This window comes from Massilia sp. BGA-UO-ETr-WB1, assembly GCF_059567845.1.
The window spans coordinates 452,850-509,482 of record NZ_JCAQOT010000024.1 but is presented as its reverse complement, the minus strand read 5'-3'; the positions used below and the strand labels follow the sequence as shown (position 1 = coordinate 509,482).

The following is a 56,633-nucleotide window of genomic DNA, read 5'->3' as shown; positions in this document are numbered from 1 at the left end:
TGCCGGCGATCAGCAGTTCGGCGTCCGGCAGCGCCGGCAGCGCGGCGATGATCAATTCGTGCCCCTTGCGCTCGATCAGGTAGCCGACCGACAGCAAGGTGTAGCGGTTCAGGCCCAGTTCGCTGCGCACGGCGTCGCGTTCCGGCAACGGTGCAAAGCGTTGCAAATCCACACCGTTGCGCAGCGGCGTCACCCGGTCCGGGTCCACGCCGAGTTGCACCATTTCATCTTTTAGCGCCTGGCACACGGTGATCATGCCCTGGGCGTTGCGCGCAGCCCACAAAATCATGCGCCTAGGCAACGAATATTGCGGAATTAAATTGATGTCCGTGCCGCGCGCGGTGATCACCACCGGCTTGTTGAAGTACTTGCCCAGCATCACGGCGGCCACGCCGTCCGGGTAAAAGTAGTGCGCGTCGATCAGGTCGAAGTCGTAGCCCTCGTCCAGGATGCGGCCGATCTCGCGCTTGGCGGCGCGCGCCAGCAGCAGCGGCGCCACCCGCATGCCGATCTTGGGCAGGCTGATATAGCGCGGATGGCTCACCTGGATGCCGTGCCGCTCCTCGTGGCGCGGCACTTTGGCGTAGCTGGCGTACTCGCCGAAACGGGGGTTGCTCGAGGGGAACCATGGTACTGGAGCAACAACGCGCGAGGTGGCCTTGCCGCTGGCTAACAGATAGCGCAGCCGGGTTTCGACGAAGATGCCATGGCCTGCGTGTTGCTCGTTGGGAAATAAGGTGCTGAAGGTGAGTAGCTTCATTTTCTGAGGTATGGACCGGTGGGCGTTACGCCGCACTGCGGCACGTTTACTGATAATAAAATTGAAAGTACAATTACGCAAGAGCTACGCTTGGACGGCCAAGCGCAATCCGCCTCTCGCCCCTCACGGCATTCAGTCTACAGGCACGAATTATGAATATTTCAGTGATAGGCTCAGGCTACGTCGGTCTCGTGACCGGAGCCTGTTTTGCCGATGTCGGCAACACCGTTTTGTGCCTGGATGTGGACGAGCGCAAGATCGCGCTCCTCAACAGCGGCGGCATTCCCATCCACGAACCCGGCCTCGATACGCTGGTGGCGCGCAACGTGGCCGCCGAGCGGCTGCTGTTCACCACCAGCTACGACGAGGCGGTGGCGCACGCGGACGTGATCTTCCTCGCGGTGGGCACCCCGCCTGACGAAGACGGCAGCGCCGACCTGCAGTACATCCTCGCGGCCGCGCGCAGCATCGGCCAGCGCATCACCAGGCCGGTGGTGGTGGTCGACAAGTCCACCGTGCCGGTCGGCACCGGCGACAAGGTGCGCGCCGCCATCGCCGGCGAGCTGGCCAGGCGCGGCGCCGAGGTGCATTTCGACGTGGTGAGCAATCCCGAATTCCTGAAGGAAGGCGCGGCGCTGGAAGACTTCACGCGCCCGGACCGCATCATCGTCGGCAGCGACAGCCCGTCGGCGATGAAGCTGATGCGCCAGCTGTACGCGCCGTTCAGCCGCCAGCACGAGAAGTTCATCGAGATGGACGTGCGCAGCGCCGAGCTGACCAAGTACGCCGCCAACGCCATGCTGGCCACCCGCATCAGCTTCATGAACGAGCTGGCCAACCTGGCCGAGCTGCTGGGCGCCGACATCGAGGCGGTGCGCCTGGGCATGGGCAAGGACCCGCGCATCGGCCCGCAATTCCTGTATGCCGGCATGGGCTACGGCGGCTCCTGCTTCCCGAAGGACGTGAAGGCGCTGATACGCACCGGGGCCGACTTCGACCAGCCGCTGCGCATCCTGCAGGCCACCGAGGACGTCAACGAGCGCCAGAAGAATGTGCTGTTCGATAAGCTGGTGCGCCATTTCGGCAGCGCCGGCGCGCTGCACGGCAAGACCATCGCGCTGTGGGGCCTGGCCTTCAAGCCGAACACCGACGACATGCGCGAGGCGCCCAGCCTGGTGCTGATCCGCGCGTTGTTCGCGGCCGGCTGCAAGGTGCGCGCCTACGACCCGGTGGCCAGCAAGGAAGCCGAGCGCCTGCTGCTGGCCGAACACGGCCAGGCGCGCTGCCAGGACCTGCTGTTCCTGGCCGCCTCGGCCAAGGAGGCGGCGTTGGATTCGGACGCGTTGGTGCTGGTGACCGAGTGGAAGGAATTCGGCTCGCCGGACTTCCGCTACCTGGCCGCCAACCTGCGCGCCAAGGCGGTGTTCGACGGCCGCAACATCTACGACCTGGAAGCGGTGACCGCTGCCGGCCTGTCCTATGAAGGCATAGGGCGCATCAACCACGCGCCGAATACATGAGCGGCGGCATGGGCGGCGCGTTGCAAAAGGTGCTGGTGACGGGTGCGGCCGGCTTCGTCGGCAGCGCCGTGGCTGCGCGCCTGGCGGCCATGGGCCACGAAGTGGTGGGCTGCGACAATTTCAACGACTATTACGATCCGCGCCTGAAGACCGGCCGTGTGCAGGCGCTGCTGGCGCCTGCCGGCATTGCCTGCCACACGGTGGAACTGGCCGACGGCGCGCAGGTGCAGGCGCTGTTCGAGCGCGAGCAGCCGGCGCTGGTGGTGCACCTGGCGGCGCAAGCCGGGGTGCGCTATTCGATCGACAATCCGGGTGCCTACGTGCAGTCCAACCTGGTGGCGTTCGGCCACATGCTGGAAGCGTGCCGCCACCACAAGGTGCAGCACCTGCTGTACGCCAGCAGCAGCAGCGTGTACGGCGCCAACGCCAGCCTGCCGTTCAGCGAGGACGACAAGACCGACGGTCCGGTGTCGATGTACGCCGCCACCAAGAAGGCCAACGAACTGATGGCGCACTCCTACAGCCACCTGTTCGCCCTGCCCGCCACCGGCCTGCGCTTCTTCACCGTCTATGGACCGTGGGGCCGCCCGGACATGGCCTATTTCAGCTTTGCCGAGAAGATGATGCGCGGCGAGCCGATACCCGTTTTCGCCGAAGGCAAATTGAGCCGCGACTTCACCTATATCGACGACATCGTCGAAGGCGTGGTGCGCCTGCTGCACAAGCCGCAGACGGCCGGCGAAGGCAAGGCGCCGCACGCCGTCTTCAACATCGGCAACCACCAGCCGGTGCGCGTGCTGGAGTTCATCCAGACCCTGGAACGGGTGCTGGGCGTGAACGCGAACATGAATTTCCTGCCGATGCAGCCGGGCGACGTGCCGGCCACGTACGCGGCCATCGACAAGCTGCGCGACTGGGTCGGCTTTACGCCGACCACCACGCTGGAAACCGGCCTGTCCCGTTTCCGCGACTGGTATCTGCCGTGGCGCGCGCCAAACAACTGAAAGGATTGCCGTGAAAATTTCTGTATTCGGACTCGGTTACGTGGGCGCGGTATCGTGCGGCTGCCTGCCTGAACTAGGCCATGAAGTGATCGGTGTCGACACCAATCCGCTCAAGGTGAAGATGATCAACGACGGCCAGTCGCCGGTGGTGGAGGAAGGCATCAACGAGCTGATCTCCAAGGCCGTGGCCGGCGGCAAGCTGCGCGCCACGCACGACGTGGAAGACGCGGTGTTGAACTCGGACGTGTCGCTGATCTCGGTGGCCACGCCGTCCAACCCCAACTACTCGCCCAACCTGACCGCGGTGGACGCGGTGGTGCGCTCCATCGGCGCCACCCTGCGCAAGAAGAAGGGCGCGCACGTCATCGTGCTGCGCAGCACCGTGCCGCCGGGCACCACCGAAGAGCGCATCCTGCCCATCCTGCTGGAGGCGTCCGGCCGCAAGATCGGCGAAGGCCTGTCGCTGGTGTTCAATCCCGAGTTCCTGCGCGAAGGCAGCTCCGTCAAGGACTTCCACAACCCGCCGCAGACCGTGGTCGGCAGCCTGGGCGAGGCCGGCTACCAGGCCATGGAAGAAATGTACCAGGGCCTGCCGGGCAAATTCGAACGCACCACCACGCAGATCGCCGAATCGGTGAAGTACCTGTGCAATGTGTTCCACGCGATGAAGATCGTGTTCGCCAACGAAGCCGGCTCGGTGCTCAAGGCCTGCAACCTGGACGGCCGCGAAGTGATGAAGATCTTCTGCCAGGACACGCAGCTGAACATCTCGCCGGCCTACCTGCGCCCCGGCTTCGCCTTCGGCGGCTCCTGCCTGCCGAAGGAAGTCAAAGGCTTCCTGACCATGGCGCGCGACCTGGACGTGCCGATTCCCACGCTGTCGGCCCTGCTCGACTCGAACGAGGCGCACATCAAGCGCGCCTACGACATGATCGCCAAAAACGGCCGCAAGAAAGTGGCGCTGTTCGGCCTGGCCTTCAAGCCGGGCACCGACGACATGCGCGACTCGCCGCTGGTGGTGCTGGCCGAGCGCATGCTGGGCAAGGGCTTCGAGCTGGCCATCTTCGACCGCTTCGTCAAGATCAGCCGCCTGCTGGGCAAGAACAAGGAATTCATCGAGCAGGAAATCCCGCACCTGGACAAGCTGCTGCGCGACACGCCGGAAGCGGCGCTGCACGACGCCGAGATCATCGTCATCGGCCACGCCGACGCCGAGGCGCGCCAGGCCATCGTCTCGCGCGCCAAGGGCCGCCGCATCATCGACCTGTCCGGCTACGCCGAGCTGCGCGACGCGCCGGGCGCACAGTACGAGGGCATCTGCTGGTGAACGGTTCCAAGCCGAAGCTGGTCTTCATCTCGCCCGTGTTCCTGTTTCCGAACGACGCGGGCGGCAAGATCCGCAGCACCAATATCCTGCGCGGCCTGAAGGGCGGCGCCTTCCACGTGACGCTGCTGAGCGCGGCCACGCCGGAGCAGGCGCGCCGCTGGAGCAAGGAAATTTCCGGCGTGTGCGACGAGTTCGTGCCGTGGCAGCCGGCGCCGCACCGTCCCATGTGGCGGCGCGCCTTCGACCTGCTGGGCAGCCTGCCGGTGAACGTGGCCAACGACAAGACCCGGCCCGGCATGGACGCGGTGCGCCAGCTGGCGCAGCGGCCCGATATCGACCTGATGGTGTTCGACTTCGTGCACTCGGCCGTGCTGCGCCCGGCCGGCCTGCGCGCGCGCAGCACCTGCTTCACGCACAACGTGGAAGCGGAGATTTTCGCGCGCCACGCCAAGCAGGCCAGCGGTCCGCACAAGCGCTGGCTGTGGGGTTCGCAGCACGCCAAGATGGCGCAGTTCGAAGGCGACGCGCTGCGCAGCTTCGACAGCGTGATCGCCGTCTCCGAGCGCGACGCGCGCTTCTTCAAGGACACCTACCAGGTGGCCGAGTCGTACGCCATTCCCACCGGCGTGGACCTGGACTTCTTCTCCTACCAAGACCCGCCCGCGGTGGACGCGGCCACGCTGCCCACCGTGGTGTTTACCGGGTCCATGGACTGGGCCGCGAATATCGACGGCATCCAGTTCTTCCTGGGCCAGGTGTGGCCGAAAGTGCTGGCGGCGCGGCCGGAAGCGCGCTTCGTGATCGTGGGACGCAACCCGCCGGCCTCGCTGCAGGCGCTGGCGCGCGCGACGTCCAACGTGGAGTTCACCGGCTTCGTGGACGACGTGCGCACTTATGTGCACCAGGCGCATGCGTTCGTGATTCCGCTGCTGGTGGGCGGAGGCACGCGCATCAAGGCCTTCGAGGCGATGGCCATGGGCTGCCCGGTGGTGTCGACCGCGATCGGCATCGAGGGGCTGGACGCGGACAAGGACGTGCATTACCTGGAGCGCGACGACCCGGCCGCGATGGCGGACGCGCTGCTGCAGCTGCTGGCCGACGGCGCCCTGCGCGACGGCCTGGCGCGGCGCGCGCGGCAGCTGGTGGAGGAACGCTTCGGCCACGAGAAGGCGGCGCGGGTGTTCGAGGACATCTGCCTGCGCACCCTGGCGCTGCCGGCGGCGACCGAAGCCGCCTGAAACGAAAATGGCCGCCGAAGCGGCCATTTTTTTCGGCCGTTCTTTATGCTGCCATTTCCTTGCGCAGGAAGGCTTCGAACATCAGCAAGGTCCAGATCGGCGCGCTGTAGTCGCGGCGGCCGGACTGGTGGTGCTCCACCAGCTCGTGCAGGAAGGCCTTGTTGAAAATGCCAGTGTCGGCCAGCATCGGCCCCAGCAGCGAATCGCGCACGCGCTGCGCCAGCGGGCCGCGGAACCACGCCGCCAGCGGCACCGCAAAGCCCATCTTCTTGCGGTACAGGATGTCGTGCGGCAGGTGCGCCTCCAGACTCTTCTTGAACACGTACTTGCCCTCCCCGCCGCGCAGCTTCATGTTCGACGGCAGGCCGGAAATCCATTCCACCAGCTTGTGGTCCAGCAGCGGCACCCGCACTTCCAGCGCGTGCGCCATCGACGCGCGGTCCACCTTGGTCAGGATGTCGCCCGGCAGGTAGGTCTTCATGTCGATGTACTGGATCAGCGACAGCGGATCGTCGGTGGGTGACTTGGCGGCATGGCCGCGCATCACGTCGATGGCGCGGTAGCCCTGCAGGCCGGCGCGGAAGCCCGGGCTGAGCAGCTTGTCGCGCATGGCGTCGGACATGATGGTCACGCCGTGGAAATAGCCTTCCACCGCGTCGCGCGCCAGCGCTTCGAAGGTGGTCTTGGCGCGGAACACGCGCGGCGCCCAGTCGGCCTTCGGATACAACCGGCCCAGGGTGCCGAACACCGGCTTGCGCAGGCTGTCCGGAATGCGGCCGCGCACGTTCTGCTCGGCCATGGCGTAGCGGTAGCGGCGGTAGCCGGCCAGGTTCTCGTCGCCGCCGTCGCCCGACAGCGCCACCGTGACGCGCTTGCGCGCCAGCTGGCACACGCGGTAGGTGGGGATCGCCGAGCTGTCGGCGAACGGCTCGTCGTACAGGTGCGCCAGGGTGTCGAGCAGGCCGTAGTCGTCGGTGTCCACGGTCTCGGTGTAGTGGTCGGTCTTGTACTGCGCGGCCACCATGGAGGCGTATTCGGATTCGTCGTAAGCCTTGTCGTTGAAGGCGATCGAGCAGGTGTGCACCGGGCCTTCGTTGAGGCCGGCCATCATCGCCACCACCGCGCTCGAATCGACGCCGCCGGACAGGAAGGCGCCCAGCGGCACCTCGGCCACCAGGCGGATCTTGACCGCCTCGCGGATGCGGGTCAGCAGCTCTTCCTGCGCGTCCTCGTCGGACATGGCGCCGTGCAGCTTGAAGGGCACGTCCCAGTACTGCTTGGGCTGGGCCATCGGCGCGCCGACTTTCTGCAGCAGGGTGAAGCCGGGCGACAGCTTGAGCGCGCCCTTGAAGATGGTCTTCGGTTCCGGCACGTAGCCGTAGGCGAAATAGTCCTCCACCGCCTGCGGATCGATCTCGCGGTTCAGCCCCGGCAGGGTGCGCAGCGCTTTCAGCTCGGAGCTGAAAGCGAAGAAGCCGTCCGGCAGCATGCTGTAGTACAGCGGCTTGACGCCCATGCGGTCGCGGCCCAGGAACATCACCTGCCGGTTGCGGTCCCACAGGCCGAAGGCGAACATGCCGCGGAAGCGGTGCACGCAGTCCTCGCCCCACTCCTCCCACGCGTGCACGATCACTTCGGTGTCGCAGCGGGTACGGAAGGTGTGGCCCAGGCCTTTCAGTTCCTCGGTCAGCTCGCGGTAGTTGTAGATCTCGCCGTTGTAGCAGACCATGACGCTGCCGTCCTCGTTGCCCAGCGGCTGCAGGCCGGCCGCCACGTCGATCACCGACAGGCGGCGGTGGCCGAAGCCCACGCCCGGCTCGATGTACAGGTCGGCCTCGTCCGGGCCGCGATGATGCTGCGTTTCGTTCATGCGCGCCAGCAGCGCACGGTCGATTTCGCGCGTGCCGCGCGTATCAAAAATTCCGACTATTCCACACATGATGTCCCGCGCTTTCCCAGTTTCAGTATTCTGTTTACGCTGCTTATTTGCGTTTGTTCGCGTCCAGGGCGGCATCCACCCGCGCCAGGTTCGCCGCGAGGAACGCGCGCATGGCGGCGCGCGCCGCTTCCGGCTTGTCTTCGAACGGCGAGAAGACCATGACGGCGGCGCCGTCGTCGCTACCGGTGAACACCTTCTGCTTCACCTGCAGCACCTTGCCGAGGTAATCGTTGGCGGTGTAGCGGCCGTCCACCCAGTACCAGTTCCACACCAGCATGCGGCCGCCGGCGCCGGCCAGCGTGCTCTCGCGCACCGCCAGCACGCGGCCGCCCACGTTTTCCTCGCGCAGCGCGGAGGCCACGCTCTGCCAGTTCGGATCTTTTTCCCCCGCCATCCGGTTCACCGAGCTGATCAGCTTGGTGTTGTGGTCCTGCTTGCGGTAGTAGCGCAGGTGCACGCCGACCGGATGGCCGGCGCCGATCGCGTAGTACTGCTGCAGTTCGGCGCTGGCGGCCGGGTAGCTCGGCGTCCATTGCACGAACGGCGTGGTCTGCGGCCAGGCGGCCGCGAAGCCGGACAGTTCGGCCGGCGCGGCCGCGCCTTCGCGCTGCTCCAGCCAGGCCGCATAGGCCGGCCACGCGCCGACGCAGACGGCAATCGCCAGCACGGCGGCGGCGAAGCGGCCGAGCGGCGCGCTGGCGGCCGACGCCGCCGCCTCGGCGGCGCAGCGCGCCGGCGCGCTCTGCTCGTCCGGCGGCGCGTCCTCACGCCACAGGCTGCCCAGCCAGAACAGCAGGAACATCACCAGGCCGAAGAACAGCCAGCCGTAAATCAGGTGGTCGACGCCGACCGCCACCGTCATGCCGCTCAGGTGGCCCAGCATCACGATCATGTAGGCGCGCAGGCCGTTGGCCAGGATGGGCACCAGCACCGAGGCCAGGATGAACAGCGCGCGGCGCCAGGTGCTGCGGAAGGTGAGGTAGGCGTACAGGCAGCCCAGCGTGATCGAGGCGATCAGGTAGCGCACGCCGCTGCACGCTTCCACCACCGACCAGTTGCCGCTAGGGATGGAGAAGTTGGTGCCGTCGCGCAGCACCGGGATGCCGGTGGCGCGCAGCGCCCACACGGTGAAGTCGGCGGTGACGCCGATCAGCGGATTGATGAACACGTCGCCGAAGGGCACGGCGAACAGCAGGAAGGCCAGCGGGAAGGCCAGCGCCCAGGCGATGCGCTTGCCCAGCAGCGCCAGCACCACCAGCGGCAGCATGGCGACGAAGGCGTAGTGGCGCACGATCTGCACGTCGCCGAATTCGGCCAGCAGCCAGCCGGCGCCGCAGGCGGCCAGCGGCAACAGCGCCGGCCAGTACGGCGCGGCGGGCAGCTGCGCGATGACGGCGCGGCGCTGCCACACCAGCCACAGGCTGATCGGCAGGATCACGTAGCCGTGGGTGAAGGTGCCGGAGCTGTCCCAGATCTCGACGATGGAGCGCGCGGTGGCGAAATAGGCCAGGAAGGGCAGCAGCAAGGCCACCACGGTAAGCAGCAGCAGGGCCTTGCGCGCGCCGGGCGCGGGGGCGGCGCTGGCCGCGGCCTTGGCAGCGTCGGCGGCGGCCGAGGGGAGGATACTGGAGGTCATGCTTCTTTCCTTACAGGGCGGCCGGCCTCCAGCAAGGCGCAGACCTGGGCCAGATGGCTGTTCCATCCGTATAAGTGTTCAACGGTGGCGCGCGCGGCGCGGCCGATGGCCGCATCCGGCTGGTCCAGCGCGCCGTTGACTGTGGCGATGAAGGCTTGCGCGTCGGCCGCCAGCAGCAGCTCGCGGCCCGGCTCGGCCTGGATGCCTTCCAGCGCCTGCGGCGACACCACCACCGTGCGCGCCATGGCCATCGCTTCCAGCACCTTGTTCTGGATGCCGCGCGCGATGCGCAGCGGCGCCACGCACAGCGCGGCGTGCGCCACGTAGGGCCGCACGTCCGGCACGGTGCCGGTGACCACCACGCCGGGCAGGCCGGCCAGCTGCTGCACTTCGGACGCGGGACGCGCGCCGACGATGTAGAACACCGCCTGCGGATGGCGCGCGCGCACGGCGGGCAGCACTTCTTCCGCGAACCAGGTGACGGCGTCGATGTTCGGCCAGTAGTCCATGGCGCCGGTGAACACCAGCGCCTGTTCGCCCTGTGCATAGGGATTGGCGTAGCCGCCCTCAGGCGCGAAGTACACCGTGTCCACGCCGTTGCTGAAGTGGCCGGTGCGCGCCGCGCTTTCCGGCGCCAACTTGCGGAACAGCTCCGCCTCCGGCCCGGACACGAACAGCGCCGCGTCGCACTCGCGCGCCACGCGGCGCTCGTAGGCCAGCAGCTGGCGCGCCTCGTGCGCGTACAGCATGCTCATGGGCCAGGCCTTCTTCTCGGCGTACTGGCGCCACTTGTCGGAATCGACGTCGACGAAATCGACCACCCGCGTGGCGTCGGGATAGGCTTCGGCGTATTGCGCCATGGCCGAGGAGAACACCACGATGCGGCTGATGCCTTCGCGCTGCACGGTGTCGGCCACCCAGCGCCGCAGGCCGGCGTCGCGGTAGTAGTCCAGCGACAGCGAACGGTTGCCCAGCAGCGCGCCCAGGCTGCGCACGCGCGCCTTCTTCGGATGCAGCGGCGCGAAGTGCGCGCTGGCGGTCAGCGCTTCCAGGCGCGGCACGTGCTGCCAGTCGTCCTCGTCGTCGACGAAGGTGGCCAGGTGCACGCGGTAATGGTCCGCCAGGTGCTTGAGCAAATGGTAGGAGCGGATCTTGTCGCCCTTGTTCGGCGGGTACGGTATCCGGTGCACCAGCAGGAGCAGGTTGTCCATGGCGCTATCCCAGGCTGCGGACGATATACGGTCCAAGCAGGTTGGCCACCGGCAGCGGCAGCTTCTTCCACAGCTTGATGAACAGCTGGTATTTCGGGTTCAGCGGATTGTTGTCCGGCAGTTCGGTGGCCGCGTGCATCTGGTATTCATAGGCCAGCGGCGTGGCGGTGAAGCCCCAGTTCTTCTTGAAGTCGTAGGCGCCGGTGCCGAGCTTGCTGCGCCCGAAGTCGAACAGCCGCACCCCGCGCTCGACCGACGCTTCCATCAGATTCCAGTACATGAAGTCGTTGCCGGCCACGTCGCGCGCGATGGGCATGCTGCCGCCGTAATACGGCAGCACTTCGTCGCGCCAGAAGAAGCTCATGACGCCGGCCACCGGCTCGCCGTCCTTGACGATGATGCGGATTTCGCACTGCTCGCCGAACAGTTCCTTGATCAGCGCGAAGTACTTCTTCGGGAACACCGGGGTGCCCAGGCGCAGCACGCTGGTGGCGTAGATGTGGAAGAAGCGCTCCACGGTCTGGTCGATTTCCGCCGTGAGGCCGCACTTGATGCCCTTGCGTACCATCGCGCGCTGCTTGCGCGGGATGGCGTTCATGTTTTCCTCGTGGCTGGCGCTGATGGCTTTGCGGAAGGTGACGTACAAGTCCTTCACGTGCCAGCCCGGCTTGCCGGTCGGTTCGATGTTGCGGTATTCCAGGTGGCCGGCGCCCAGTTCGTCCGCCAGCTTGCCGGCGGCCGCGTCCAGCATGGCGCGCGCGTGGTCGTTCAGCGCCACCACGCCGCCGTGCACGCAGAACGGCAGCGAGCTGAGCGAGTGGCCGAACAGGCGGCTCTTGATCTGGCACAGGCCCAGGATGCCCTGGATCTCGCCGTCCTGCTCCACGTAGTAGAACCACGTCTTGTGGCCGTAGCAGCGCTGGATCAGGGTCTGCCACGCGCTCAGGTGGAAAAAGGTGGCTTGCGGCGCGGCGCGCACGAAGGCGTCCCAGCGGCCGTAGTCGGCCGGAGTGAGCAGTTTCAGGGTGGCCACGGCGGGCGCGGCGTCGATCACGGCGCTCATGGCTGGCCCAGGAAGATGCGGTCCATGCGGTCCCACGCGAAGTCGCGCGTGAGCGCCTGGATGCGGCCGTCCATCCTGGCCAGGTTGACGTAGTGGCGGAAGCGCGTCTTCAGGTTGATGCCGTCGGGACGCGGCTGGCCGGGGTCGATCTCCCATGGATGGAAGTAGAAGATGGCGGGCTGGCCGTCCTCCTGGTTCACCTTGCGCATCATCCAGCGCGACAGCGAATACGGCAGCAGGCGGAAATAGCCGCCGCCGCCGGCCGGCAGGTTGCGCGAGCCCATGCGCACGGTGGTGATCGGCACTTCCAGCAGGCCGCCGGCGTTTTCCGGGTGCCAGGCGAAGCGCGGCGCGTCCGGCATGCCGTAGTGGTCGTGCTGCACCGGGTAGATGCTGGAGCTGTAGCGGTAGCCCGCCACCTGCAGCGCGTCCAGCGCCCACAGGTTGCCGTGGCCGATGGAGAAGCTCGGCGCGCGGTAGCCCAGCACCGCCTGGCCGCCCAGGTCTTCCAGGATGGCCTTGCTGCTGCCGATGTCCTGCATGAAGGCGGCGCGGTCCTGGTCGGAGGCGCGCAGGTGGCCGTAGCCGTGGCTGGCCAGCTCGTGGCCGCCGGCCACGATGCGCTTGACCATGGCCGGATAGCGCTCGGCGATCCAGCCCAGCGTGAAGAAGGTGGCGTGCACATTGCCCGCTTCCAGGATGGCCAGGATGCGGTCGATATTGGCTTCCACGCGGCACTCGCGCTCCGGCCAGCTGTCGCGCGCGATATAGGGCGCAAAGGCGGAGACCTGGAAGTAGTCCTCCACGTCGATGGTCATGGCGTTGCGGATCGGGGCCTTGGCGGCGGTGGTGGCGGTGGTCATGATGTTTTGCATCCGTTCTGCATCCACGCTTGCAGCGCGGCGGCGATACGTACGGCGGCCTGGCCGTCCCAGAAGCGCGGCACGCGGCCGGCTTTGCCGCCGCCGGCCATCACGTCGTCGTAAATGGCGAGGATCTTCGCCGGGTCCTGGCCCGCGATGGTGTTGCTGCCCTGCTCCACCGTGATCGGACGCTCGGTGTTGTTGCGCAGGGTGATGCAGGGCACGCCCAGCGCGGTGGTCTCTTCCTGGATGCCGCCGGAATCGGTCAGCACCACGCGCGCCTGCTTCATCAGGCCCAGCATCTCCAGGTAGCCCATGGGCGGCAGCAACAGCACGTCCGGGCCGTCAACCAGGTGGTTCAGGCCGGCCTTCTCTATCATGCCGCGCGTGCGCGGATGCAGCGGGAAGATCACCGGGGTGCGCCGCGCGATGGCGGCCGCCGTTTCCAGCAGCGTGCGCAGCACGGCCGGGTCGTCCACGTTGGACGGGCGGTGCAGCGTCAGCACGGCGTAGCCGCCGGCGCCGTCGGCCAGGCCGGGGCGGCCGGCGCCGGCCACGATGGCCGCAGCCGGCACGGCGCGCGGCAGGTTGCGCACCAGGGTGTCGATCATCACGTTGCCGACGAACTGGATGCGGTGCGCCGCCACGCCTTCGCGCAGCAGGTTCTCCTCGCCGCTTTCCTCGGTGGTAAACAGCAGGTCCGAAATCTGGTCGGTCAGCACGCGGTTGATTTCTTCCGGCATGGCGCGGTCGAAGCTGCGCAGGCCCGCTTCCACGTGGATCACCGGCACGCCCTTCTTGGCCGCCACCAGCGCGCAGGCGATGGTGGAGTTGACGTCGCCCACCACCAGCACGGCGGTCGGCCGCACTTCATCGAGCGCCGGTTCGAACTTCTTCATCACCTCGGCGGTCTGCTGCGCGTGGCTGCCGGAACCGACTTCCAGGTTGATGTCCGGCGACGGGATGCCGAGCGCCTCGAAGTACTGGTGGTTCATGGCCACGTCGTAGTGCTGGCCGGTGTGCACCAGCTTGACCTCGACCTGCGGGCGCAGCGCCGACAGCGCCGCCATGATGGGCGCCATCTTCATGAAATTGGGGCGCGCTCCCACCACGCACAGGATGCGGAAGGCGCTCATTCGTTGTTGTCCTGGGTGGCGGCGCTGGCGCCGGCGCCGCTGCCGGCGCCGGCAGGCGGCGCGGCGACGATTTTCTTCAGGATGTTGAGCACCGAGCCCATCGAGCGCTCCAGCCGCATCATGCGCTCGTCCATGCCGTCCGGGTAGGCCGCGTTGACGACCGCCATGTCGGCCTCGTCGACCTGCACCTTGGCCGGTTCCGGCGGCGCCTGGAATTCGGTGGCGATGTCCTTGATCACGTCTTCCACGTGGGCGCCGGTGAACTCGTGCAGCTCCTCCAGGAAGCCCATCAGCAGCAGGCGGTCGCACAGCGCGTTGGTCATGCGCGGGATGCCGCCGCTATAGGCGTAGATGGCGGCGTGCGCCTCCGTCGTGAAGGCCGGGTCGTTGTTCCAGCCCACCGTGTGCAGGCGGTGCTCGATGTAGGCCTGGGTTTCCTGCGCGTCCATCGGCCCCAGGTGGTAGGTGGCGATCACGCGCTGGCGCAGCTGCTGCATGTCCGGGCTGTGCAGGGTGGCGCGGAACTCGGGCTGGCCCAGCAGGAAGGTTTGCAGCAGCGACTTGTCGTCGGTCTGGAAGTTCGACAGCATGCGCAGCTCTTCCACCGTGCGCGGGGTCAGGTTCTGCGCCTCGTCCACCACCAGCAGCGCGCGGCGGCCCTGCTGGTCGCAGGCGCGCAGGAAGGCTTCCAGCCGCGTCAGCAGGGTGCTCTTGCTGGCGTCCTCACTGGGCAGGCCGAAGGCCGACAGCACCATGCGCAGCGTGTCCTCCGAATTGAGCGCGGTGTTGACGATGTGGGCCGCCACGATCTGCTGCGAGGACAGCGTGTTGAGCATGTTGCGCACCAGCGTGGTCTTGCCGGCGCCCACTTCGCCCGTGATGACGATGAAGCCCTCGCCCTGCGACAGGCCATACTCCAGGTAAGCCATGGCCCGCTTGTGGCCCTTGCTGCCGAAGAAGAAATGCGGGTCCGGCCGCAGCCGGAACGGTTTGGCGCTAAGGCCGTAGTAACTTTCGTACATCCTTGCCAAACTCCACTAGAACTGCTTGCTCACGGACGCCGATATGGCGTTCTCGGTGTAGTCGCGCCCGGCGACTGCGGTTACTCCCTTGACCCGGCGCACTTCCAGGTTGCCGTTCACCTTGCGGGCGAACTGGCGCGTCAGGTTCAGCCGGATGGAGCGGTTGTTGTCGCTGCGCACCTGCGACAGCGATTCGGAACGGTTGACGGTGCCGGTCAGGTTGATGCCGGTGCGCGGCGAGAGGCGCCAGTTGGCCGTGGCGGTGAAGCCGGTCTGGCGCGTATTGTCGTTCAGCGTATTGCTCGAGCCGCCCAGCAGGCCGGCGTCCACGTCCAGCAGCGACAGGCCGTTGCGGCGCGAGTTGACCAGCGCCAGCACCAGCGTGCCGCGCGCGCTGTTGAAGGCGGCGGTGGCCTGCAGCTGCTTCTGCAGCATGTAGCGGTTGCTCAGGTAGTTGATGCTGTTGGCCAGCGACGGCGGCAGGCCGGTCGCCAGGATGTAGGCCGCCACCGCCTGGCGGCGCGCGGCCGCATCGGGAATCTGGGCCATGAACAGCTGGTCCAGCAGCGCGAAGGTGTCGACCGCCGACGGCAGCTGGAACTGCGAGCGGGTGGTGGTCACGGCGTCGCTGTAGTTCAGGGTCCAGACGCTGGTGCGGGTGCGGTGGTTGGCGGCCAGGAAGTAGCTGTCGCCGAAGTAGCGCTTGCCCACGTTGAGCGACACGCTGGTGCGCCCGCTGGGGCGCCAGCTGCCGCCCACCGACCAGTTCTTGCCCTTGGGCTGGCCGCCCAGCGACTGGTAGTCGTACTCGTCGTAGCCGGCCGTCACCGTCAGCGTCAGCTGCGGCGAATACAGGTAGTTCAGCGAGCCCAGCATGCTCTGGCTGCTCGAGCTTTGCGCGATCGAGTCCTCCAGGTTCTGGCGGTTGTAGTACAGGTTCCAGCCGATGGTGCGGTAGGCGGCGCCGCTGGTCAGGTTCAGCGTGATCTGGTCGCTGGTGCTGGTGCCGAAATCGTTGCGGTCGGAACTGACCTTGTCGTGCGCATAGCGCAGTTCGGCGTTGGCCTGCGAGCCGAAGCGGTGCAGCAGATACGGGCTGACGCGCCAGGTCTTGATCTCGCTGCTCAGGCCCGGCGCAAACGGGTTGGCCGGGTTGCCGCCGGCCGACGGGCCGAAGGCCGACACGTTCTGCTCGCTGATGCTGGCGTTGCTGTCGAGGTAAAGCATGTCGCTGATCAGCTTGGCCTTCAGGTCGGCCTGCAGGTTCTGCTGGCCGCTGTTGGCCTCCTGGCCGTTGGGGCCGCTCAGACTCTCGTCGGCGTACTTGTAGAAACGCTTGGTGTAGTTGACGCGGAAATCGAGCCGCGGTCCCTTGTTCTGCAGCACGAAGCCGGGCGACAGCTCGGTGATGAACTGGCTGCGCTCGGCGCCCTCGGCGGCCAGCATCACGTTGTCGGTCCAGGTTTCGCGCAGGTTGACGTTGGGTGCGAAGGTCCAGTCGGCGCGGCTGGGCTGGGCCAGCGACAGCGCCGCCAGGCCCACCGCCGCCGCCAGGCCCTTGCGGCGCGGCTTAACCATAGTGATAGTCATAGGTTTCCGTGCCGGGGAATTCTCGGGTCTTGTTGTAGATCAGGTTGACGTTGTTCAGACCCTCAAGCTGGCTCAGCGCCTCCTTGACCGCGTGCTGCGTGGTGCGCTCGGCTTCCACCACCACCACGATCTGGCCCATGTGGCCGGCCAGCACGTGCGCTTCGCTGGTCAGCAGCAGCGGCGGCGAATCGAAGATGACGATACGGTCCGGATAGCGGTTGGCGATCTCGTAGACCAGCGAGGTCATGGTCTGGCTGGCCAGCAGCTCGGTGGCGCGCGGGTTGCTGGTGCCGGCCGGCAGCAGGGTCAGGGTGTCGACGTTGGTGCGCAGCATGACGTCGGCCATGTCGACCTTGTCGTCCAGCAGCAGGTCCATCAGGCCGCGCTGGACCGGCAGGCCCAGGGTGCGCAGCACCGACGGGCGCGCCACGTCGGCGTCCACCAGCAGCACCGTGTGGTCCAGCTCCATGGCGATGCTCATGGCCAGGTTGATCGAGCAGAAGGTCTTGCCTTCGCCGGGCAGCGAGCTGGTGATCATGATCAGGTTGCCCGGCTTTTCGCCGGCCGGACGCGGACCGAAGGCGCGCTTGATCAGCGGGCGCTTGATGACGCGGAAATCCTCCACCAGCGTGGTGCGGCCGCCGGCGGCGGTGACCAGGCCGATGTCCTGCATGTGCTTGAGGTCCAGCTCCACGCGGCGCGGGGCGCGGCGCGGCGCGGCGTCGGCGGCCGGCGCAGTGGCAGCGGCGGCAGTCGCAGTAGCAGTAGCAGCGGCGGCGGCGTCGGCCACCGGGGCGGCAGGCGCGGCCGCCTGGGCCGCCGGCGCAGTTTCCTGCGGCGCGGCGGCCATGGCGGCGGCGACGGCGGCGGCATGGCCCTCATCGGCGGGGGCGGCGGCCGCGGCGGCCGGAATGGCGCTGTCGGCGCCCGGCGCGTCCGGCGCGTCCTTCTTGTGCTCTATGCGGCTGGCCGCGCGTTCAATAATGCTCATGGGATTCCCGTGGATCTATCAGATAGGTTTCAGCAGCAAAGCCGCCATCACGCCGCCGTAGGCGGTAAACAGCACCGCCACCGCGGCGCTGAAGGCATACAGCCGGCGCCGGCGGCGCACCTTCTGCTGGTCGGTCCAGTTCATGCTGATGGTGCCCAGGATGGGAATGCCGGTGGCGTTGCGCAGCGCCGACTGGCTGACGAAGGTCGGGCGGATCTGGCTCATCAGCAGCGCCACGCCCAGGCCCAGCATCAGCGCCGCGCCGAACACCATGGACATCAGGCGCGGACGGTTGGGGCCGATCGGCGCGGTCGACGCGGTGGGCGGATCGATCACGCGGAAGCTCAGCATGTCGGTGGCCGAGGTCAGGTCGCCGGACAGGCGGGCCGCCTCGCGGCGCTCCACCAGCTTGGTGTAGTTTTCCCGGTTGACCTGGTAGTCGCGGTTCAGCTGCGCCAGCTGCGCCTCCACTTCCGGCGCCGCCGTGCTCTGGCTGCGCAGGCGCGCCAGGCGCGAGCTGTACTCATCCACGCGCGCCTTCAGCGACGCCACCCGCGCCTCCTCCACCGACAGCGCCACGTTCATCTGCTGCATCATGGGGCTGTAGTTGATGCCGGGGTCGGCGCTGCGCACGCGCTTCTTGGCTTCTTCCTTCTTGCGCGCCTGCAGCTGCGCCAGCAGGCGCTTGTTGGAAATGATGTCCGGGTGCTCTTCGGTGTATTGCAGGCGCAGCGCGTCCAGGTTCTTTTCGGTGGCCTGGATGCGGCCGTCGAGTTCGGGGTTGATGCCGTCGTCCAGCTGCTGCGGGGCGGCCTGGGTCAGCGGGGCCGGCTCTTCGCCGCCCATCTGGCGCTTGATGGCGTTGCGGGCCTGCTCGGCCTCGGCCAGCTCCAGGCGCGCCGCGTTCAGCTTGTCGGCCATGTCGGCCAGGGTGCTGCTGTAGTCGGCGCCCTGGCGCGGCAGCAGGCCCATGTTCTGGATCTTGAAGTCCTTCAGCGCGTTCTCGCCGGCCGCCAGCTTTTCCTCGTAGCTCTTGATCTGGTCCTCGATGAATTGCACCGCCTTGTCCGACTCCTGCTTCTTGCCGCCAAAGCTGCCCTCGACGAAGATGGTCAGCAGCGACTGCACGATCTGCTTGCCCAGCTTGGGATTGGGGTTGTTGTAGGAAATGGTGTAGATGTCGTCGCGCTCGGTGCCGCTGACCTTGATCTGCGCGGTCAGCTCGTCGACCAGCTTCTCGTGCTCCTGCACCGACTTGGTCTTGATGTCCAGGTCGACCATGCGCATGACGGTCTCGACGTTGGGACGGCTGATCAGCGTGCGGCGCATGAACTGCACCTGCTGCTCGACGTTGGGCACGCTGGTCATGCCCGAAAGCAAGGGCCGCAAAATGCTTTGCGTGTCGACGTAGACGCGCGCCGAGGCCTGGTAATCGTCCGGCAGCCGGTAGACCACCGCCCAGCCCACGACTGCCACCACCCAGGAAATCGCCACGGCGTACCAGCGGTACTTGCCAATGGCTTTAAGAAAGGTTAAGAGCAGTGCCTGTAATTCCGCCATATCGTCTATCTCGCCTAATGAGTTGGTGCGCGCTTCGTACTTGCTTAAAATGCATCAAATCGCACCTATGATACATGAGTTTGCAAGCCATGTTACTACTAAATGGCGCCGCATCCGCCCCCTGGTGTGGCAGCCGACAGACAGCTTTGCGCATTTAACTCCATGAAATATCTATTTCCAAAGAGGCAAGCATAATTGTGACACAAGCCGCGCTGGAATTGTTGTGCGAAAGACAGCTGATTGCCGCAAAAATCTGCTATCGTTGTTGCGCCATGACTACACTGACCGCCATGCATTTCCGTCCGTCACTACTATTGCTTTTCAGCATCGCCAGCGCCGCGTTGTCCGCCCTGTTGCCGGGCGCCGCGGCGGCTGCCGACCTGTCCGCCGTGATCACCGCCGTCAAGCCCTCGGTGGTGGGGGTGGGCAGCTACCAGCGCCTGCGCAGCCCGGCCACCGTGTTCAACGGCACCGGGGTGGTGCTGGGCGACGGCCTGAGCGTGGTCACCAATGCCCACGTGGTGCCCGAGTTCACCGACAGCGAACAGAAGGAAACGCTGGGCGTGCTGATCGCCGGCGAAGGCACGGCCTTCAGTTTCCGTCCGGCCACCGTGGTGGCGGTGGACAAGGAACACGACCTGGCCCATCTGCGCCTGAGCGGCGCGCCGCTGCCGGCGCTCAAGCTGGGCGACTCGTCAACGCTGCGCGAGGGGCGCGAGCTGGCCTTCACCGGCTTCCCGCTGGGCATGGTGCTGGGCCTGCATCCGGTGACCCACCGCGCCATGCTGTCGGCCATCACGCCCATCATCCTGCCGTCGGCCAATTCGCGCCAGCTTGATGCGCGCGCCGTGGCGGCGCTGCAACGCGCGCCCTTCAATATCCTGCAGCTGGACGGCACCGCCTACCCGGGCAACAGCGGCAGCCCGCTGTACGACCCGGCCGACGGCAGCGTGGTCGGCATCATCAACATGGTGTTCATCAAAGGCTTGAAAGAGACCGCCATTACCAGCCCCAGCGGCATCACCTACGCGATCCCGGCGCGCTATGTGCAGGAACTGTTGCAGCGCAAGGTGCCCTGAGAAAAATATTGGTCCGGCCCCGGCAATCGCTGCAGGGGCTGGTATAGAATAGGCATGCAAAAATACTACATAAAATGCCATGCATATTGCCCTAGAGAATTTACCATCCAAGAAGAGGACATGCACGTGAACACTCCCATGATGAAATGGCTGGCCTGCGGCGCCCTGGCGCTGTCCGCGCTGGCACTCGGCGGCTGCGCCACCAAGCAAGTGCTGCCGCAAGAGGCGCCGCCGGCCACCGACTACCTGATCGGCCCGGGCGACAACCTGAGCATCGTCGTGTGGCGCAATCCGGAAGTGTCGCAAGGCGTGCCGGTGCGTCCGGACGGCAAGATCACCACCCCGCTGGTGGAAGACTTGCAAGCCAGCGGCAAGACCTCGACCGAACTGGCGCGCGACATTGAAAAAGCGCTGTCCAAGTTCATCCAGCAGCCGGTGGTGACGGTCATCGTGACCGGTTTCGTCGGCGTGTACAGCGAGCAGATCAAGGTGATCGGCCAGGCCGCCCGCCCGCAGGCGCTGCCTTACCGCCGCGACATGTCGCTGCTGGACGTGCTGATCGCCGTCGGCGGCGTCACCGACTTTGCCGCCGGCAACCGCGCCATCATCCTGCGCACGGTGGACGGCAAGCAGCAGAAGCTGACCGTGCGCCTGAACGACCTGGTCAAGGACGGCGACATCTCGGCCAACCTGCCGATGCGCCCGGGCGACGTGCTGGTGGTGCCGGAAAGCTACTTCTAAGCCACCCCGGCGCATTGTCGTGAGACAATGTCGAAAATTCTTACAGTTTTTGCGCTAGACTGGTCAGGTGGCCGCGCGGCCTGCGGAAAATTCCGCTAAGCCTTTGATTTTTATCAAGGTCCGCGCCGCGCCCCGGCGTGGGAACGAATATTGCTTTCTTTCTATCCAACACCAGATCATGGCCCGCAGGCCGACCCGCTTACCGAGGATACAGACGTGGCTAACCAAGACCAGCACGACGGGGACACCCCGCAGCTGCCAACCGCAGCCCCCAGCCAGGCCGAGCCGGCCGGCGCCGCCCAGCCGGCGTTTGCCGGCGCCGCGCGCCGCCGCTTCGCCACCAAGGGCGCGGCTGTTGTCGGCGCCATCCTGACCGTGAAAAGCCAGCCCGGCATGGCGTGCACCATCTGCCATTCGCCGTCCGGCTTCGCATCGGGCAACCTGAACAGCCACAACCCGCACGTGGTGGTGTGCCAGGGCCTGTCGCCCGGCTACTGGAAGAACCACACCAGCGCCTGGCATTCGAGCTGCGCGCCGACCATGAAGTTCCAGAAGCGCTTCAACTGCTCGTCGACCAGCGGCTTCTACAACAAGACCATGCTGACCATGCTGACGCACCAGGATTGCGACCTGGACAACGTGGCCATGCACATCGTCGCGGCCTACCAGAACGCGCTCAAGGGCTACACCTCCTTCCTCAAGCCGGACCGCGTGCAAGCGATCTGGAACGAGTACTGGCGCACCGGCGGCTCCGGCCGCGGCTACTACACCCCCATGGCCGGCAAGAAGTGGTACGGCCCGGAAATCGTCGCCTATCTGCGCGGCACCATGGACTGACACGGGCGGCATGCTGACTGAGCCGGTTTCACCATGTGGCGCCTGATGCCGGGCCAGCGGCTGCGCAGCCGCAGCTGGGATGGCGAGGAGTTCGTGCTGTACAACAATCTGTCGGGCGACACCCACCTGCTCGACGCCGCTTCCATTGAAGTGCTGAACGCGCTGCAGCGCGGCGCCGCCGGCAGCGCCGCGCTGGCTGCCGCCTTGCAGCTGGACGCCGCCGAGCCGGCCCAGCTGGAACAGCTGGAAGCGCTGCTGGCCGACCTGCGCGCCCTCAACCTGGTCGACGCGGCCGGCCAGGCGGACCAGCGCGCATGCTGACCCTGTCCTCGCTGGCGTCGGCCGAACTGGCGCGGCGCCTGGCGCACGGCGGCATCGTGCTGCAGACCGGCGCCTACACCACCCACCTCGAAAGCAGCGTGCCCAGCGTGGCGCGCGGCCTGGCCCTGCTGTACGGCGGCTACCCGCTGCACGGCGCGGACGCCTTCGCCGACTTCCACCTGCAAGTGGTGCAGCCGGCCGGGCTGCGCCGCTGGTGGCGGCCGCAGGTCATGCTGATGCACAACGGCGGCTCGATGTTCAAGCCGCTGCCGCTGGCGCAAGCCTTCCCCATGTTCGAATGGGGCTTGAACTGGTGCGTGTCGAGCCGCGCGCACGACTGCCTGATCATCCACGCCGCCGTGCTCGAGCGCAACGGCCGCGCGCTGATCCTGCCGGCCCCGCCCGGCTCGGGAAAAAGCACCTTGTGCGCGGCGCTGGCGCACCGCGGCTGGCGCCTGCTGTCCGACGAGCTGGCCCTGATCCAGCTGGCCGACGGCCTGCTGCAGCCGCTGCCGCGCCCGATCAGCCTGAAGAACGCTTCCATCCCGCTGATGCAGGCCTACCTCGGCGACGCCGTGTTCAGCCCGCCCGTGGCCGACACCGTCAAAGGCACGGTGGCGCATCTGCAGGCGCCGGCCGACAGCGTGGCGCGCGCCGCCGAACGCGCCGCGCCGGGCTGGATCGTGTTCCCACGCTACCAGGCCGGGGCGGAGACCGAACTGGCGCCGCTGCCCAAGGCCGGCACCGTGCTGCGCATGGCGCAGAATTCCTTCAACTACAGCCTGCTGGCCGAGCGCGGCTTCGACGCCATGGCCGACGCGGTGGGCGCCTCGCACTGCTACAGCTTCGTGTACAGCCAGCTGGACCAGGCGGTCGAGCTGTTCGCGCGCCTGGCGGAGCAGCCATGAGCGCGGCGGCCAAGACCGCGCGGCATCCGGCGGTGCCGCTGGCGCTGCAGGCGTTCCGCCAGCCGGCGCTGCTGGCCGGCTACGGCGAGGCCGAGTGGAATGTGCTGCTGCGCCAGTGCGCCAGCGCCAACCTGCAGCCGCGCCTGTACTACCTGCTGCGCGAGCGCGGCGAACTGGAGCGCGTGCCGGCGCCGGCGCGGCGCCACCTGGAGTGGTCGCGCACCGTGGCCGAGCGGCACAGCCAGGCGGTGCGCTGGGAAGTGGCGCAGATCCGCCACGCGCTGGCCGGGCTGGACACGCCGCTGATCCTGCTCAAGGGCGCGGCCTACGCGCTGGCCGGGCTGCCGCCGGCCAGCGGCCGGCTGTTCTCTGACATCGACATCCTGCTGCCCAAGGACAAGCTGGACGACGCCGAAACGGCGCTGATGCTGCACGGCTGGGCCAGCACCCACCTGGACGAATACGACCAGCGCTACTACCGCGAGTGGATGCACGAGCTGCCGCCGATGGAGCACGTCAAGCGCCGCACCGCCATCGACGTGCACCACGCCATCCTGCCGCAGACGGCGCCCGTGCATCCCGATCCGGCCACGCTGCGCGCCGCCGCGCAGGAACTGCCCGGCCAGCCCGGCCAGCCCGGCCTGCGCATCCTGGCGCCGCCCGACCTGGTGCTGCACAGCGCCACCCATCTGTTCTTCGACGGCGAGCTCGAGCATGGCCTGCGCGACCTGGTCGACCTCGACGGCCTGCTGCGCCACTACGGGGCCGAGCCCGGCTTCTGGCCGGCGCTGCAGGAACGCGCCGCCAGGCTGCAGCTGCAGCGCCCGCTGTTCTACGCGCTGCGCTACACGGCCCGGCTGCTGCACACGCCGCTGCCGCCGGCGGCGCTGGCGGCAGCCGAGCCGGGCCGTCCGGGCGCCCTGCTGCTGCGCCTGATGGACGCGCTGTACGGGCGCGCGCTGCTGCCGGCCCACGCCAGCTGCGACGACGCCTTCACGCCGGCCGCCCGCTTCCTGCTGTACCTGCGCGCCAACTGGCTGCGCATGCCGCCGCTGCTGCTGGCGCGCCACTTGTTCCATAAAGCTTTTCTGTCGCCGCGCGACAAAGATCAGGCCGCGCAGCCCTGACTGCTCTACAATCAAGCATAGGCTGTCACCGGAGCGCAGCATGCCCGCACCTTCCACCTACGCCACCAACTTCGGCGCCGCGCTGCTGGCCGGCCTGCTGGGACTGGCCTCGCCGGCCGCCGCCGGCGAGGCGGCCGCTGCCACGGCCGCCCATGGCGCGGGGCCGGCGGGCGTGGCCGAGCTGCTGGCCGCCGCCGCGCGGCTGGAGCACGGCGAAGGCGTGCCGCGCGACATGCCGCAGGCGCTGGCCCTGTACTGCCGCGCCGCCCGCCAGGGCGACGCCCGGGGCCAGTACGCGCTGGGCTGGATGCTGGCCAACGGCCGCGGCGCGGCGCGCGACGACGGCGCCGCCTCGCAGCTGTTCGCGCTGGCCGCCGCGCAAGGCCACCCGCAGGCGCAAGCCATGCTCAACCTGACCAACACCGTGCCCGGCACGCCGCTGCCGGCCTGCATGCTGCCCGACACCCCGTTTTCCCCCATGCCGCCCGAGCCGCGCGCGCTCTACCAGCACGCCGCCAGCAAGCAGATCGGCGCGCTGGTGGAGCTGCTGGCGCCGCAGTTCGAGGTCGACCCCAGGCTGGCCATGGCCATCATCGCCATCGAGTCCGGCTTCAACACGCGCGCGGTGTCGCCCAGGAACGCGCAGGGGCTGATGCAGCTGATCCCGGAGACGGCGCAACGCTTCCGCGTCAAGGACGCCTTCGACGCCGAGCAGAACATCCGCGGCGGACTGGCCTATCTGCGCTGGCTGCTGGGCTACTTCCGCGGCGACGTGCAGCTGGTGGCGGCCGCCTACAACGCCGGCGAGAAGGCGGTCGACCGCTACCAGGGCGTGCCGCCGTATGCGGAAACGCAGGAATACGTCAAGCGCCTGGCGCGCCTGTACCAGCACGCGCTGCATCCCTACCCGGCCGGCGTGGCCGCCAGCGCCGCGCTGAAGAAGCCCTGAGCGGCCCAGGGAGCCCGGAAATGAAAAAACCCGCCGGGTTGCCCGGGCGGGTTTTTTGCGTTGCGGCGCGGCGAACCGCGCGCAGGATCACTGCTGCTTGCGGCGGCGCAGGGCTGCCAGGCCGGCCAGGCCCAGGCCGAAGATGGCCAGCGAGGTTGGCTCTGGAATGGCGTTGCCGGTCACGTGGCCGCTGGCCAGCACGGTCCAGTCGGCGACTTGATTGTTTGCCTTGAAGCCTTGGAAGGTCGAGGTCAGCAGCAGGTCGCGCTGGTTGCCGTTCTCATCGATCAGGGCGTCGGTGTCGAGCTTGGACTGCCAGTTGCCGCCCACCACGTTCAGGTAACCGCCCGAGGCGCCGGTGATGCCGTTCTCGTTGAAGAAGCCGCTGTAGGTGGCGGTGTTGTTGCCGCCCAGAATACCGGTGGCGAATACCGCGTCCAGCAGCAGCGTGCCGCCGGTGATGCCGTTGTAGCCGAACTCGCCAATACGGCCGCCGGTGCCCTGGATGGCGGCGTAGTCGGTGTTGTTTTCAAACATCTTCAGCCAGCCGCCGGCTGCCAGCACCTGGTCGATCACGCCGCCGGCGCCGCCGAGCACGGTACGCTGCACGTCATAGTCGCGCAGGCCGCCGAAGATACCGGTCAGGAACTTGCCGCCCTGGCCAGCCGTGTACGTGATGGCGTTGTCCGATACGCGGGTGATGCTGGCGATCGAGAAGATGCCCCAGCTGTCTTCGTTGTAGGCGCTGATGGCAGCGGCGCCTGGTGCGGTGACGGCGTCGCAACCGGCGGCGTCGGTGCAATTGGCGGTGTAGCGCGAGGTCGCGCTGTCGTAGGCGTTGAAGGTGAACTTCAGGTCGCCGGCGATCAGGTCAACCGCCTGGGCCGAACCCGCTGCGCCGAATGCCAGGGCCACGCCAGCTGCCAGTGCGGAAATTTTCTTGAGATTCATTCTGTTCTCCAGTAATTGGTATGGGCGCTGTCAGCAGCGTCACACCGAGGTATAAAGCAATCGGCATGCCAGCTCACTGGAAAACACCCCGCAAACCGCCAAACGCCTAGGGAACATTGGTGCCGCGTATTTTTTTGCCCGAGCGAACAGTTGTCAATTTTGCCTGCGCTGTAAAGAAATTCGACAGCCCATGTGACATTTATTGCCGGCCGGATATTCCCGGCCGCGCCGCGCCGCCGGCGCCCGGTTTACAGGGAAAAAGCGCGCAGCCGGGGCCCGATCCGTATGAAATACGCCACGCGGCCGGGCCGCGTATGTAAAGAATATCGACAGACCGGCATGATGGGCAGACGAGCGCGCTTGCGCTACTATAGTATTGTCAATCTGTAACGAGCCCAGCCGCCGCAAGCGGCACGTTTCCATCCACCTAATCAGAGGTTTTCCCGCCATGGCTACCGAATTCGACTATGACCGCTTTGTGACCCGCAATGAGGGCTATATAGACAAGGCCACGCAGACCAAGATCAGCGAGACCCGATTGCTGTTCGCCGGCTGCGGACTGGGCAGCCCGGTCGCCATCTGCGCCGCGCGCAGCGGCTTCCAGCATTTCGTGCTGATCGACGGCGACACCATCGACGCCCACAACCTGAACCGGCAGTTCTACGACCAGGACGACGTCGGCCAGCCCAAAGTGGAAGCGCTGAAAAAACACATCCTGCGCATCAATCCGCAAGCCCGCGTGGAAACCCACTACAAGATGCTGGACAAGGACAACGCGGCCGAGCTGGTGGGCAAGGTCGACATCGTGTTCGACACCATCGACTTCGTCGACCTGGAAGCGGTGCTGGCGCTGCACATGGCGGCCACCATGCAGGGCAAGCCCATCTTCACCGCCATCAACGTCGGCTTCGGCGCCGCCGTGCTGTATTTCCCCGCCGGCGCGGCCGAGTCGCTGCCGGCCATCCTGCAACGCGACGTGGAAGCCGCCGCGGCGGAAGGCAATCTGAACTACACCGCCGTGTTCGGGCGCGTGATGGCGCGCATCGGCGCCCACCTGGACGAGCAGGTGGTGCGCGAGGTGGCGCGCGCGCTGACCATCATGGACGACGGCCGCCCCTGCCCGGCTTCGCAGATCGCCGTGGGCACGTTCTCGGTGGCGGCCCTCGCCGTCACCATGATGCACGACATGCTGGCCGGGCTGAAGGTGGAAAGCGCGCCCAATATCGTGGTGCACAGCTTCCGCAACCACGTCACCAAGATGATCCGGATCAGCGCCGAGTAAGCACGGCTCAGGAACGCGGGCGCACCGTGCGCGGATGCTTGCGCGCGGGGTTGCGCTGCCAGGCCAGGCGCGGCAGCAGCGCCTGCGGGCGCTCGTGCAGCCAGGCCGACAGCTTCGGGTTGTCGGCCGCCAGCTTGGCTTCCAGCACGTGCAGGTCGAGCACGTAAGGCACCACGGCGCCGTAGTAGTCGGCCGGCGGGCCGATCGGCTGGAAGCCGAAGCCCATGCGCTGCAGCGACTGCGCCAGCGCGCGCTCCATGGCGGCGTACCAGTAGCGGATGCCGACGTTGCGGCTGTGGCGGTACATTTCGCGGTACATGCCGAACAGCAGCATCGGCGAATCGCGGCGGCGCTCGCCGTGCCGGCGCTCGGCCGCCGGCACCAGCGGCGGCAGGCCGGGCACGCCGTCCAGGCTGTCGGCCCGGCGGCGGCGGTGCTCCTTGCGCACCACCAGGCGGGAAATCTCGCAGGCCAGGTCGCGCGGCGGGTGCTCGTAATGGTCGAACACGGCGCAGTGGCGCTCGAACGGATAGGGCTGCGCGGCGTCCGGCTGCACCAGGCGCACCGTGCCGATCAGTTTTTCATCCATCGAATAGGCGGCGATGTGCACCGCGCGGGTCTCGTACTCGTCGAGCTCCATGCCGCCGGCCTGTTCGGCCTGCGGCAGGAAGGCGCATTCGATGCAATACACGTCGTAGCGCAGCTTGAAGATATCGTGCGGCACCTTGCCGTGCTGGTCGCCGCGGAAGGAACGGAAGATATTGCGGTTGGCGTGGTCCACGGTTTCAAAGTGGGCCTGGTACTCCTGCCGGGAAAGTACGCTGCGGTAGCTGGGTCCTGCAAATACGTGCGCCATACAGCGAATTCTCCTACGGGTTTCATTTCTTCCGGGTACGCCCGATCATGAACGTGGCTATCATGGTTTTCACCACCGTCCAGAAAGGGATAGGCTCGTCATTGAACCAGGCGGCCAGGAAACGGTTTTCCTGCTTCAATCGTTCGTTCAGCTCGTCCAGGTCCACCATATGGGGCGTCACCGGCCCGTAATAGTCGACCTGCGGCCCGATGGGGACGAAGCGGAACCCCATCTTGTCCAGCGATCGCGCCAGCGAGCGCTCCATCGCGGCATACCAGTAACGGATGCCGTGCTTGCGGCTGTAGCGGTACATCTCGCGGTACAGTCCCAGCAGCAACAGCGGACTGTTGGTGCGCTGCTCCTTGCCGCTGGGCGGCTTGATCGCAGCCGGCCCGCCCTTTTGTTCGATAAATTCCTTGGACACGCCTTCCAGCGTATCGCCGCGCCGCCGCCGGTGCGTTTTCTTCACCACCAGGCGCGACACCTCGCCGGCCATCTCGCGCGGCGGCATGGTGAAATCCTCGAACACCGTGCAGTGCGACTCGAAGGGATAAATCTGCCCCTCCTTGGGCTGCACCAGCCGCACCGTGCCCACCATGGCCTGGTCCAGCGTGTAGGCCGCGAAATGGATGGAGCAATCGTCGTACTCGTCCGTTTCCTTGCCTTCGTCAAACTCGGCCGCGTCCAGGTAATGGCACTCCAGGCAATACACCTCGTAGCGCAGGCGATAAATCTCGGCCAGCACGGCCGAATCCATCATGCCTTTCATTACGCTGGCAAAGTCAAAATACGGGATCAGAATGTCGCGCTTGCCGAATAGTCGCTCGAGCAGCATAGTGCGTTCCTTGTCTGCACATCAGTCGGGCGCCCGGCACTGGCTCACGACATGCAAGCCAAAGCTCAGGCGCAAAGATAACCTATTTCCGGCCAGCACGCACAAGCGAATTCAACAGTGCGCGCGCATGCAAGCCGCTGTCCATGCGGCTTGCAGGCCGGTCGGGTGGGGAATCAGAGCTGTTTCAACAGGGCGCGCGCTTCGTCCGCCTGCGGGAAAGTTTTGCCTGTCGCCAACAGCTGTTCCAGCTCTTTGCGCGCGCCGGCCTTGTCGCCCGACCTGCTCAGCGCGGCCGCGTAGTGGTAGCGGATCTCGCCGTTGCCGGCCGCCGCCGCCGCCGCCTTTTGCAGCAGCGGCAGGCCGCGCGCGACGTCGCCCTGCTCGACCAGGATCCAGCCCAGCGTGTCCATGATGGCCGGATGGCCGGGTACCAGCTTGTCGGCCTGCTCGGCCGCCGCCAGCGCGCGCTTGTCCTTGACCTGCGCGTACGCCTGCGCCAGGTTGTTCAGCGCCACCGCGTTCTTCGGATTACTCTTCAGAATAGCTTCGAATTGCTCGATTGCAACCGGGTACTGCTTGGTGACCAGGCTGGTTTCAGCCTGGTACATGGCCATGGCCGGATCGTTCGGATTGTCCTGGCGCCAGCGGGCGATGACCTGGTCGGCTTCCTTGTTCTTGCCGTTGACGCGGTAAGTGTCGGCCAGCTTGATGGCGAAGCCGGGCGCCTTGCCCAGCGCCAGCGCCTTTTCGTACAGTGGCAGCGCCTGCGCCGACTTGCCCTGCGCGCTGAGGATGTCGCCTTCCAGCGCGTAGCCGGCCGGCAATTTGTCGTGCTGCTTTTGCACCAGGCGCGCCACCGCCAGCGCGGCGTCGTGTTTTTTCTGGCGCACCAGCAGGCCGGCCTGCATGGTGTGGGCCTGGATCAGGTCGGGCTGCAGCTGCAGCGCCTTCTTCAGGTCGTCGGCGGCGGCCGCCTCGTTTTTCAGTTCCAGGTGCACTTCGGCCAGGCGCAGCTGCACCCCGGGCGACTTCGGCAGCAGGCCGGCCAGCTTGCTGTACGTCTCCAGCGCGCCGTTGGTGTCCTTGGTGGCCAGCTGGCTTTGCGCCACCAGCTCGAGCACGTCGGTGTTGGCCGGATACGACGGCTGCAGCTTGCGCGCCAGGGTCAGGGCCTGCGCGGCCTTGCCGCTGCGCAGATAATGCACGCCCAGGCGCAGCGCCGGCTGCACCGCGTCCGGATGCTCGGCGCTGGCTTTTTCCAGCCAGCTGGTCACTTCGGCCTGCTGGCCCTGGGAGGCGGCCAGGCCGGCCAGCGCGGTCATCGCGTCCAGGTTCTTCTTGTCCTTCTCCACCAGCGCCAGCAGGCGCTGCTTGGCCGCTTCCGGCTTTTTCTCGTACAGGTCCAGCTGCACCAGCGCCGACACGGCCGGGAAGAAGCCGGCCTGCTGCGTCAGCGCCTTCTCGAAGCTGGCGCGCGCGCCGGCGGCGTCGGCCTTGCCGAGCAGGGCCACGCCAGTCAGCTGCGACACTTCCGGATTGTTCGGCTGGGTCTTGGCCAGCTGCGTGGCCGCCGCCAGCGCCTTGTCGAAATTGCGCAGGCCGATTTCGGCGCGGATCAGCGCGATGCCGGACTGCAGCGACTTGCTGTCGAGCGCGGCAGCCGCTTCCAGGTCGCTGATGCCCTGCACCTTGTCGCCCTTGCCCAGCTTGCTCAAGCCCAGCGAGGTGCGCAGCGAGGCCGTCTTCGGTTCCAGCGCGCTGGCCTTCTCGAAGTACTCGGTGGCCTTGTTGAAGTCGCGCGCCTGCATATACGACTCGCCGGCCAGCGCCAGCAGCTGCACGTCGGGCGTTTCATTGCCCTTGAGCGCGGGCGCCAGCACCGCCAGCGCGTCCGGCGTCTGGCCGCCGCGCAGCAGGGTGGTGGCCAGCATCTTGCGGGCGTACAGATTGTCCGGGTTTTTCTCCAGGTATTTGCGCAGGTGCTGTTCGGCCTGCTGCATGGAACCGAGGTTCAGGTTGACCGCGCCGGCCAGCAGGATGCTGGGCATGTGCTCGGGCGCGGCGCGCAGCACTTTCTGCAGCGATTCCAGCGCCGCCGCGTTCTTGCCCTGGGTAAAGTCCAGCAAGGCCTGGGTGTAGGTCACCATCATGCTGTTGGGGGTGATCTTCCTGGCCGCCGCCAGGTCGGCCTGGGCCAGCTCGTACTTGCCGGAGGAGATTTCCAGGTAGGCTTTCTCGATGTGGGCCGAGCGGTGCGCCGGGTTGGCCACCAGCACCTGCGCGTACGCTTCCAGCGCCTGCTCGGACTTGCTCTGGGCGCGCAGCAGGTCGGCCTTGAACAGCAGCGCCTCGTCGCTCTTGGGCGCCGCCGCGACCGCCTTCTCGGCGTAGCCCATGGCGGCGGCCGGATCGCGCGCCAGGAAAGCCACGCGGCCCAGGCCCACCAGCGCGGGCGCGAAATTGGGCTGGCTTTGCAGCACCGACTCGAACACCGCCTTGGCTTCGTCGCGCTTGCCCAGCGCCAGCATGGCGTCGGCGCGCACGCACAGCAGCTCGGCGCCGCCGGCCTGGGCGGCCGCCTCGGTTTCGTCCAGCGCGTTCTGGAATTTACCCTGCATCAACAGCGTGCGCGCCAGCACCGGCATGGTCTGCGCGTCCGGATACTTCAGGCTGATGGCCTTGCGGATTTCCTTGTCGGCCGCCAGCACGTCGCCGCCGTCGAGCGACAGCTTGGCCAGCAGGTAGCGCGCTTCGGCGTCTTCCGGGCTGGCCGCCAGCGCGTTCTTGAGCTGGATCATGGCGGCAGTGTTGTCGCCTTTTTGCTGGAACTGTTTGGCCTGGGCCACCAGCGTCGCCGCCGATTCCTCCTTCTTGCAGCCACTCAGCACAGACAACAACAAGGCGCTTGCGAGCGCCGCGCCGATCAGGCGATTCGGTTTAATGCCAGCCATGGAAAGAACTTTCTTATGAGGTAACTTGAGAGTCGGGACAAGCCGGCCATTGGCCGACTTTGTTTCCAATAATATACTAATTGATTGCCGCGCCTGCCAGCGTTTACGCGTGTTTACTCAGTGCGCCCGCTGGCGGAACCACTGTTCCAGCATCATCAGCACCCACACCATGGTGCCGTGGTAGCCGGCGTGTTCGGCCAGGTGCTGGTCCATCAGCTTGCCGATGAAGTCGGCGCGCACGATGCCGCGCCGCTTCAGGTCGCTCAAGCTGTCGGCCGCCAGCGCCTGCAGCTGCGGGGTCTGCTGCAGCCACACGCCGAACGGCAGGCCGAAGCCGTGCTTCTGCTTGGTGATGATTTCGTTGGGCAGGAAATCGCGCAGCGCTTCCTTGAAGAAATAGCGCAGCTGGGTGCCGTTCAGCTTCTGCTGCGGCGTCAGGCCGGCCGAGAAGGCCACCATCTGCTCGCTCAGGAAGGGGAACGCCACTTCCATGCCGGCCAGCTCGCAGGCCTTCATCACTTTCGGCAGGTCGTTGTCGGCCAGCGTCACTTTCAGGTCCAGCGCCAGCATGCGGTTGATCAGGCTGGGCGCGTCGCTCAGGCCGTAGGTGGCGCTCAGGCCGGCCAGCGGCTGGCCCACGTCGGCGCCGGCCAGGAAATCGTCGGTGAAGACCTGGGTCGGGCCGTAGCGGCCCAGCAGGTTGTAGGTTTCCAGCCGCGCCGGCATCGGCACCGAGGCCTGCTCGATATAGCTGCGCGCCTTGCGCAGCAGCTTGACGTGCTCGCCGCCGGGGAAGTTGAACACGGCCGGCTCCAGCAGCGCCTTGCGCAGCAGCGAGGGCACGCGCTCGTACAGCGCGAACACGTGCTGCTTGGAATAACGCTCGTTGCCGCCGAACAACTCGTCGCCGCCGTCGCCGCCGAACATGCGCGCCACGCCGTCGGCGCGCGCCATCCTGGCGCAGTAGAAGGCCGGCACCGCCGAGGCGTTGCCGAAGGGCTGGTCGAACACCTGCGCCATCTGCGGGATGGCGTCGGCCACGTCGGCCGGGGTCACATAGTATTCATGGTGCTCGGTGCCGAAATGGCGCGAGGCGATGCGCGCGTATTCCATCTCGTCGTAGCCCTGGGCCTCGAAGCCGATCGAATAGGTCTTGGCCGGCTTGCCGCCCACCTCGCACAGGATGCCGGCCAGGGTCGAGCTGTCGGTGCCGCCGGACAGGAAGGCGCCCACCGGCTGGCTGCCGCAGGCGTCGCGCACGCTGCTGCGCAGCACGTCGCGGAACTGGTCCTTCAGTTCGCCGAACGGGCGGTTGCCGTTTTCCTGGAACTGCATGCGCCAGTAGGTCTGGGTTTCGATGCGGCCCTGGCGGTAGCGCAGATAGGTGCCCGGCAGCAGGCGCTGCTGGCCCTGGTACACGGTACCGGGCGCCGGCACCATGTGGAAATAGACGTAGTTGTACAAGCCTTGCGGGTCCAGCTTGGCGGGGGTGTGCGGATGGCGCACCAGGCTGTCGGCGGAGGAGCCGAACACCAGCGTTTCGCCGGCCAGCTGCCAGGCCAGCGGATGGGTGCCCATGCGGTCGATGGCCAGCAGCGCCTCGCCGGCGCGCTCGTCCAGCACGGCCAGCGCGAAGGCGCCCACCAGGCCATTGCACAGCGCCTCGGCGCCCTGCTTCCACAAGGCCAGCAGGGCCGCGCCCATGCCTTCGGCCGCGGCCTGCCCGCGGCGCGCGGCGTCGCGCAGCTGCACGTCGCCCCACAGCGCGATGGTCACGCCGTCGCGCTGCAGGCTGTGGGCGCAATCGACGCCCGCCGCCACCGCCAGCGCGCTGGCGTTGCCCGCCAGGGCGTGCACGGCGCTGCCGTCGAAGCGCGCCAGCGGCGCCGCCATGGCCTCGATCAGGGCGCGGTTTTCCGCCGCGCCGTGGCCGTGGCCGATCCAACCGCAAATACCGCTCATACACTGTCTCCAACTGGTTGGTCGCTCAGCACATTGCTGCCGACAAGCACTTCCACCGCGCCGGGATGGCTGAGGAAGGCGCCCGGGCTGGCCGTCAGGCCGTAGGCGCCGGACTGGAACACAACCGCCAGGTCGCCGGGGCCGGCCTGCGCCAGCTCCATCTGGTCCGCCAGCAAGTCCAGCGGCGTGCACAGCGGCCCCACCACGGAAGCCGTTTCGCGTTCGCCGCCGCGCACACGGTTGCCGATCACGACCGGATAATTCTTGCGGATCACCTGGCCGAAGTTGCCCGAGGCCGACAGGTGGTGGTGCAGGCCGCCGTCCGTCACCAGGTAGACCTGGCCGCGCGAGACCTTGCGCTCGATCACCTTGCTGACGTAGACGCCGGCTTCGCCCACCAGGTAGCGCCCCAGTTCGATGACGATGTGCGCTTCCGGCAAGGCGCGCTTGACGTCGGGCAGCAGGCGTTTCAGATTCTCGCCCACGGCCGCCAGGTCCAGCCTGCCTTCGCCGGGAAAATAGGGGATGCCGAAGCCGCCGCCGATGTTGAGCATGCGCAGCGGGCGCGGCGCGTGTTCGGCCAGGCGCAGCGCCAGCGCGAAGGTTTTCTCGTGCGCTTCCTGGATCGCTTCGGCCTTCAGGTTCTGCGAGCCGCTGAAGATGTGGAAGCCGTGGAAGTCCAGCGCCAGTTCGCCCAGGCGCGCCAGCAATGCCGGCACCTGCTCGGCGTCCACGCCGAACTGCTTGGGGCCGCCGCCCATCTTCATGCCGGACGATTTCAGCTCGAAATCCGGGTTCACGCGCACTGCCACTTGCGGCCGCACGCCCAGCCGTCCGCCGATGGCGGCGATGCGCTCCATCTCGCCGGCCGATTCCATGTTCAGCACGATGCCGGCCGCCACCGCGCAGGCCAGGTCGGCGTCGCTCTTGCCGGGGCCGGCGAAACTGATGTTGCGCGGCGCCATGGTGGTGTCCAGCGCCACCCGCAGTTCGCCGCCGGAGGCCACGTCGATGCCGTCCACCAGGCCCGCCATGTGCTGCACCACGGCTGGCATGGGGTTGGCCTTCATGGCGTAGTGCAGCTCGATTTCCGGCGGCAGGTGGCGCCGCAGTTCGGCCACGCGGGCCGTCATGGCGGCGCGGTCGTAGGCGTAGAACGGGGTCTGGCCGACGCGCGCGGCCAGCAGGGGCAGCGGCATGCCGCCGATCTGCAGGCAGTCGTCGACCACCGGGAATTGCACCAAAGGCGCATGCTGCGGGCGCACTGCGCTCATTGTGTATTCTCCGTGAAACAGTGTTCGTATTGCAGGCTGAGCAGCTTGCGGTCTATCTTGCCGTTCGGATTGCGCGGCAGGCTGGCCTCGGCGATGATGATGCGCTGCGGCAACATGTAAGCCGGCAGGTGCGGCTTGCAGGCCGCCAGCAGCTCGGCTGCCGTCAGTTCCCGGCCGGGCTTGCACAGCGCCACCACCACGATGGCCTGGCCCAGCGCCGGGTGCGACACCCCCAGCGCGGCGGCCTCGGCCACCTGCTCGCGGGCGTAGATCACTTCCTCCACCTCGCTCGGGCTGACCCGGTAGCCGGAGGTCTTGATCATCTCGTCGTTGCGGCTGATGAAGTAGAGATAGCCTTCCTCGTCCTTGCGCACGGTGTCGCCCGACCACACGGCCATTTCGGCCAGCACGATGCCGGGCTCGGCCTTGTAGGGCTTGAACCTTTCCGCGGTCTTGGCCGGGTCGTTCCAGTAGCCCAGCGACACCAGCGCGCCGCGGTGCACCAGCTCGCCCGGCTCGTGCGGGTCGCATTCAGTGCCGTCCGGGCGCAGCACCATCACTTCCGCGTTGGGGATGGCCTTGCCCATGGAATCGGGGCGCAGGTCGACCTGGTCCGGCGGCAGATAGGTGGAGCGGAACGCCTCGGTCAGGCCGTACATCAGGAAGGGCTTGGCGTTCGGCAGCGCGCGGCGCAGCGCGTCCAAGGTGGGGCGCTGCATGGCGCCGCCGGAATTGGTCAGGTAGCGCAGGGTGCAGTCGGCCGGCCAGTTCAGGCCGGCGATCTGTATCCACAGCGGCGGCACGGCGGCCAGGCCGGTGATGCGCTCGGCCACCACGGCCTTGAGGATGTCGCGCGGCAGCAGGTGGTTGATCAGCACGGCGGTGGCGCCGACCCGGAACGCGGTGCTCAGCTGGCTCAGGCCATAGTCGAAGGACAGCGGCAGCACGGCCAGCAGGCGGTCGGCGGCGGTGTTTTCCAGGTAGGTGGAGACGCTGACGGCGCCGGCCACCATGTTGCGGTGCGACAAAACAACACCTTTCGGCTTGCCGGTGCTGCCCGAGGTGTACAGGATGGCGGCCATGTCGGTCTCGATGGTGCGGTGCGGCTGCATGCCCGGGGGGACGGCAGGGCTGGCAACTACCGCGCTGTCCCAGTCCAGCACGGACACGCCGGCCACCTCGGGCAGCTCCTGCCCGTTGGGGTTGACCGCGAACACCGTGCGCAGGTCCGGGCACAGCGCCAGGCTGGCGGCCAGCAGGCGCAGCCGGTCGGCTGAAGTCACCAGCACCCGCACATTGCAGTCGGCCATGATGTAGGCCACCTGCTCCGGCTTCAGCAGCGGGTTGACCGGCACGAACACCCCGCCGGCGGCGGCCGCGCCGAACATGGCGGCCACGTTCTCCACGTTCTTTTCCATGTAGACGGCGACGCGCTCGCCCCGTCCCAGGCCGGCGGCCAGCAGCGCGTCGGCCGCGCCGCGCACGGCCAGCGCCAGCGCCGCGTAGTCGAGCCGGCGCTGGCCGTACACCAGGGCCTCGGCGGCCGGCGTGCGCGCCGCGCTGGCGAAGATGAATTCGTGGATCAGGTCGCTCATGATTCTCAACAAGTTGTTTGAATTAACAATGTGACACAATGCAGCATGGTACGCGTGGCCCCCGGCCCTGTCTATCGCCGGGTCTGCAACAATCGGGCGCCAAACAATGGCCAAAAGCTTGCCTGGACGGACTAAAATGGCCGAGCCCGGGTTATACTACGTCGATATATAAATGGAAACAAGCAATTGCAGTATTACAACAGTATTTGCCTGATAATGCCACCCCTATTGGACGCTGCATGAGAGATATCGTCATCACGCTGATCGTGTTCGCCTCGTTGCCCTACACTTTCAAGAAACCCTACATCGGGGCGCTGATGTGGATCTGGATCAGCGTCATGAATCCGCACCGCCTGAGCTGGGGCTTCGCTTACGAGTTCCCGTTTGCCGCCATCATCGCCGCCACCACCATGCTGGCCCTGCTGGTCGCGCCCGGCCCGAAGAAGCCGCCGTCCACGCCCGCCGTGCCGGTGCTGATCATGTTTACGATCTGGATGTGCATCAGCACCGTGTTCGCCATCCACCCCGGCGAGTCCAGCGTGATGCTGCAGCGCGTGTTCAAGATCATGCTGATGAATATGGTCGTGATGATGTTGATCCGCAACAAGGAACAGCTGCACCTGATGCTGTGGACCCTGGCCGGCTCGCTGGCCTATTACGGCGTCAAGGGCGGCCTGTTCACCATCGCCACCGGCGGCAGCTTCCGCGTCTGGGGCCCGGAAGGCAGCTTTATCTTCGGCAACAACGAAGTGGCGCTGGCCTTCGTGGTGATTATCCCCATCCTGTATTACCTGCACTTGGTTTCGGTCAACAAGTGGCTCAAATACGGGCTGCTGGGCGCCATCGGCCTGTGCGCGCTGGCCTCGCTGGGCTCGTATTCGCGCGGCGCGCTGCTGGCCCTGGTGGGCATGTGCGGCTTCCTGTGGCTGAAAAGCCCCAAAAAGCTGGCGCTGGGCGCCGCCATGGTGCTGATGCTGCCGCTGCTGATCATGTTCATGCCGGCCCAGTGGACCGAGCGCATGGACACCATCGACAACTACCAGGAGGATGGCTCGGCCATGGGCCGCATCAACGCCTGGCAGATGGCCACCAACCTGGCGCTGGACCGGCCGCTGACCGGCGGCGGCTTTGAAATCTACGACACCTATGTGTTCGGCCGCTACGCGCCGGTGCCGAACGACGTGCACGCCGCCCACAGCATCTATTTCCAGTGCCTGGGCGAGCACGGCTTCATCGGCCTGGGGCTGTACCTGGCGCTGATCATCATCTGCTGGCGGCGCGCCAAGTGGATCATCCGGCAGACCGCCAAGCGGGCCGACCTGAAGTGGGCCGGCCAGCTGGCCGGCATGATACAGGTCAGCATGATAGGCTTCGGCGTCGGCGGCGCCTTCCTCAGCCTGCTGTACTTCGACGTGCCCTATTACCTGATGGGCGCGCTGCTGGTGACCGGCCAGATCGTGCAGGACGCCCTGCAGCAGTCCGAGGCCGACGCCGCCGCCGGCCCCAGCGCCGTTCCCGCCCAACCCACCGCAAAGCAGGCCTGAACCATGAGTGCAACCGCCAACCTGGCCGCCCTGGCGCGCCGCTCCCTGCTGCGCCTGGGCGCGCTGGGCCGCGCCCGCCGCAGCCTGAGCATCCTGATCTACCACCGCGTGCTGCCGCACGCCGACCCGCTGTTCCCGGACGAGGTGGACGCGGCGCGCTTCGACCAGCAGATGGCCTGGCTCAAGCAGGGCTTCCGCGTGATGCCGCTGGCCGAGGCCGCGCAGCGCCTGCGCGACGGCACCCTGCCGCCGCGCGCGGCCTGCGTCACCTTCGACGACGGCTACGCCGACAACGCCGAGATCGCGCTGCCCATCCTGCAGCGCCACGGCCTGGCGGCCACCTTCTTTGTCGCCACCGGCTTCCTGAACGGCGGCCGCATGTGGAACGACACCGTCATCGAGCTGGTGCGCCGCGCGCCCGGCCCGCGCCTGGAGCTGGCGGCGCTGGGCTACGGCAGCCACGCCATCGGCAGCGACGCCGAACGCACGGCCGCCATCCACGCCCTGCTGGGCCAGCTGAAATACCTGGAGCCGGGCGCGCGCCTGGCGGCGGTGGACCAGCTGTGCAGCCACCTCGGCCTGGCGCTGCCGGACGACCTGATGATGAACACGGCGCAGCTGCGCCGGCTGCACGCGGCCGGCATGGAAATCGGCGCGCACACGGTGCACCACCCGATCCTGGCCAGCATGGACGAGCACGGCGCGCGGCAGGAGATCGCGCGCGGCAAGGCGGTGCTGGAAGACATGACCGGCGCGCCGGTGCGCCTGTTCGCTTACCCGAACGGCAAGCCGGGGCGCGACTACCACGCCGCCCACGTGGCGCTGGCGCGCGAGCTGGGCTTCGAGGCCGCGGTGTGCACCTCGTGGGGCGCGGCCGGGCCGGACGCCGACCTGTACCAGCTGCCGCGCTTCACGCCGTGGGACCGCAAACCGCTGGGCTTTACCTTGCGCCTGCTGCACAATCTGTACCGGCCGGGCCAGACAGTGTGATTGTGCGAAATTGTTGCAACAGTTATACTACACGATGTATTAATTGAAACAACCCGAAACAACGCGCAACAACGCGACCCACCGGAGAATCACGGAAATGGCCCAGACCGCAGACCGCGCCCAGCAGCAAGCCCCGGCCCCGGCGTCCCCTGTCGCGCCGCCGGCCGGCCATCCGCCGCCGCTGCCGAACTACCCGCGTGCGCGCATCCCCACCAAGCCGGTGCTGTCGCGCGCCTCGTTCCGCCGCGCCGCCGGCCACACGCCGTCCATCCTCGATGCGCGCGAAGCGCGCCTGGTCACCAGCGGCCGCGTCGCCATCGCGCTGGCGCTGCGCCAGATGGGCGTGGGCGCCGGCGACCGCGTGCTGATGCCGTCCTACCACTGCGCCTCGATGATCGAGCCGGTGGTGTGGCTGGGCGCCACCCCGGTGTTCTACCGCATCCACGGCGACACCCAGGTCAACCTGGAGGACGTGGCCGCCAAGATGGCCGGCGCCAAGGTGCTGCTGGCCACCAATTACTTCGGCTTCCCGCAAAACCTGTCGGCGCTGCGCGCCTTTTGCGACCAGCACGGCCTGCTGCTGCTGGAAGACTGCGCGCACTGCTTCCTCGGCGAGCACCAGGGCCAGCCGGTGGGCTCCTTCGGCGACTACGCCATCGCCAGCACCATGAAATTCTTCCCCATCTACGAGGGCGGCTGCCTGGTGTCGGCGCGCCACTCGCTGGCGCCGGTGCGGCTGGAAGCGGGCGGCTTCAAGTTCGAGGCCAAGATGGCCGTCAACGCGCTCGAGGACGGCTTTGAATACCGCCGCCTGCGCACCCTGCAGCGCCTGCTGGCGCTGCCACTGGGCCTGAAGAATTTCCTGCTGGGCCAGCTCAAGCGGCACAGCCACGGCGCGCCGCCGGCCATGGCGCCGCGCTCGTCCGAGGGCGGCTTCGGCTTCGACCCGGCCTGGCTGCACAAGCGCGGCTCGCTGTTTTCGCGCATGATGCTGCGCCTGGTCTCGCGCGGCCGCATGGGCGCGCTGCGCCGCCAGCACTACCTGCGCCTGCAAGGCGCGCTGGCCGGCCTGCCCGGCTGCCGCCCGCTGCACGCAACGCTGCCGGAACGGGTCTACCCCTGGGTCTTCCCGCTGTACGTGGAGGTGCCCGAAACGGTGTTCACCTCGCTCAAGAACGACGGCGTGCCCATCGTGCGCTTCGCCGAATACCTGTGGCAGGGGGTGGACGCCACGGTCTGCAGCAACAGCGTGGACTTGTCGCGCCATGTGCTGCAGTTCCCCTGCCATCAAGAATTACAGGAACAGGAACTGGACTGGATGATAGACAAGATCAAGGCCGCCTTGCTGGCGGCGCGCGCGCCATGAGCTGGACCCTGCTGCCGGCCAGCGAGTTTCCCGCCCACGCCGCGCGCTGGCACGAACTGAACCATGCCAGCGTCAACTCGCCGCTGCTCGAACCGGCCTTCGTGCAGCCGCTGCTGACCGAATTCGGCGACGGCGGCGAATGGCTGGCGGTGTGCGAGCGGGACGGGCGCACCGTGGCCATGGCGCTGCTGAAGAAAAGCCAGCAGGGCGCCTGGCAAACCTTCCAGCCCTCCCAGCAGCCGCTGGGCATGTGGCTGCAGCTGCCGGACCAGGCGCTGCCGGACCTGATGGACGCGCTGCTGCGCAGCCTGCCCGGCATGCCGCTGGTGCTGGGCCTGACCCAGTTCGACTCCTGGCTGCACCCGCGCCCGGCCGACAGCGCCCAGCTGCGCACCGCCGACTACATCCGCACGGCGCGCATCACCATCGCCGGCACCTTCGACGAATACTGGGCCGCGCGCGGCAAGAATCTGCGCGCCAACCTGAAAAAGCAGCGCGCCAAGCTGGCCAAGGAAGGCATCGTGCCGCGCATGGACGTGCTGCGCGCCCCGGCCGACATGGCGCAGGCCGTGGCCGACTACGGCGCGCTGGAAAGCGCCGGCTGGAAGGCCGAGGGCGGCACCGCGATCCACCCGGACAACGCCCAGGGCCGCTTCTACCGCAGCATGCTGGAAAACTTCGCCCAGCGCGGCGAGGCCAGCGTGTACCGCTACTGGTTCGACCAGCGCCTGGTGGCGATGAACCTGTGCATCGAGGGCGACGGCGCCAAGATCGTGCTGAAAACCACCTACGACGAGAGCCTGAGCAGCCAGTATTCGCCGGCCTTCCTGATGCGCGAGGAGACCTGCCACCAGCTGTTCGAGGACCGCCTGTTCCAGCGCCTGGAGTTTTACGGCAAGGTGATGGAATGGCACCTGCGGTGGACTGACGAGGTGCGCAGCATGTACCATATCACCCACTACCGGTGGCCGGCCCTGAAAAGCCTGCACACCCTGGTCAAGAACCTCAAGGGCGGACGCGCGCCGGCGCAGTCCGCAGCGCAGCCAACGGCACAGCCAACGGCGCAGCCCGTCACCGCCCGCCATACCGAACCATCCACGGAGTAAGCAATGTATCTGCAAGAAGTGAAGAATATCCTGGCCGACGTCCTCGGCCTGGGCGCCGCCGCCGGCACGCTGACCGAGCAATCGGCGCTGCTGGGCGCCATTCCCGAACTCGATTCGATGGCCGTGGTCCAGCTGATCGCCGCCATGGAAGAGCAGTTCGGCTTCAGCGTGGACGACGACGAGATCGACGCCGCCACCTTCGCCAGCGTCGGCAGCCTGACGGCCTTTGTCGAGCGCAAACTGACCGCATGAACTGAGCAATGAGCCTGTTTTCCCCTGCCGCGCACGCCCAGCCCTTCTTCCTGAAGGCCGCTGCGGGGGAGCGCTACTGCCTGTTCCACCCCGCCGTCGGCGCCTGCCGCGGCGGCCTGGTGTATGTCCCGCCGTTCGGCGAGGAAATGAATAAGTCGCGCCGCATGGCCGCGCTGCAGGCGCGCGCGCTGGCCGCGCAAGGCATCGCCGTGCTGCAGATCGACCTGTACGGCACCGGCGAGAGCAGCGGCGACTTCGCCGACGCGCGCTGGGAGCTGTGGCTGGCCGACGTGGCGCTGGGCTGCCAGTGGCTGGCGGCGCGCCTCGGCCGCCCGGTCGGGCTGTGGGGCTTGCGCCTGGGCGCGCTGCTGGCGCTCGATTATGCGCGCGCGCAGCAGGCCCAGGGCGCGCCGGCGCCGCAGCGCATGCTGCTGTGGCAACCGGTGCACAGCGGCAGTTCCTACCTGACCCAGTTCCTGCGCCTGCGCATGGCCAACGACATGCTGGGCGCCGGCGGCGGCCAGAAAACCGGCACCGCCGCGCTGCGTGAACAGCTGCGCGAAGGCCAGGCGCTGGAAGTGGCCGGCTACGAGCTGGCCCCGGAACTGGCCGACGCGCTGGACGCGCTCGAACTGGCCAAGATCGCCCCGCCGCCCTGCCCGCTGCACTGGCTGGACGTGGTGGCGGCCGAAGGCCGGCCGCTGACGCCGGCCTCGGCCAAACTGGTGGCCGCCTGGCAGCAGCAAGGCGCCGAGCTGGACGCGCAGGCGGTGGCCGGCCCGCCATTCTGGGGCACGCAGGAAATCGCCACCTGCCCGGCGCTGCTGGAAGCCAGCAGCGCAGTTTTCAGCAGCAGCGAGGCCGCCCATGCAGTTTGAAGAACGCGCACTGAGTTTCGACTGCGGCGGCGACTGCCTGTTCGGCGTGGCCAGCGTGCCGGCCCGGCCCGCCGAACGCGGCGTGGTGGTGGTGGTCGGCGGCCCGCAATACCGGGGCGGCAGCCACCGCCAGTTCACCTTGCTGGCGCGCCACCTGGCCGCGCAGGGCATCGCCGTGCTGCGCTTCGACTACCGCGGCATGGGCGACGCCGAGGGCGAGCAGCGCGACTTCGAAATGGTCAACGACGACCTGCGCTGCGCCATCGACCGCTTCCAGGCCGCCGTGCCGGCGGTGCGCGAAGTGGTGCTGTGGGGCTTGTGCGACGGCGCCTCGGCCGCGCTGTTCTACGCCCCGCAGGACGCGCGGGTGCAGGGCGTGGTGCTGCTCAACCCCTGGGTGCGCACCGAGGGCGGGCTGGCCAAGGCCACCTTGAAGCACTACTACCGTGAACGCCTGCTGCAGCCCGAACTGTGGAAAAAGATCTTCACCGGGCAATTCAACTACGGCGCCGCGCTGCGCTCCTTCGCCGGCCTGCTGGGCGCCGCGTCCGGCAAGGCCGCGCCGGCGGACGCGGCCGCGCAAAGCATGCCCGCCACGGCGGCGCCGGCGCCCGCCGCGCCCAGCATCAGCGCCGCGCCGGTGCCGCGCCTGGCCGACCCGAACCTGCCGCCGCTGCCCGGACGCATGCACGACAGCCTGGCCGCCTTCCACGGCAAGGTGCTGCTGATCCTCAGCGGCGCCGACCTGACGGCGCAGGAATTCCGCGACGCGGTGCAAGCCTCGCGGCCCTGGCAGAAGCTGCTGGCCGCGCCGCGCGTGACACAACAGGAATTGGCGCAAGCCGACCACACTTTCTCGCGCCGTGCCTGGCGCGACCAAGTAGCAGACTGGACCGGAGAATGGATGCGTTCATGGTAAACAAACGCGTGCTGATGATCGCCTACCACTACCCGCCGATGCGGGGCAGCAGCGGCATCCAGCGCACCCTGAAGTTTTCGCAATACCTGCCGCAGTCGGGCTGGGCGCCGGTGATGCTGTCGGCCCATCCGCGCGCCTACGCCAATCCGGGCGACGACCAGATGGGCGACATCCCGGCCAGCGTGCCGGTCACGCGCGCCTTCGCGCTCGACACCGCGCGCCACCTGGCCATCGGCGGCCGCTACGCCGGCTTCATGGCGCTGCCGGACCGCTGGGCCAGCTGGTGCCTGGGCGCCATCCCGGCCGGCTGGCGGCTGATCCGCCGCCACCGCCCGGCCGTGATCTGGTCGACCTACCCGATCGCCAGCGCGCACCTGATCGGCCTGGTGCTGCGGCGCCTGACCGGCCTGCCCTGGGTGGCCGACCTGCGCGACCCGATGACCGACGTCAGCTACCCGTCCGACCCGCGCACGCGCCGCGTGTTCCAGTGGATAGAACGCAAGACCATCGAGCACTGCACGGTGGCCGTGTGCACCACGCCGGGCGCCATCAAGACCTACGAGAACCGCTTCCCGGCCATCCCGCGCGACCGTTTCCGCCTGATCGAGAACGCCTACGACGAGGAAAACTTCGCCGACGCCGAACGCGGCGGCGCGGCGGCCGCGCCGGGCGCGCACGGCGGCCCGCTGACCCTGGTGCACAGCGGCATCATCTACCCGTCCGAGCGCGACCCGGTGCCGCTGTTCCAGGCGCTGGCCGCGCTCCAGCAGCGCGGCGCCGTCAGCGGCGCCACCCTGCGCGTGGTGCTGCGCGCCACCGCGCACGACGACTACCTGGCCGGCCTGATCGCCGAGCACGGCATTGCCGACATCGTGCAGCTGGCGCCGCACGTGCCCTACCGCACCGCGCTGGCCGAGATGCTGAGCGCGGACGGCCTGCTGATCCTGCAGGCGGCCAACTGCAACCACCAGGTGCCGGCCAAGCTGTACGAATACCTGCGCGCGCGGCGCCCCATCCTGGCGCTGACCGACAGCGACGGCGACACCGCCGCCACCTTGCGCCAGGCCGGCGTCGACAGCATCGCCCCGCTGGACCAAAAAGATGCGATCATCGATGCGCTGCCGCGCTTTTTGGACCAGGTGCGCAGCGGCACCGCGCCGCTGGCGTCGGCCGCCGTGATCGCCGCCCACTCGCGGCGCGCGCGCACCGAACAGCTGGCGCAGCTGCTGGACCAGGTCGCGGCCCACCACGCATGATGGAGAAAGACATGAGCAAAGACATGAGCAAGCTCGCCACGACGCAGCACCCGCGCCAGCGCAGCGCAGCGGCGGCCAGGATGCTGGCCGGCCTGCTGGCCATGGCGGCGGCCGCCACGCCGGCCTTGCCGGCGCACGCGGCCCGCCAGGAGCCGTATTGCGGCAACCTGGACAACGCCTACGGCCCATACGACTACCGCAAGGGCGCCACCGAATTTGCGTTCAACCTGAAGCTGGTGGAAAGCGCCCACTTCACGGCCGATGTGGAAAACGGCGTCAAGGGCAAGAGCAGCACCCTGGCGGGCGACCTCGACTACACCCTGCGCGCCTTCCCCAACCACCCGGCCGCCCTCAACACCGTGATCAGGGTGGCCGCGCGCGATCGCAAGTCGGTCTACATGCCGCACGGCAGCCGTCCGGTGGAATGCTATTTCGACCGCGCGGTGCGCTTCGCGCCGGACGATCCCGCCACCCACACGCTGTACGGCAGCTTCCTGCTGTCGATGGGGCGCGAAGCCGAGGCGCTGCCCAAGTACCAAACCGCGGTCCAGCTGGACCCGGACAATCCGAGCACCAATTACAACCTGGGCCTGGTCTACTACAAGCTCAAGGACATGGCGAATGCCAACAAGTACGCGCAGATCGCGTATGCGCTGGAATTCCCGCTGCAGGGCTTGAAGAACTTGCTGGTGCGGGCCGGAAAATGGGACCCGTCGGTGGCGCCGGCGCCGGAAACGCTGAAGAAGAACGCCAAGAACGGCGCTGCGGCCAAGGACGAGGAGGACCGGCCGGCCGAGGCGGCCAAGCCGGCCGAGGACGGCAAGCAGGCTGAAGCAGGCAAACCGGCCGAACCGGCCAAGAACTAGGCCGGCGCCCCGGCGGCCGGCGGGTGCGCCAGCACCCATTCCTCCACCAGCCACGGCGCGGCCCAGCCCGCGCAGGCCAGCATCACCTGCGTGATGTCGGCCGAGCGGCCCGGCAGGTACAGCTGGGCCCACTCCATCGCGAACATGGCCGCCGCCAGCGCCGCCCCGCCCGCGAGCGCGATCGCATGGTGGCGCGCGGGCGGCGACACCTGCCGCGCCAGCCACGCCATGCCCATGAAGGGCCACAGGAATTCCAGGATGTTGGTGTAGCCCTGCAGGCTGCGCATGTGGCCGCGGAACGGCACCCAGTTGAAGCCGCCGCCGCGCCAGCCGCCGTGCAGCGGCGCCAGTTCGCTGGCCACCATGGCGGCCGCCAGCAGCGCGATGGCCGCCCAAGCCGCCCGCCCGGCCAGCACCGGATGCAGGCCGGGCGTAGCCGGCGCGCCCCGTGTCGCCGCTGTCCCCAGCGCGGCCAGCAGCAAGGCCAGCAGCGGCACCGACAGCGCCGCGCCCGCCACCTCTTCCAGCCGCAGCGCGTGGCCGTCGATCAGCACCTGGCAGGCCAGCACGGCCAGCGCCAGCGCGCCGTGCAGCCGCCACCACGGCTTGCCCGGCTTGATCAGCGCGCGCAGCAGCAAGCCCAGCGCGGTGAAGTTGCAGACCAGGGAAAGCAGCATCGGCAGGTTGAGCGGCATGGCGCCGCGCAGCTGGAAATACAGCGGCGCCAGCGCCTGCTTCCAGCGCCCCAGCCCGAACACCGGCATGAGCGGGCTGGTCTGGGACAGCAGCCACAGCGCCACCACCACCAGGCCGGTGTTGGCGATGGCGCCGCGCGCGAACCAGCCGTCGCGCCAGGCCTGCAGGCGGGCGCCGCTGTGGGTGTCGCGCCGCAGCAGGCCGGCCAGCAGCGCGCCGCACAAGGTGCCCACCAGGTTCATGGCCACGTCGGCCGCCGACGACACCCGGGCGGGCAGCCACAGCTGCACGATCTCGGCGCCCACGCTGAACAGCGTGCCGGCCGCCACCGCCAGCGGCAGCGCGGTCCAGTAGCGGTGGCGGCGCGACCACCACACCGCCAGCAGCAGGCCGAAGGGCATGTAGACCAGCACGTTCTGCACCAGGTCGACCTTGCCCAGGTAGGCGCCGCCCGGATGCAGCAGAAAGTCGAACAGCGGCTCCGTGCGCGCGGCCCACTGGAAGGGATACAGGCTGCCGTAGAACAGCAGGAAAGCGTAGACGACAACTGCCTGGCGCATGGCGCGCCGGTCAGGAGCCGGATTTGATGGCGTGCCGGCTCATCAGGTCATACAGGGTGGGCCGGCTCACGCCCAGCAGTTCGGAGGCCTTGACGATGTTGCCGTCCACCCGCGCCAGCACCTTGACGATGGCCTTGTACTCGGCCTCGTCGCGCACCTGGCGCAGGTTCAGCGGCTCCTCCGGCAGCAGCGCGCCGGACAGGCCCAGGTCCTCGGCCACGATGTGCGGCCCGTCGGCCATGATGACGGCGCGCTTGATGCAGTTCTCCATCTCGCGCACATTGCCCGGCCACGGATAGGCTTCGATCACGTTCATCGCTTCCTGGCTGAAATGCAGCGCGGGGCGCGACTCGGCGGCGCAGAACTTGTTCTTGAAGTGGTGCGCCAGCAGCGCCGCGTCGCCCACCCGGTTGCGCAGCGGCGGGATGGTGACCACGATTTCCGACAGCCGGTAATACAAGTCCTCGCGGAAGCGGCCGGCCGTGGCCAGCTCCTTCAGGTTCTGGTGCGTGGCGCAGACGATGCGCACGTCGACCGGGATTTCCTCGTGGCCGCCGACGCGCTCGATGACGCGCTCCTGCAGGAAGCGCAGCAGCTTGGCCTGCAGCGCCATCGGCAGGTCGCCCACCTCGTCGAGGAAGAAGGTGCCGCCGTGCGCCAGCTCGACCTTGCCCTTGGTCTGCTTGGCCGCGCCGGTGAAGGCGCCCTTCTCGTAGCCGAACAGCTCGGACTCCAGCAGGTTTTCCGGGATCGCCGCGCAGTTGATGGCCATGAAGCGCTCTTTGGAGCGCGGGCTGAGCTGGTGCAGCGCGCGCGCCAGCACTTCCTTGCCGGTGCCGCTCTCGCCCAGCAGCATCACCGAGGCCGAGGTGGGCGCCACTTTTTCGATGCTGCGGCAGATCTTCTGCAAGCCGGCATCGCGGCTGATCACGCCGGCCAGCGGCGAATCGGCTTGCGCCTGCTGCATGCGGCGGTTTTCGCGCTGCAGCGCGTGCAGGTAGAAGGCGCGCTGGACCACCAGGCCCAGCAGGTCGGGATCGGCCGGCTTCTGGTGGAAGTCGTAGGCGCCCAGGCCGATGGCGGCCACCGCGTGCGCGTGGTCCTGGTTGCCGGTCAGCACCACCACCTTGGTTTCCGGCGCCAGCGCCAGGATCTGCTGCAAGGTGGCCAGGCCCTCGGTGGCGCCGTCCGGGTCGGGCGGCAGGCCCAGGTCGGTGATCACCACCTCCGGCTCGTGGCGGCGCACCTGCGCCAGCGCCGCTTCGCGGTCGCCCGCCACCAGCACTTCATAGGCGTCGAAACTCCAGCGCAGCTGCTTTTGCAGGCCCGGGTCGTCTTCGATGATCAACAGCTTGGATTTGCTCACAATATTCCTTTTCTCAGGCAGCGCGTTCCACGGACATCGCGTCCTGATTGTACAGCGGCAGGGTGACCTGGAAGGTCGTGCCCTGCTGCGGGCGGCTGCTCACTTCCAGCGTGCCGCCCAGCTCATGGATGTATTCCCGGCTTTCGAAGGCGCCGATGCCCATGCCGGCCGGCTTGGTCGACTCGAACGGCTTGTACAGCCGGTCGCGGATGAATTCCTCCGTCATGCCGGCGCCGCTGTCGCTGATCTCCACCAGCACGCTGCCGCCGCTGCCGCGCAGTGCGATGGTGACCTGCCCGTCCAGCGGCGTGGCCTCGATCGCGTTCTGGATCAAGTGCCCCAGCACCCGCTCCAGGCGCTCCCAGTCGGCCAGCACGCGCAGCCCGGGGGTTTCCACCTGCAATTGCGGGCGCGGTTCGAACGCTGCCTTCAAGGATACGGCCTGTCGCAACAGTTGGTCAATAAACAATGGTGCGGGACGGGCCGGCGCGTCGTTGCGGCTCAGTTTTTGCAGCATCAGCTTCATCTTCTGCACCGAATGGGTGACGGTGTCGAGCATGTCCTGCTGGAATTCGGGGTTGTTGCGGTGCTTGTGCGCGTTCGGGATCAGCAGCGACAGCTGGGCCACCAGGTTTTTCAGGTCGTGCACCACGAAGGTCGACATGCGGTTGAACGATTCGAACTGGCGCGCCACCATCAGCGCCATGGCGGCGTCCTGCTGGGCCAGGTAGCTGGCGGCCTGGCTGCAGGCGATTTTCAGCAGGTCGATCACTTCCCAGTTCAGCTGGATGGCGCTGCGCGGCAGCTGCAGCAGCATGAAGCCGGACAGGCGGCCCTGCATCACCAGCGGCAGCACCAGCCACACGCGCGGGAAATCGCGCACCCAGGCCGGGATCACGATGTCGTCGTACAGGCTGGGGCTGCGCTCGTATTCCTGCATGTCGATGACCCACTGCTTGCTTTCCAGAAACTGGCACAGCGCCGAGTCGGCCGGCTCGGTCTCGCTCACCAGCGGCATGTGCCACTGCGCCACCGGTTCGAACTGGCCGGACTCGCGCCGCAGCCACAGCGCGCCGCCCGGGCTTTCCACAAGGCCGGCGACGGCCTGGATGGCGCGCTCGGCCAGGTTGGGGCCGTCGGCCGACAGCATGCGGGTAAAGCCCATCCATTCTTCGCGGTAGTCGTAGTTGTAGCTGTAGAAATGCTTGCTGATGAACACCTTCAGCCAGGCGCGGAAGGCGCCGGAAAACAGCACCCCGGCCAGCAGCACCGTGGCGCCGAACAGGAAAGCCACCTGCATCACCGAGCCCCAGCTGCCGCCGAAGAAGCGCAGGTAGTAGCCGGCCGAGCTCATCACCAGCAGGTAGGCCGCCGAGCCGGCCAGCGCGGCCGAGTGGAACAGCACCCGGCGCGACACCGACAGCTCGCTCGACCAGGTCTTGCTGCGCGACACCGCCAGCGCGATCAGCGGCATGGTCAGCGCCTGCACGAAGCCGCGCGCGGCCCAGATGTCCGGGTTGAGCTGGCGGAACAGCATGGTGTCGCTGTACAGGTAGAAGTCGTAGGCGTACATGCCGCCGATGCCCAGGCAGGCGTATTTCAGCGCCCAGCGCTCCTGCAGCGGCTTGTTGCGGTACAGTTGCTCGACCAGGATCATGCCCAGCACGGCCGCGCCGGCGCGCAGCATCACCAGCGGCAGCATGCCGCCCACGCTGGCCAGCAGCGAGGGCGCCCAGTTGGCCAGCGCCTCGGCCAGCAGCAGCAGCGCGTAAAAGCCGGCCACCAGGCGCAGCAGGCGGTTGTGGCGCAGCGCCTGCCAGCCGGCGTTGCGCTGGAAAAAGCCTAGCAGGAACAGCAGGAACACCGACCAGGCCGCGTTGCGGCAGATGTCGAGCGCGTCGTTCCAGTCGGACGGGTGGCTGGCGTAGGCGGCTTCCCAGGCGTTCAGGCCGGCCCACAGCGCGGTGGCCAGCGCCGCCACGGCCAGCACCGGCGCATGGGTGCGGCCGCGCCACACGCTCAGCTGCAGGGCGAACAGCACCGCGAAGGCCAGCGCCGCCGCGCCGTAGCTGAAGACGGCGACACTGCTCAGCATGCCGGCCCCGCCATCAGCGGCCGCTGCCGAACAACACCACCTTGAGGGTATCGATCAGCACCAGCAGGTCCAGGAACAGGCTGTTGTTTTTTACGTAGTAGAGGTCGTACTGCAGCTTTTGCACCGCGTCCTCCACCGAGGCGCCGTAGCCGTAGCGCACCTGGGCCCAGCCGGTGATGCCCGGCTTGATGCTGTGGCGCACGTTGTAATACGGAATGTCGGCGCTCAGCTGCTCGACGAAATACGGCCGCTCCGGGCGCGGGCCGACAAAGCTCATCTCGCCCTTGAACACGTTCCACAGCTGCGGCAGCTCGTCGACGCGCAGCTTGCGGATGATGCCGCCCACGCGCGTCACGCGCGGGTCGTTCTGCGCCGCCCACTGCGGCTTGCCGCCCTTCTCCGCGTCGGTGCCCATGCTGCGGAACTTGAGCACCTTGAAGGTGCGCCCGCCCTTGCCGACCCGCTCCTGGCTGTAGATCAGCGCGCCGCCGTCCTCCAGCTTGATGCACAGCGCGGTAAACACCATGACCGGCAGCGCCAGCAGCAGGATGATGATGGAGACGATGATGTCGAAGGTGCGCTTCATGAAGGTGCGCATGAAGCTCTGGTCGAAGCCGCCGCCGAAGACCAGCCAGCTCGGCTGCAGCGATTCGACCCGGATCTGGCAGGTTTCGCGCTCGAAGAAGGTGGCCGCGTCGGTCACCTTGACGCCGAACAGCTTGCACTCCAGCAATTCGCGGATCGGGAAGGTGCCGCCGCGCCGGTTCTGCACCGACACCACGATTTCGCGCACATTGTATTTTTCCGCCAGCGCCACCAGCGACATGCCCGGCTCCATGGCCAGCACCGAATTGGCCGCCACCCGCGACTCCTCTTCCGGCATGGCCACGTAGCCGGCCACGTCGTACTTGTGGTAGCTGTTCGAATGCAGCGCCAGGTCGCCGCACTCCTTGGCCAGCGCGCCGTTGCCGAGGAAGATGATGCGCGACTCGAGGAAGCGGAACTTGGAGCTGGTGAAGAAGATGGCGCGCGCCACCAGGATGCCGCCGGCCGCGATGGCGAACACCAGCAGCAGGATGCCGCGTCCGAAATACAGGTCCGGCGCCACGTAGAACACCAGCGTCAGGATGCCGAAGCCCATGGCGAAGGACGGCACCAGCTGCAGGAAGAAGGGGTTGCGCAAGCCTTCGCTGAAGTTGAGCTGGTACATGCCCAGCGCGCTCATCGAAAACACGATGGCGGCGGTGAACACGCAGGCCGACAGCAGGAAATGGTCGAGCCGGGGCAGCAGGAAGTCGTCGCCGTCGAAGAAACGGATGGCGGATCCGGCGTAGAAGGCGCCGATCAGGATCAGGATCTCCACAAACAGCAGGCTGAACGCGACCTTGGACACGTAGTGATTGGCAATTTTTAACATGTTATTTTTCCTTCCCCAGTGCGTACTACTCGCGGCGATGGATGACGGGGCAGGCCGTACGCAGGCCTTGCCGTTCTATTGTGCGTTCTGTTGATTTCGCCCGGCTGTCAAACTGCCGACATACCAGTCCATCGCAACGGCCAAGCCTTCTTCTATGCGGTGCGTGGGCGCAAAGCCCAGCAGCTGCGCCGCCTTGCCGATGTCCGCCTGCGAGTGGCGCACATCGCCGGCCCGGAAGCCGGCATATTGCGGCCGGTGCTGGTCCAGATGCGGGCAGCGTTCCCGCAGCAGGGCCACCATCATGCCGTACAGCTGGTTCAAACTGGTGCGCTGGTTCAGCGCCACGTTGTAGACCTGGTTGGCCGCGCCCGGCGCGGCGGCGGTGGCGGCCAGCACATTGGCCTGCACCACGTTGTCGATGAAGCAGAAATCGCGGCTGGTTTCGCCGTCGCCGTTGATGAACACCGGCTCGTTGCGGATCAGCGCCGCCACCCATTGCGGGATCACCGCGGCGTAGGCGCCGTGCGGGTCCTGGCGCGGGCCGAACACGTTGAAATAGCGCAGGCCGACCGTTTCGGTGCCGTAGCAGCGCGCGAACACGCCGGCGTACAGCTCGTTGACGTACTTGGTGACCGCGTAGGGCGACAGCGGATTGCCGATGCGCTCCTCGATCTTGGGCAGGTCCGGGTGGTCGCCGTAGGTGGAACTGGAGGCGGCGTAGACGAAGCGCCGCACCTTGGCGTCGCGCGCGGCGGCCAGCATGTTGAGGAAACCGGTGATGTTGACGTCGTTGGTGGTCTGCGGGTCGGCGATCGAGCGCGACACCGAGCCGAGCGCGGCCTGGTGCAGCACGTAGTCAGCCCCCTCGCAGGCCTGCGCGCAGTCGGCCGGCACGCGGATGTCGCCGCGCAGGAAGCGGAAGCGCCGCCAGGCGTCCTCGCCCACCGCGTCGCGCACCTGGTCCAGGTTGTGCTGGTGGCCGGTGGCGAAATTGTCCAGCCCGGTGACCCGCTGGCCCAGCTTGAGCAGCGCCTCGACCAGGTTGGAGCCGATGAAGCCGGCCGCGCCCGTCACCAGCCAGTGGCGCGGCTGGTCGCGCAGCTGCTGCTGCCGCTCCAGGTAGGCCGCCGGCGCCACGCTCATCACAGCCTCCACACCGCGTGGCCGGACGCGGCGATCGGCGCCAGGTCGAAGGCCGACTTGACGTCGATGAAGCAGCCCAGCGGGGTCAGCTTGGAGCACAGTTCGCCGTGCGGGATGGCCAGCAGTTCGGCGTGCGGCACGGCGGCCACGATGGCGTCGGCGCGCGGCAGGTCGTCCCAGCGCTCCAGCTCGACGCCGTATTCGTGCACCGCCTCGTCCGATTCGGCCACCGGGTCGTGCACGTGCACTTCCACCCCGTAGCTCTTCAGTTCGGTGATGATGTCGGCCACCTTCGAGTTGCGCAGGTCGGGGCAGTTTTCCTTGAACGTCAGGCCCAGCACGATCACGCGCGACCCCTTGACGTGGCAGCCGGCGGCGATCATGGTCTTGACGGTTTTTTCCGCCACGAACTTGGCCATGCCGTCGTTGATGCGGCGCCCGGCCAGGATCACCTGCGGGTGGTAGCCCACCATGTCGGCCTTGTGGGTCAGGTAGTAGGGGTCGACGCCGATGCAGTGGCCACCCACCAGGCCCGGACGGAAGGGCAGGAAATTCCACTTGGTGCCGGCCGCCTGCAGCACTTCCAGCGTGTCGATGCCGATCTTGTCGAAGATCAGGGCCAGCTCGTTCATCAGGGCAATGTTCAGGTCGCGCTGGGTGTTCTCGATCACCTTGGCCGCCTCGGCCACCTTGACGCTGGAGGCGCGGTAGACGCCGGCGGTGACCACGGATTCGTACAGCGCGGCCACCTCGTCCAGGGTGGCGGCGTCGTCGCCGGACACCACTTTCAGGATGGTAGTCAGCGTGTGCAGCTTGTCGCCCGGGTTGATGCGCTCGGGCGAGTAGCCGATGTGGAAGTCCTGCTTCCACTTCAGGCCCGACTCGCGCTCCAGGATGGGCACGCACACCTCTTCGGTGGCGCCCGGGTAGACGGTCGATTCGAACACCACGATGCTGCCCTTTTTCATGTGGCGGCCGACCGTGGCGCTGGCGCCGGCCAGCGGCGAGAAATCGGGATTGTGAGCGTTGTCGACCGGGGTGGGCACGGCCACCACGATGTAGTCGGCCTTGGCCAGCTGGGCCGGATCGGTGGTCACCTGCAGTTGCGTGGCGGCCTGCAGTTCGGCCGGCGACACCTCGCCGGTCGGGTCGCAATGGCGGCGGTAGCTGTCGATCTTGCGTTCGGATAAGTCAAACCCGATGGTGGGCCGCTTCTTGCCGAACTCCACTGCCAGCGGCAACCCCACATAGCCCAGACCGACAACCGCAACTACCTTGGCATTGTTCATTTCAAACCCATACAGAGATAAAATATCTTGCTAAATAATAACAAGTTCGTGATGCGTCGCGCGGGTCAGCCTGGGCGGGCATCCATTTTAGCGCTACTGCGCGGCCATGGATCATGCCGCCGCTGATGCAGGCTGAACTGTTGGGCTTGCGCCACACAGTTTCATGCCGCACAGTTTCAGTCGAGAATTAACAGTTGGAAACTCAACGCGAACCGTGTACTAGAATACAATATCTGTTGCAATTTTCATAGCGATATTTCCTCATCATAGCACCCGTTCCACAATTCCAACAGGAATCTAATAAGAATCCAGCAGGAAACAAATAACGCCTACAGGTACAAAAAGCGCGCCGCCAGCGCCAGCGCCACGATGGCCAGGATGGCGACGCGGCTGCCGCTGTCGCGCACCGCGTAGACCACCGGATCGTCGTGCATTTCGCCGCGCGAGGTCTTGATCCAGAGCCGGCCCAGCCAGTAAATCATGCCGAAGGCGGCCAGCCACAGCAGGTCCGGCGTGTGGTAGCGCGCCTGGGTTTCCGGCGCGCTGATGAACAGGCCCAGCACCACCACCGCGCTCAGCGCCGCGCCCACGCCCAGCGGCCACAGCACCACCAGGTCGTTGACGCGGTAGTCGCGCCCGCGGGTGGCGGTGCGCCCTTCCTGCTGCAGCAGCACCAGCTCGGAGCAGCGCTTGATGAGCGCCAGGCTGAGGAAGACGAACACGGAAAAGGCCAGCAGCCAGGAGCTGGCCGTGATGCCGGTGGCCACCGCGCCGGCGTGGATGCGCAGGGTATACAGCAGCGACAGCATCAGCACGTCGATCAGCATGTATTCCTTGAGCACCCAGGTGTATGAACTGGTGAGCAGCAGATACAGCAGCAGCACCAGCAGGAAACCCGGCGACACCAGCGCGGCCAGCAGCAGCGCCACGGCCAGCGCGCCGCCGGCCACCACCAGGCCCTGCAGGATGGGCAGCTGGGCGCTGGCGAAGGGCCGCATCTTTTTGCGCGGATGGGCGCGGTCCGCTTCCAAATCCCACAAATCGTTGACCACGTAGGTGGCCGAGGCCGCCAGCGAGAAGGCCACGAAGGCCAGCGCCAGGTGGCCCAGCTTGGCCAGGTCGAGGAAGGAGAAGGCGGCGAACAGCGGCACGAACAGCAGCAGGTTCTTCAGCCACTGGTGGGCGCGCAGCGCGCGCAGCCACACTTTCAGCGAGCGGCTGTGGCCGTTGAACTCGCGCTCCACCGGCACCGTGCCGCCGCGCACGATGCCGCTGGTGCGGGCGCTGGCGCCGACCAGGATGGCGCCGCGCGCGCCCTGCCACACCGGCAGGTCGGCCCGGCTGTCGCCGGCGTAGACGAAGTCGGCGCCCACTTCGCGCTGTATCATGCTGAGCTTGGCGGCCCCTTTCAGGTTGTCGCCGGCGCCGGTGGCCAGCACCTGGTCGAACAGGCCGAGGTGGCCGGCCACCTCGTCGGCGATGCTGCTGTGGGCGGCGGTGGCCAGCACGATGCGGCGCCCGCGCGCCTTTTCCGCGCGCAGGTAGTCCAGCAGCGGCTGGTGGTAGGGCAGGCTGTTGGCCGTGATGCCGCAGCGCTCGGCGATGGCGCGCTTGAAGCCGGCGCGCCCGGACAGCAGCCAGAACGGCATGCGCAGCAGCGACGCCGGCGAGCGCCGGATCAGCCTGATCCCGGATTCGACCAGGGTGTCGGTCGGCGTCAGCGTGCCATCCAGGTCCACCACCAGCGGGTGGTTCCCATGTTCCAGCGGGCGGTTTGCATGTTCCATCGGGATTTCCCTGCGCGTATCGTAATTTGTCATTATATTAAAGGAATGGCCGCCGCTCCTACTGCCCGTTGTGACTATTTAACAAAACGCAAAGCGGGCGTTTTGTGTTCTAATACACAACATCAGTTAATCCAATTGCATTATTTTGCCTCTTATTTTGCTTCATAACACTATGTCACCGGCCAAGCAGCCGCCCGCCAGGGGCGCGGCATGAGTGCGCTCGCGCGCGGCGCCGGCCTGATGATGGCGCTGCGCCTGGTCGAGCGCGGCATCGGCCTGGCCAGCACCCTGATCCTGGCGCGCATCCTGACGCCGGGCGACTTCGGCCTGGTGGCCATGGCCATGTCGGTGCTGACCCTGATCGAGCTGATGGGCGCGTTCGGCTTCGACGTCGCGCTGATCCAGCGCCAGGACGCCCAGCGCCACCATTTCGACACGGCCTGGACCTACAACCTGCTGTTCAGCGCCAGCGTGGCCCTGCTGCTGCTGGTGTGCGCGCCGTTCGCCGCCGAGTTCTACCGCGAACCGAAGCTGCAGCTGGTGCTGTCGGTGCTGGCCATCGGCGCGCTGGTGCA

Annotated in this window: 47 protein-coding genes (2 of these 47 cut by a window edge); 22 read left to right on the top strand and 25 right to left on the bottom strand. The window is 67.5% G+C overall.

Annotated elements, in window-relative coordinates; translation table 11 throughout:
* A protein-coding gene (locus tag AC56DV_RS15460) for a glycosyltransferase family 4 protein (protein ID WP_496315161.1) crosses the window boundary here: on the bottom strand, positions 1–760 show its 5' portion. 464 nt of this gene lie to the left of the window's left edge; the window shows 760 of its 1,224 coding nt (coding positions 1–760); the start codon lies at positions 758–760; its stop codon lies beyond the left edge, outside the window.
* 152 nt (positions 761–912) lie between these two features.
* Here AC56DV_RS15460 and AC56DV_RS15455 point away from each other — a divergent pair, with 152 nt between their 5' ends.
* The 4 genes from AC56DV_RS15455 to AC56DV_RS15440 are packed head-to-tail and all read left to right on the top strand — an operon-like array spanning position 913 to position 5,849.
* A complete protein-coding gene (locus tag AC56DV_RS15455; RefSeq protein ID WP_496315160.1) occupies positions 913–2,280 on the top strand; it encodes a UDP-glucose dehydrogenase family protein in 1,368 nt (455 codons plus the stop codon).
* Positions 2,277–3,284 (top strand): NAD-dependent epimerase/dehydratase family protein, encoded by a 1,008-nt coding sequence (locus AC56DV_RS15450; RefSeq protein WP_496315159.1) that lies wholly within the window; start codon positions 2,277–2,279, stop codon positions 3,282–3,284. Before AC56DV_RS15455 ends, AC56DV_RS15450 begins: the two co-directional genes overlap by 4 nt.
* A gap of 10 nt (positions 3,285–3,294) precedes the next feature.
* A complete protein-coding gene (locus AC56DV_RS15445) occupies positions 3,295–4,611 on the top strand; it encodes a nucleotide sugar dehydrogenase (protein WP_496315158.1) in 1,317 nt (438 codons plus the stop codon).
* Complete coding sequence (locus AC56DV_RS15440; RefSeq protein ID WP_496315157.1) at positions 4,608–5,849, top strand: glycosyltransferase family 4 protein; 1,242 nt, start codon at positions 4,608–4,610, stop codon at positions 5,847–5,849. The genes AC56DV_RS15445 and AC56DV_RS15440 overlap by 4 nt, the downstream gene beginning before the upstream one ends.
* Before the next feature lie 43 nt (positions 5,850–5,892).
* Here the strand turns inward: AC56DV_RS15440 and AC56DV_RS15435 are convergent, their stop codons facing one another.
* Genes AC56DV_RS15435 through AC56DV_RS15390 form a run of 10 tightly spaced genes read right to left on the bottom strand, consistent with a single transcriptional unit; the run spans position 5,893 to position 18,860 of the window.
* On the bottom strand, positions 5,893–7,788 hold the full coding sequence (locus tag AC56DV_RS15435; protein ID WP_496315156.1) for an XrtA/PEP-CTERM system amidotransferase: 1,896 nt from the start codon (positions 7,786–7,788) through the stop codon (positions 5,893–5,895).
* A gap of 43 nt (positions 7,789–7,831) precedes the next feature.
* Positions 7,832–9,424 carry an exosortase A gene (gene xrtA / locus AC56DV_RS15430; protein ID WP_496315155.1) on the bottom strand — a complete coding sequence of 531 codons (1,593 nt, stop codon included), beginning with the start codon at positions 9,422–9,424 and terminating at the stop codon, positions 7,832–7,834.
* Positions 9,421–10,635 carry a TIGR03087 family PEP-CTERM/XrtA system glycosyltransferase gene (locus AC56DV_RS15425; RefSeq protein ID WP_496315154.1) on the bottom strand — a complete coding sequence of 405 codons (1,215 nt, stop codon included), beginning with the start codon at positions 10,633–10,635 and terminating at the stop codon, positions 9,421–9,423. Before AC56DV_RS15425 ends, xrtA begins: the two co-directional genes overlap by 4 nt.
* A gap of 4 nt (positions 10,636–10,639) precedes the next feature.
* Positions 10,640–11,698, bottom strand: coding sequence for a FemAB family XrtA/PEP-CTERM system-associated protein (locus AC56DV_RS15420; RefSeq protein WP_496315153.1), 1,059 nt, complete (start codon positions 11,696–11,698; stop codon positions 10,640–10,642).
* Complete coding sequence (locus AC56DV_RS15415) at positions 11,695–12,573, bottom strand: XrtA system polysaccharide deacetylase (protein ID WP_496315152.1); 879 nt, start codon at positions 12,571–12,573, stop codon at positions 11,695–11,697. The genes AC56DV_RS15420 and AC56DV_RS15415 overlap by 4 nt, the downstream gene beginning before the upstream one ends.
* The gene (wecB, locus tag AC56DV_RS15410; RefSeq protein WP_496315151.1) at positions 12,558–13,697 is read right to left on the bottom strand and encodes a non-hydrolyzing UDP-N-acetylglucosamine 2-epimerase; all 1,140 of its coding nucleotides are present in this window, start codon (positions 13,695–13,697) and stop codon (positions 12,558–12,560) included. The genes AC56DV_RS15415 and wecB overlap by 16 nt, the downstream gene beginning before the upstream one ends.
* Positions 13,694–14,719, bottom strand: coding sequence for an XrtA/PEP-CTERM system-associated ATPase (locus AC56DV_RS15405; RefSeq protein WP_496315150.1), 1,026 nt, complete (start codon positions 14,717–14,719; stop codon positions 13,694–13,696). Before AC56DV_RS15405 ends, wecB begins: the two co-directional genes overlap by 4 nt.
* 15 nt (positions 14,720–14,734) lie before the next feature.
* Complete coding sequence (locus AC56DV_RS15400) at positions 14,735–16,309, bottom strand: TIGR03016 family PEP-CTERM system-associated outer membrane protein (protein WP_496315149.1); 1,575 nt, start codon at positions 16,307–16,309, stop codon at positions 14,735–14,737.
* Positions 16,290–17,300, bottom strand: coding sequence for an XrtA-associated tyrosine autokinase (locus tag AC56DV_RS15395; protein ID WP_496315148.1), 1,011 nt, complete (start codon positions 17,298–17,300; stop codon positions 16,290–16,292). Before AC56DV_RS15395 ends, AC56DV_RS15400 begins: the two co-directional genes overlap by 20 nt.
* A gap of 18 nt (positions 17,301–17,318) precedes the next feature.
* Positions 17,319–18,860: an XrtA system polysaccharide chain length determinant gene (locus AC56DV_RS15390; RefSeq protein WP_496315147.1), complete on the bottom strand. Its 1,542-nt coding sequence runs from the start codon at positions 18,858–18,860 to the stop codon at positions 17,319–17,321.
* 272 nt (positions 18,861–19,132) lie between these two features.
* Here AC56DV_RS15390 and AC56DV_RS15385 point away from each other — a divergent pair, with 272 nt between their 5' ends.
* The 7 genes from AC56DV_RS15385 to AC56DV_RS15355 all read left to right on the top strand — a co-directional run bounded on the left by AC56DV_RS15385 (position 19,133) and on the right by AC56DV_RS15355 (position 24,822).
* Positions 19,133–19,939, top strand: coding sequence for a S1 family peptidase (locus AC56DV_RS15385; protein WP_496315146.1), 807 nt, complete (start codon positions 19,133–19,135; stop codon positions 19,937–19,939).
* Positions 19,940–20,077: 138 nt separating this feature from the next.
* Positions 20,078–20,680 (top strand): XrtA/PEP-CTERM system exopolysaccharide export protein, encoded by a 603-nt coding sequence (locus tag AC56DV_RS15380; protein ID WP_496315634.1) that lies wholly within the window; start codon positions 20,078–20,080, stop codon positions 20,678–20,680.
* Between the two features lie 216 nt (positions 20,681–20,896).
* Entirely contained in the window at positions 20,897–21,517 is a 621-nt protein-coding gene (locus AC56DV_RS15375; RefSeq protein ID WP_496315145.1) for a hypothetical protein, read from the top strand.
* 33 nt (positions 21,518–21,550) lie between these two features.
* Positions 21,551–21,838: an HPr-rel-A system PqqD family peptide chaperone gene (locus AC56DV_RS15370; RefSeq protein ID WP_496315144.1), complete on the top strand. Its 288-nt coding sequence runs from the start codon at positions 21,551–21,553 to the stop codon at positions 21,836–21,838.
* Positions 21,832–22,746 carry an HprK-related kinase A gene (locus tag AC56DV_RS15365; RefSeq protein ID WP_496315143.1) on the top strand — a complete coding sequence of 305 codons (915 nt, stop codon included), beginning with the start codon at positions 21,832–21,834 and terminating at the stop codon, positions 22,744–22,746. The genes AC56DV_RS15370 and AC56DV_RS15365 overlap by 7 nt, the downstream gene beginning before the upstream one ends.
* A complete protein-coding gene (locus tag AC56DV_RS15360; RefSeq protein ID WP_496315142.1) occupies positions 22,743–23,873 on the top strand; it encodes a nucleotidyltransferase domain-containing protein in 1,131 nt (376 codons plus the stop codon). The genes AC56DV_RS15365 and AC56DV_RS15360 overlap by 4 nt, the downstream gene beginning before the upstream one ends.
* A gap of 40 nt (positions 23,874–23,913) precedes the next feature.
* Positions 23,914–24,822: a lytic transglycosylase domain-containing protein gene (locus AC56DV_RS15355; protein WP_496315141.1), complete on the top strand. Its 909-nt coding sequence runs from the start codon at positions 23,914–23,916 to the stop codon at positions 24,820–24,822.
* 87 nt (positions 24,823–24,909) lie between these two features.
* Here the strand turns inward: AC56DV_RS15355 and AC56DV_RS15350 are convergent, their stop codons facing one another.
* Entirely contained in the window at positions 24,910–25,773 is an 864-nt protein-coding gene (locus AC56DV_RS15350; protein WP_496315140.1) for a PEP-CTERM sorting domain-containing protein, read from the bottom strand.
* 448 nt (positions 25,774–26,221) lie between these two features.
* Between AC56DV_RS15350 and AC56DV_RS15345 the strand changes: the two genes are divergently transcribed.
* Positions 26,222–27,055 carry a HesA/MoeB/ThiF family protein gene (locus AC56DV_RS15345; protein WP_496315139.1) on the top strand — a complete coding sequence of 278 codons (834 nt, stop codon included), beginning with the start codon at positions 26,222–26,224 and terminating at the stop codon, positions 27,053–27,055.
* Between the two features lie 7 nt (positions 27,056–27,062).
* Here the strand turns inward: AC56DV_RS15345 and AC56DV_RS15340 are convergent, their stop codons facing one another.
* The 6 genes from AC56DV_RS15340 to AC56DV_RS15315 all read right to left on the bottom strand — a co-directional run bounded on the left by AC56DV_RS15340 (position 27,063) and on the right by AC56DV_RS15315 (position 36,528).
* Positions 27,063–27,911, bottom strand: coding sequence for a PEP-CTERM/exosortase system-associated acyltransferase (locus AC56DV_RS15340; RefSeq protein WP_496315138.1), 849 nt, complete (start codon positions 27,909–27,911; stop codon positions 27,063–27,065).
* Between the two features lie 22 nt (positions 27,912–27,933).
* A complete protein-coding gene (locus AC56DV_RS15335) occupies positions 27,934–28,746 on the bottom strand; it encodes a PEP-CTERM/exosortase system-associated acyltransferase (protein WP_496315137.1) in 813 nt (270 codons plus the stop codon).
* Positions 28,747–28,919: 173 nt separating this feature from the next.
* Complete coding sequence (prsT, locus tag AC56DV_RS15330) at positions 28,920–31,697, bottom strand: XrtA/PEP-CTERM system TPR-repeat protein PrsT (protein ID WP_496315136.1); 2,778 nt, start codon at positions 31,695–31,697, stop codon at positions 28,920–28,922.
* A 117-nt stretch (positions 31,698–31,814) separates the two neighbouring features.
* A complete protein-coding gene (locus AC56DV_RS15325) occupies positions 31,815–33,659 on the bottom strand; it encodes an asparagine synthetase B family protein (protein ID WP_496315135.1) in 1,845 nt (614 codons plus the stop codon).
* Positions 33,656–34,933: a pyridoxal-dependent decarboxylase, exosortase A system-associated gene (locus AC56DV_RS15320; protein ID WP_496315134.1), complete on the bottom strand. Its 1,278-nt coding sequence runs from the start codon at positions 34,931–34,933 to the stop codon at positions 33,656–33,658. Before AC56DV_RS15320 ends, AC56DV_RS15325 begins: the two co-directional genes overlap by 4 nt.
* The gene (locus AC56DV_RS15315) at positions 34,930–36,528 is read right to left on the bottom strand and encodes an acyl-CoA ligase (AMP-forming), exosortase A system-associated (protein ID WP_496315133.1); all 1,599 of its coding nucleotides are present in this window, start codon (positions 36,526–36,528) and stop codon (positions 34,930–34,932) included. The genes AC56DV_RS15320 and AC56DV_RS15315 overlap by 4 nt, the downstream gene beginning before the upstream one ends.
* A 239-nt stretch (positions 36,529–36,767) precedes the next feature.
* Between AC56DV_RS15315 and AC56DV_RS15310 the strand changes: the two genes are divergently transcribed.
* From AC56DV_RS15310 to AC56DV_RS15270, 9 genes are all read left to right on the top strand, one after another.
* On the top strand, positions 36,768–38,072 hold the full coding sequence (locus tag AC56DV_RS15310; RefSeq protein WP_496315132.1) for a putative O-glycosylation ligase, exosortase A system-associated: 1,305 nt from the start codon (positions 36,768–36,770) through the stop codon (positions 38,070–38,072).
* 3 nt (positions 38,073–38,075) lie between these two features.
* Positions 38,076–39,062 carry a polysaccharide deacetylase family protein gene (locus AC56DV_RS15305; RefSeq protein WP_496315131.1) on the top strand — a complete coding sequence of 329 codons (987 nt, stop codon included), beginning with the start codon at positions 38,076–38,078 and terminating at the stop codon, positions 39,060–39,062.
* A 97-nt stretch (positions 39,063–39,159) separates the two neighbouring features.
* Positions 39,160–40,428: an aminotransferase class I/II-fold pyridoxal phosphate-dependent enzyme gene (locus tag AC56DV_RS15300; protein ID WP_496315130.1), complete on the top strand. Its 1,269-nt coding sequence runs from the start codon at positions 39,160–39,162 to the stop codon at positions 40,426–40,428.
* Positions 40,425–41,534 carry a GNAT family N-acetyltransferase gene (locus tag AC56DV_RS15295; protein ID WP_496315129.1) on the top strand — a complete coding sequence of 370 codons (1,110 nt, stop codon included), beginning with the start codon at positions 40,425–40,427 and terminating at the stop codon, positions 41,532–41,534. Before AC56DV_RS15300 ends, AC56DV_RS15295 begins: the two co-directional genes overlap by 4 nt.
* A 3-nt stretch (positions 41,535–41,537) precedes the next feature.
* Positions 41,538–41,786 carry an acyl carrier protein gene (locus AC56DV_RS15290; protein ID WP_496315128.1) on the top strand — a complete coding sequence of 83 codons (249 nt, stop codon included), beginning with the start codon at positions 41,538–41,540 and terminating at the stop codon, positions 41,784–41,786.
* An 8-nt stretch (positions 41,787–41,794) separates the two neighbouring features.
* Entirely contained in the window at positions 41,795–42,664 is an 870-nt protein-coding gene (locus tag AC56DV_RS15285) for a hydrolase 2, exosortase A system-associated (RefSeq protein WP_496315127.1), read from the top strand.
* Positions 42,654–43,583, top strand: coding sequence for a hydrolase 1, exosortase A system-associated (locus tag AC56DV_RS15280; RefSeq protein WP_496315126.1), 930 nt, complete (start codon positions 42,654–42,656; stop codon positions 43,581–43,583). Before AC56DV_RS15285 ends, AC56DV_RS15280 begins: the two co-directional genes overlap by 11 nt.
* A complete protein-coding gene (locus tag AC56DV_RS15275; RefSeq protein ID WP_496315125.1) occupies positions 43,577–44,839 on the top strand; it encodes a glycosyltransferase in 1,263 nt (420 codons plus the stop codon). The genes AC56DV_RS15280 and AC56DV_RS15275 overlap by 7 nt, the downstream gene beginning before the upstream one ends.
* Positions 44,840–44,850: 11 nt before the next feature.
* A complete protein-coding gene (locus AC56DV_RS15270; RefSeq protein WP_496315124.1) occupies positions 44,851–45,705 on the top strand; it encodes a tetratricopeptide repeat protein in 855 nt (284 codons plus the stop codon).
* Here AC56DV_RS15270 and AC56DV_RS15265 read toward each other — a convergent pair.
* From AC56DV_RS15265 to AC56DV_RS15235, 7 genes are all read right to left on the bottom strand, one after another.
* Positions 45,702–46,961 carry a VanZ family protein gene (locus AC56DV_RS15265; protein ID WP_496315123.1) on the bottom strand — a complete coding sequence of 420 codons (1,260 nt, stop codon included), beginning with the start codon at positions 46,959–46,961 and terminating at the stop codon, positions 45,702–45,704. The genes AC56DV_RS15270 and AC56DV_RS15265 overlap by 4 nt on opposite strands.
* Positions 46,962–46,971: 10 nt before the next feature.
* Entirely contained in the window at positions 46,972–48,327 is a 1,356-nt protein-coding gene (prsR, locus tag AC56DV_RS15260; protein ID WP_496315122.1) for a PEP-CTERM-box response regulator transcription factor, read from the bottom strand.
* Between the two features lie 13 nt (positions 48,328–48,340).
* Entirely contained in the window at positions 48,341–50,422 is a 2,082-nt protein-coding gene (prsK, locus tag AC56DV_RS15255) for an XrtA/PEP-CTERM system histidine kinase PrsK (protein ID WP_496315121.1), read from the bottom strand.
* Positions 50,423–50,435: 13 nt separating this feature from the next.
* Entirely contained in the window at positions 50,436–51,839 is a 1,404-nt protein-coding gene (locus AC56DV_RS15250; protein ID WP_496315120.1) for a TIGR03013 family XrtA/PEP-CTERM system glycosyltransferase, read from the bottom strand.
* Between the two features lie 75 nt (positions 51,840–51,914).
* Positions 51,915–52,982: an SDR family oxidoreductase gene (locus AC56DV_RS15245; protein WP_496315119.1), complete on the bottom strand. Its 1,068-nt coding sequence runs from the start codon at positions 52,980–52,982 to the stop codon at positions 51,915–51,917.
* Positions 52,982–54,271 carry a nucleotide sugar dehydrogenase gene (locus AC56DV_RS15240; RefSeq protein WP_496315118.1) on the bottom strand — a complete coding sequence of 430 codons (1,290 nt, stop codon included), beginning with the start codon at positions 54,269–54,271 and terminating at the stop codon, positions 52,982–52,984. The genes AC56DV_RS15245 and AC56DV_RS15240 overlap by 1 nt, the downstream gene beginning before the upstream one ends.
* 329 nt (positions 54,272–54,600) lie before the next feature.
* Positions 54,601–56,058: a UbiA family prenyltransferase gene (locus AC56DV_RS15235; RefSeq protein ID WP_496315117.1), complete on the bottom strand. Its 1,458-nt coding sequence runs from the start codon at positions 56,056–56,058 to the stop codon at positions 54,601–54,603.
* A gap of 210 nt (positions 56,059–56,268) precedes the next feature.
* Here AC56DV_RS15235 and AC56DV_RS15230 point away from each other — a divergent pair, with 210 nt between their 5' ends.
* On the top strand, positions 56,269–56,633 hold the 5' end (the start) of the coding sequence (locus AC56DV_RS15230; RefSeq protein WP_496315116.1) for a lipopolysaccharide biosynthesis protein. Its footprint extends 1,102 nt past the window's final position; the window shows 365 of its 1,467 coding nt (coding positions 1–365); the start codon lies at positions 56,269–56,271; the stop codon falls past the right edge of the window.

Coding starts and splice junctions, on each gene's coding strand:
- AC56DV_RS15455 (WP_496315160.1), top strand. CDS start 913: ATGAATATTTCAGTGATAGGCTCAGGCTACGTCGGTCTCGTGACCGGA.
- AC56DV_RS15450 (WP_496315159.1), top strand. CDS start 2,277: ATGAGCGGCGGCATGGGCGGCGCGTTGCAAAAGGTGCTGGTGACGGGT.
- AC56DV_RS15435 (WP_496315156.1), bottom strand. CDS start 7,788: ATGTGTGGAATAGTCGGAATTTTTGATACGCGCGGCACGCGCGAAATC.
- xrtA (WP_496315155.1), bottom strand. CDS start 9,424: ATGACCTCCAGTATCCTCCCCTCGGCCGCCGCCGACGCTGCCAAGGCC.
- AC56DV_RS15425 (WP_496315154.1), bottom strand. CDS start 10,635: ATGGACAACCTGCTCCTGCTGGTGCACCGGATACCGTACCCGCCGAAC.
- AC56DV_RS15420 (WP_496315153.1), bottom strand. CDS start 11,698: ATGAGCGCCGTGATCGACGCCGCGCCCGCCGTGGCCACCCTGAAACTG.
- AC56DV_RS15415 (WP_496315152.1), bottom strand. CDS start 12,573: ATGCAAAACATCATGACCACCGCCACCACCGCCGCCAAGGCCCCGATC.
- wecB (WP_496315151.1), bottom strand. CDS start 13,697: ATGAGCGCCTTCCGCATCCTGTGCGTGGTGGGAGCGCGCCCCAATTTC.
- AC56DV_RS15405 (WP_496315150.1), bottom strand. CDS start 14,719: ATGTACGAAAGTTACTACGGCCTTAGCGCCAAACCGTTCCGGCTGCGG.
- AC56DV_RS15400 (WP_496315149.1), bottom strand. CDS start 16,309: ATGACTATCACTATGGTTAAGCCGCGCCGCAAGGGCCTGGCGGCGGCG.
- AC56DV_RS15395 (WP_496315148.1), bottom strand. CDS start 17,300: ATGAGCATTATTGAACGCGCGGCCAGCCGCATAGAGCACAAGAAGGAC.
- AC56DV_RS15390 (WP_496315147.1), bottom strand. CDS start 18,860: ATGGCGGAATTACAGGCACTGCTCTTAACCTTTCTTAAAGCCATTGGC.
- AC56DV_RS15385 (WP_496315146.1), top strand. CDS start 19,133: ATGACTACACTGACCGCCATGCATTTCCGTCCGTCACTACTATTGCTT.
- AC56DV_RS15380 (WP_496315634.1), top strand. CDS start 20,078: ATGATGAAATGGCTGGCCTGCGGCGCCCTGGCGCTGTCCGCGCTGGCA.
- AC56DV_RS15370 (WP_496315144.1), top strand. CDS start 21,551: ATGTGGCGCCTGATGCCGGGCCAGCGGCTGCGCAGCCGCAGCTGGGAT.
- AC56DV_RS15365 (WP_496315143.1), top strand. CDS start 21,832: ATGCTGACCCTGTCCTCGCTGGCGTCGGCCGAACTGGCGCGGCGCCTG.
- AC56DV_RS15360 (WP_496315142.1), top strand. CDS start 22,743: ATGAGCGCGGCGGCCAAGACCGCGCGGCATCCGGCGGTGCCGCTGGCG.
- AC56DV_RS15355 (WP_496315141.1), top strand. CDS start 23,914: ATGCCCGCACCTTCCACCTACGCCACCAACTTCGGCGCCGCGCTGCTG.
- AC56DV_RS15350 (WP_496315140.1), bottom strand. CDS start 25,773: ATGAATCTCAAGAAAATTTCCGCACTGGCAGCTGGCGTGGCCCTGGCA.
- AC56DV_RS15345 (WP_496315139.1), top strand. CDS start 26,222: ATGGCTACCGAATTCGACTATGACCGCTTTGTGACCCGCAATGAGGGC.
- AC56DV_RS15340 (WP_496315138.1), bottom strand. CDS start 27,911: ATGGCGCACGTATTTGCAGGACCCAGCTACCGCAGCGTACTTTCCCGG.
- AC56DV_RS15335 (WP_496315137.1), bottom strand. CDS start 28,746: ATGCTGCTCGAGCGACTATTCGGCAAGCGCGACATTCTGATCCCGTAT.
- prsT (WP_496315136.1), bottom strand. CDS start 31,697: ATGGCTGGCATTAAACCGAATCGCCTGATCGGCGCGGCGCTCGCAAGC.
- AC56DV_RS15325 (WP_496315135.1), bottom strand. CDS start 33,659: ATGAGCGGTATTTGCGGTTGGATCGGCCACGGCCACGGCGCGGCGGAA.
- AC56DV_RS15320 (WP_496315134.1), bottom strand. CDS start 34,933: ATGAGCGCAGTGCGCCCGCAGCATGCGCCTTTGGTGCAATTCCCGGTG.
- AC56DV_RS15315 (WP_496315133.1), bottom strand. CDS start 36,528: ATGAGCGACCTGATCCACGAATTCATCTTCGCCAGCGCGGCGCGCACG.
- AC56DV_RS15310 (WP_496315132.1), top strand. CDS start 36,768: ATGAGAGATATCGTCATCACGCTGATCGTGTTCGCCTCGTTGCCCTAC.
- AC56DV_RS15305 (WP_496315131.1), top strand. CDS start 38,076: ATGAGTGCAACCGCCAACCTGGCCGCCCTGGCGCGCCGCTCCCTGCTG.
- AC56DV_RS15300 (WP_496315130.1), top strand. CDS start 39,160: ATGGCCCAGACCGCAGACCGCGCCCAGCAGCAAGCCCCGGCCCCGGCG.
- AC56DV_RS15295 (WP_496315129.1), top strand. CDS start 40,425: ATGAGCTGGACCCTGCTGCCGGCCAGCGAGTTTCCCGCCCACGCCGCG.
- AC56DV_RS15290 (WP_496315128.1), top strand. CDS start 41,538: ATGTATCTGCAAGAAGTGAAGAATATCCTGGCCGACGTCCTCGGCCTG.
- AC56DV_RS15285 (WP_496315127.1), top strand. CDS start 41,795: ATGAGCCTGTTTTCCCCTGCCGCGCACGCCCAGCCCTTCTTCCTGAAG.
- AC56DV_RS15280 (WP_496315126.1), top strand. CDS start 42,654: ATGCAGTTTGAAGAACGCGCACTGAGTTTCGACTGCGGCGGCGACTGC.
- AC56DV_RS15275 (WP_496315125.1), top strand. CDS start 43,577: ATGGTAAACAAACGCGTGCTGATGATCGCCTACCACTACCCGCCGATG.
- AC56DV_RS15270 (WP_496315124.1), top strand. CDS start 44,851: ATGAGCAAAGACATGAGCAAGCTCGCCACGACGCAGCACCCGCGCCAG.
- AC56DV_RS15265 (WP_496315123.1), bottom strand. CDS start 46,961: ATGCGCCAGGCAGTTGTCGTCTACGCTTTCCTGCTGTTCTACGGCAGC.
- prsK (WP_496315121.1), bottom strand. CDS start 50,422: ATGCTGAGCAGTGTCGCCGTCTTCAGCTACGGCGCGGCGGCGCTGGCC.
- AC56DV_RS15250 (WP_496315120.1), bottom strand. CDS start 51,839: ATGTTAAAAATTGCCAATCACTACGTGTCCAAGGTCGCGTTCAGCCTG.
- AC56DV_RS15245 (WP_496315119.1), bottom strand. CDS start 52,982: ATGAGCGTGGCGCCGGCGGCCTACCTGGAGCGGCAGCAGCAGCTGCGC.
- AC56DV_RS15240 (WP_496315118.1), bottom strand. CDS start 54,271: ATGAACAATGCCAAGGTAGTTGCGGTTGTCGGTCTGGGCTATGTGGGG.
- AC56DV_RS15235 (WP_496315117.1), bottom strand. CDS start 56,058: ATGGAACATGCAAACCGCCCGCTGGAACATGGGAACCACCCGCTGGTG.